Raw genomic sequence first — 53,394 nt, 5'->3', positions numbered from 1 at the left:
ATGAGGCTGAATGCCTCCTGTCAAAAATCTCCTGACACAAACAGTCCAAGACACTTCAATCACATAACAAAAAACCCCGCCGAAAATCGACGGGGTTTGTCAGCAGTCTGAAACGGCGCCAAGTGGCGCCGTTTTTCATTCTGTCGGTCAGCTCAGCTACAGGTCAGCTCAATAGGGTGAGTAGCACTGCTGGCGCGGGCCGTTGTAGGGCTGGAAGGTGTTGTCGTAGGCCCGGTACGACCGGTAGCGGTTGTAGCACCATTGGACATGGGCGCTCGAAAGCCGTCCCGCGCGGTAGTAGCGGCGCGGCGCCGGCCGATCGTAGTAGTCGTAATTGTTGTACATGCTGCCGAGGCCGAGCCCCAGGCCAAGGCCCAGGATCGCGGCACTCGCGCCATCATCGTAATAACGGCCGCCGCGATAGTGATGGCGACCATGGCGCCAACGCCAGTTGTCTCCGCCATTCCAGTGACCGCCGCCGCCCTGCCAGTGTCGACGGCCGCCGTTCCAGTTGCCCGACCGCCGCCATCTCCAATCATTGTTGAACTGACGGTTGTTGCCGCCCGCCCAGCTGTCGCGGACAGGCGTGACATTCGGCGCCGCCGTGCTGGTGGGTATCGACAGATCCGGCTGCATGATCGGTCCGGCGGCGGACGGTGCCGTGACGCCGGAAAGGATACCGAGGGCTATCAGCCCCGATTTGACCGTGGAAGAAAAGAGCGAATTCATTGCACTCTCCAAGAGTTACAGGCCCCGCGCCCACCCGAGGAATGGGGCAACAATGGATGTTTGCATCTGAACGGCGGATGAACGGAAAGGTTCCGTCAACCATGACGCGAACGCACCAGGACCAATCGATTCAGATGGTGGTCCTGCGCGCTTGTTTTCCGAAGCACTTGCGGGCAAAGGTCATGGCATGTCGCTGCGCCTTGCCACCTTCAATGTCGAGAACCTGATGAACAGGTTCGATTTTTCCGGCTATCGCAACCAGCTCAACGAGGATCGAACACTGGCGCTGTTCGATATCCAGAGCGAGGCGGAATACAGGATCCTGGAGCAGGCCCGCGCCATCGCCCAGTCCGACGACACGCGCCAACTGACGGCGCTGGCAATCGCTGCCACCCGAGCCGACATCATCTGCATGCAGGAGGTCGACAACATCGAAGCGCTGAAGGCCTTCGAATACGGCTATTTGTTCAAGATGGTGGGGCAGGGCTACCGGCAGAAATACACCACATCGGGCAATGATTCGCGCGGCATCGACGTTGCCGTGATGATGCGCAACGAGACCGCGCAGGGCCAGCCGATCGAATTCGTGCGCATGACCAGCCATGCCTATGTCACCTACGAGCAGTTCGGGCTGCACACGCCGGAACTCGAGGCACTGGGCAATCAGGCCAATGAGCGCATTTTCCGGCGCGACTGCCTGGAGATCGACATCACCGTGGGCGGCGTGCCGCTGACGCTCTATCTCGTGCATTTCAAGTCGATGGGCTCGCCGCGCAACGGGCTCGACGGGCGCGAGGCGACGATGCCGGTGCGCATCGCAGAGGCGCAGGCCGTGCGCCGCATCATCGAGGAGCGCTTCGGCAAGGACTATGCCGCCGACAAGAGCTGGGCGATATGCGGCGACATGAATGATTATCGCCAGCGCGTGAAGGTGGCCGGCGATGCGATCGACGGCTATCGCTTCGAGGTGGTCGACGAAGCCCTGTCCTGCATCAACGTGCTGACGGCAGGCGGCTTTTGCGAAAATGTCGTTGAGCGGCGGCCGGAGATGAACCGCTGGAGTTTCTACCACACGCGAGGACCCGAAGAGCGGCATCTGTGCCAGCTCGACTACATCCTGTTGTCGAAGGGGCTCGCCGCCAGCAACGCAACGGCCGTTCCCGACATCATCCGCAACGGCCAGCCCTGGCGCACCATCTTTCCGCCGGGGCAGGAGGTCGACCGGTTTCCGCGCGCCGGCTGGGACCGACCGAAGGCATCGGATCATTGTCCGGTGGCCATTACCCTGGACATGGCCTGATACGCATGAGTTTCGACCTGCCGCGCAACGTCATCCTGGCGGTCGACGACATCGACGTCCGGCTCGATCCCGGTCCGCACCCTTTCGCAAGGGACAATGCAGAGGCGATCGCCGAGAACTGGCAGCACGAAATCGCCGCCAATCCGGCGCTGTTCGACGGCATGGTGGTGCTGCTGTCGCAACTTGCCTACCGCGACAGCCGTCTCGTCGGCCGCTGCCACGCGGTCAATTACTCGACGTTCATGCTGTGGCGGAAGCGGCGCGAGAATTCGGGCGCCGAGCATGCCTATGCCCATGCCATGCTGGTGGCCGGCGACAATGCGCTGGTGGCGATCCGCATGGGTCCTCACACAGTCAACGCCGGCCGCGTCTATTTCGCCGCCGGCTCGTTCGAGCCGATCGATTTTCGCGATGGGCTGGTCGACATCGATTTCAACATGATCCGTGAGGTGCGCGAGGAAACCGGGCTCGACCTGTCAGGTGCGGAACGCGGCAAGCGCTACCATGCCATGTCGACCAGCAGCGGCACGGTGATCTTTCGCCGCTACCACGCGGCGGCGCCTGCCGACGAGATCGCCAGGCGCATCTCAGCCTTCGTCGCCACCGAGACCGAGCCGGAGATCGAGGGACCGGTGATCATCCGCCATGCCGCCGACCTGCCGGTCGGGCTGTCACCGCACATGAAGCCGCTGATCGAGTGGCATTTCGCAAACGGGAATTAAGGGCGCGTCTTATTCTGTGCCGCGTTGCGATCGTTGCGTGCGGCGACGAGGAACAGGATAAAGCGGATGCCGAGCAAGCCGCCCATCGCCATTCCCATGGTCTGGCCGACGACTGCCTGGAAGTCAGCGGTGACGCGATCGGGATTGGCCATGCCGAAGCGGGCGAGATACCACCAGATGCCTGCAAGACCTGCCTCGATGATCACCATCGCCAGGACCAGTCGCGCCTTCTTGCTCATCCGCTATTCCTCCGCCCAGGGTGAATTGCCCTAGCATCGCGAACGGTGCGGCGACAGTGGCGGGACCAGGTGGAAATGTCGAAGGCTGTGCAAAACCGGCTCGGGCTGGCTGCGTTCCGGCCGGGTTGCCCTACTCGTGCCTTAGCGCGTCGATCGGATCGAGCCTGGCGCCGCGCAATGCCGGGAAGAAGCCGAACACCATGCCGATCAGGGCGGAAAAGCCGACGGCGAGCAGGATCACCGCCGGGCTCGGCGCGAACGGGATGGTCAGCGTCACCGCGGCGAGGCCGGCCAGCGCCAGCCCGATCAGGATGCCGATAATGCCGCCAAGCAGCGACAGCACCGTCGCTTCGACCAGGAACTGGATGAGGATGTGCTTTTCATGCGCGCCGATGGCGAGCCTGATGCCGATCTCGCGGGTGCGTTCGGTGACCGACACCAGCATGATGTTCATGATGCCGATGCCGCCGACCAGCAGGCTGACGCCTGCGACGGCGCCCAGCATGCCGGTCATGGTGGTTGTGGCGCTGGCCATGGCGTCGGCGATCTGGGTCATGTCGCGGATGGCGAAATCGCTCTCGCGATCGGGTGTGATGCGGCGCGCGTCTCGCAAGATGTCCTCGACGCGCGGCTGCAACTCGCTGGTCGGCGTGCGGTCGTCGGCGGCGATGTAGATGTTGTCGATGTCGCGGTTGCCGGCGATGCGGCGCTGGTAGGCGTGCAGCGGCATCAGCACGACATTGTCCTGGTCCTGGCCGAAGCCGGTATAGCCCTTGGGCTCGAGCAGGCCGATGATCTTGCAGGAGGTGCGGTTGACGCGGATGATCTCGCCCTCGGGATCGCCGGCGCCGAAGAACTGCTGGCGCACGGTCTCGCCGATCAGGCACACGCCTGTGCCCGAGCGGGTTTCGGAATCGCTGAACGGGCGGCCCGACACCAGCTTCCAGTCGCGCGCATCGAGATAGGCGCTGTCGGTGCCGGTGACGCCCGAGGTCAGGCTCTCGGTGCCGAAGATGACACGGACCTGCTTTTGCGAGGCAGGCGAAATCGCGCGCGCGCCGCTGAGATGCGCCACCAGCGCCGCCAGGTCCTTCTCGGCCAGCGGACGCACCACCTGGTCGAGCCCGCCCGGTCCGCCGGGGCCGGCCGGGCGGCCGGAGCGGACGACCAGCAGATTGCTGCCGAGCTTGGAGATGTCGGCCTTGACCTTTGCTGTGGTGCCCGAGCCGATGGTCAGCATGGCGATGACGGCGGCAACGCCGATGACGATGCCGAGCAGCGTCAGGAACGAGCGCAGCACATTGCGGCGGATCGAGCGCAGCGAGAGGCGGACGGTTTCCCAGATCATGGCTGTGCGATCTCCAGCTTCCTGGAATCCGAAGCGACATGGCCGTCGAGGAAGCGGATGGTGCGTTCGGCATAGTCGGCGACGTCGGCCTCATGCGTGACCATGGCGATGGTCAGGCCAAGCTCGGTGTTGAGCCGGGTGAGCAACTCCATGATCTCGTGCGTGCGGGCGGTGTCGAGATTGCCGGTCGGCTCGTCGGCGACGAGGAGTGTCGGGCGCGTGACGATGGCGCGCGCGATCGCCACGCGCTGCTGCTGGCCGCCGGACAGCTCGGCCGGCGTGTGGTGCTCGCGGCCGACAAGGCCGACCTCCGCCAGCGCCTGCATGGCAAGGTCTCGGCGCTCGCGCGCGGCAACACCGCGATAGATCAGCGGCAGTTCGACGTTTTCGGCTGCCGTGGTGCGGGCCAGCAGATTGTAGCCCTGGAAGACGAAGCCGACATAAAGGTTGCGCAGCATGGCGCGGCGGTTGCGGTCGAGCCGGCCGGCGTCGATGCCCATGAAGGAATAGGTTCCGGCCGTCGGCGTGTCGAGGCAGCCGATGATGTTCATCGCCGTCGACTTGCCGGAGCCGGACGGACCCATGATGGCGACGAATTCGCCACGCCGGATGGCAAGGTCGACGCCGGCCAGCGCATGCACCTTGGCCTCGCCCTGGCCGTAGCTCTTCCAGACCTTGTCGAAGGTGATGAGGGTCGCGCCCGCAGCCACGGCATCAGCTCCGCTGCTGCGACGCGGTGATGATTTGAGTGCCTTCGTCCAGGCCAGAGATGATCTCGGTCAGTTCGCCGTCGGTGGAGCCGATCTTGACATTGACCGGGTGCGGACGCCCGTTCTCCAGCACGTAGAGCGTGCGCGAGCCGTCGGTAGGGACTGTGGCGGCCTGGCGCTGGCGATTGCCGCCGGGGCGCCCCATGCGGCCGGTGAACAGGTCGCTCAGGCTCCAGCCGCGGGCGGCCTGCTGCGCCGGGCGATAGCGGAAGGCGGTGGCGGGTACGGTGAGCACGCCCTTGGCCTGTTTTGTGACGACCGAAACGGTGGCGGTCATGCCGGGCCGCAGCAACAGCTCGTTGTTGTCGACCTCGAGCCGCGCATTGTAGGTGACGACGCCGTCGGTGGTGACCGAGGCATAGGAGATGTCGCGGATCTCGGCATCGAACGGCCGCTCGGGGAACGCATCCACGGTGAAGCGGGCATGCTGGCCTGACTTGACCGCGCCGATGTCGGCCTCGTCGACGGCCGCCACCAGTTCCATGTTCCTGAGATCGGCGGCGATGATGAACAGCACCGGCGCCTGCAGCGAGGAGGCGACCGTCTGGCCGGGATCGACCGAGCGCGTCAGCACGATGCCGTCGATCGGCGCATAGATGGTGCTCTTGGCAAGGTCGGTCTGCTGCGCCTTGAGGTCGGCCTGGGCGATGGCGAGGTTGGCCTGCGCGCTGTCCAGCGCTGCCTTGGAACGGTCGCGCGTGGCGGTTGCTGCTTCAAGCGACTGGTCGGTCGCCATGCCGCGCCTGGTCAGTTCCGCGGCGCGCACAAGCGCCTTCTCGTTTTCGGCCAGCGTAACCGTGGCGTCCTCGACATTGGCGGCGGCGGCCTTGGCCGAAGCTTCGGCGCGCTCGATCTGGACTTCGAGTTTCACCGTGTCGAGGGTCGCCAGCACGTCACCCTTCTTGACCTGCTGGTTCTCCTCGGCCGAGACCGAGCGGATGATGCCGGACAGTTCGCTTGAAATGTCGACCTGGGTCAGGGGCTGCAGCGTGCCGGTTGCCGATACCGCGACGGTGAGGTCGGCCTTGGCGGCAGGCACGGTGGTGTAGTCGATCCTGGCCGGCGAGCCGGCATACCACTGATAGACGCCAAGCCCGGCGACGACCACGATCAGCGCCAGCAGCGCATAGAGCCAGCCGCGCCGGCGCGACTTGCGCCGACCCGTTCTGTCGAGCCCGAGCGCCGTCTCGATGGCGGAATCCGATTCCGTCTTTGGCAGATTGACAATCTGGTCCACGCTGGACCCCTATAATGCGCGATGTCCCTATCTGTGCACAGATCAGGCTTACTGGTTCAAATATCAAATTAAATTTCGCCCATGTTGGGATTGAGGCAGGAATGAAAACCCGGAATTACTTGCTTTACGATGTGTTTACGACCGAGCGACTGGCCGGCAATCCCTTGGCCGTCGTGCTGGACAGCGAGGGACTGGACACGGCCGCGATGCAGGCCATCGCGCGTGAGTTCAACCTGTCGGAATCGGTGTTCGTGCTGCCGCCGGACAATCCCAAGCACAAAAACCGCATCCGCATCTTCACCCCCGACTATGAAATGCCGTTCGCCGGCCATCCGACCGTTGGCGCCGCGATCGCGCTGGCCGAACTGGCTGAGGAGGGCGGCGCCGGCATCTTCGTGCTGGAGGAAAACATCGGCCCGGTGCGGTGCGCCGTCAGCAAGCATGACGGCAACACTTTTGCCGAGTTCGACCTGGCGAAGCTGCCGGAGCCGCTGAAGCTCGATGCCGATCCGGAGGCGATCGGTGCCGCGCTTGGGCTGACGCCGCATGAGATCGGCTTCGAGAATCACCGCGTCGCGTTCTGGTCGGCGGGCGTGCCCTACGTCACCATCCCGGTTGCCAATCTCGAAGCGGCGGGCCGGATCAGGCTGGACAACCAGGCCTGGTCGGAACTGGCGCCGCGCAAGAGCGAGTGGGCCTTCGCCAGCCCCTATGTCTACTGCCGCGAGACGGTGAACCACGAAAGCGCCTTCCATGTGCGCATGATCGTGCCCGGCACGCCTTCCTACGAGGATCCGGCGACCGGCTCGGCGGCTGCGGCCTTTGCCGGCGCCATCATGCATTTCGACGCGCCGACCGACGGCATTTCGCAGCTGTGGATCGAGCAGGGGCTGGAGATGGGCCGGCCTTCGCGCATCCGCCTCGAACTGACCGTGCAAGGCGGAAAACTGGCCTCGGCGCGCATTGGCGGCAACGCGATCAAGGTGGCGGAGGGCAAGCTGTTCATCTGATCGAACGCATGCTCGGTCGATTTGTCGGGAAATGATTCCGGCAGGGCTGGACAGGACCGGTGGTGGCGGCTATATGCCCGCCAACGCCGGTTTTTGCCGGCCGAGTGGGTGCGTAGCTCAGTTGGTAGAGCAGCTGACTCTTAATCAGCGGGTCCACAGTTCAATCCTGTGCGCACCCACCAAATTCCTAGAAGAGTTGGTGGAAAGACCCTGAAAGCGAGACGCGTTTGGCGCGTCTCGGGCAGGCTGTCTGACTGTGATTCTTTAACCGCGCTATCCGGATCTCGTGGCGATTCAGCCGCGTTGGAAAATGCGGCTCAGAAACCGGCCGAATCGAAAAGCATGGCTCTTTTCCCCGGCTGCAGCATCGCTGGCGCCAATTCCGTCTTTTCCCCCGGAGAAATCGCTGATGAGCCACCAGAAGAAGACCAGGAAGACAACGAAAATGCCGGTGTCGATCGGGCCATGACTTGAATAGCTGCTGTGACGGAACACAACAGCGACCGCCCCGGCGATAAACACCGCAGCCGCGGCAGGATGAAATTTCTTCATCTGCAAAATCTATTTGAGAATCGCCGTTACGGGAAGATGCGTCCTTTGTCGTGACAACGGCATCTTTGTCGGCCCGATACGGGGAATGAATAACTACTTCTCCGAAACGCCAGCCTCGGCAAAGCTCGCCATCCTTGCATGGCACTCCAGCGCCGAGCGGACGATGTTGACGGCGAGGCAGGCGCCGGAGCCTTCGCCGAGCCGCATGCCGAGATCGAGCAGCGGCGGCAGGCCGAGGGCTTCGAGCAGGCCACGGTGGCCCGATTCGGCCGAAACGTGCGCGGCAATCGTGTGGGCGAGGCCGGTCGGGTGCAGCTTTGCCAACGGGGCTGCGGCGGCGGTGCAGACGAAGCCGTCGAGCAGTACGGGTATGCCGAGATGACGGGCGGCAAGCGTGGCACCGAAGATGGCGGCGAGTTCGCGGCCTCCGAGTGCGGCAGCGATAGCAAGCGGATCGGCAAGGGCGGCGGCATGGCGCTTCAGGCCGGCTTCGATGGCGACCACCTTGCGCTTGAGGCCGGCATCGTCGACACCGGTGCCGCGCCCGGTCCATTTTTCCGCGCCGCCGCCGAACAGGGCTGCTGAGATGGCAGCCGCCGGCGTCGTGTTGCCGATGCCCATTTCGCCGAAGCAGATCAGGTCGAGATCCTTCGTCACCGCATCATAGCCGGCCGAGACCGCCGCCAGAAAGGCCTTCTCGTCCATTGCCGGCCCTTGTGTGAAGTCGCCTGTCGGATGGTCGAGATCGAGCGGAATGACGTCGAGTTCGGCGTCGGCCATGCGGGCAAGCTGGTTGATGGCGGCACCGCCGCCGGCGAAATTCGCCACCATCTGCACGGTGACCTCGGAAGGATAGGCCGACACGCCTTGCGCGGTGACGCCATGGTTGCCGGCGAAGACGAAGACTTTTACGCGGTCGAGTTTCGGCATGTCGCGGCCCTGCCAGCGCGCCAGCCAGGCGGCGATCGTCTCCAGCCGGCCAAGGCTGCCTTGCGGCTTGGTCAGCGTGTCCTGGCGGCGGGCGACCGCATTGGCCGCGGCATCGCTGCCGGCCGGCAGGTCGAGGCAGGCGGCGCGCAATTCACTAAGGGATTTGAAGGGCATGGGGGCAAAGTCTCCGAAAAGGAATCAGGCCAAGAGAATCAGGCCAAAGGATCAGGAAAGCGCTACGGAAGCGACGAGCAGCACCGCGATCTCGCTTGCCTGCTGCAAGGCTCCGATCGTGTCGCCGGTCTGGCCATCGATCTGGTTGAGGCAAAGGGCGCGGAAGGCGGCAAACAGCAGGCCAAGCAGGATGGGTGCGAAAACGGCGCCGCCCAGCCCAAGCAGGAGCAGCGGGATCGCACCGAGCACGGCGCCGGCGATGGCGGTTTCCCGCGAGACGGTGCCGGCGTCTGCAGACAGGCCATCGATCCGCGCTGGGGGCAAGAGATGCATGAAGGCGCCGAGCACGCCGCGCGAGGCCGCGTGTGCGGCCAGGAGGGCAAACAGTGCCTGTGTGGGATCGACGAATTCCGAAAGCGCGCTCCAGCGGATGAGCAGCGACAGCCCAAGTGCGGCAGCACCGTAGGCGCCGATGCGGCTGTCGCGCATGATCTCGAGTTTTTTACCGCGCGACTTGCCGCCGCCAAAGCCGTCGGCGACGTCGGATAGCCCGTCCTCATGCAGACAGCCGGTGGTGAGCAGAGTTGCCACAAGGGCGAGGGCGGCCGCCGGACCCATGGCCAGGCCAAACCGTTCGGCCGTGGCAAAGACGATGGCGCCGATCAGGCCGACGACAAGTCCGGCGATGGGGGCTGCCCAGATTGCGGCGGCAAGGCTGCGGCCGCGAAAATCGAAGACGGGTAGCGGCAGACGGGTGAAGAAGACCAGGCATAGCGCGATGTCGTCGACAACCTGCCGCGGTGAAAGGGCCAGATTCCTGAACTTCATGCTCTAGCCCCTCGCAATCGCATGGAAGAAGGTGCCGCTGACATGGCCGCGCCGGTAGCCCGAGGCGCCGATCGGATTGCCCAGACCGTCGGCAAGGTCGGCCAAGGGGTCGTCATTGCCGGTAGAGGTCATCTGCGCATAGTGGAATTCGTGGCCGCGGATCAGCGCACCTTGTGAGCCCAGCGGGCAGTCGGCACGCAGCCGCGCCTCGCGATAGCCGAGGTTCATCTTGCGCTTGGCGAAGCTGGTGGAATGGCCGAGCAGGCCGAGCATGGCATGCGTTCCGCCCGACGCGTCCTCCAGCGCTTCGCCCAGAATCATGAAGCCACCGCACTCGCCATGGATGGGCTTCGTCGCGGCGAAACGCACCATGCCGGCGCGGAAATTCGCGGCGGCGGCGAGCTTGCCGGCGTGAAGCTCGGGATAGCCGCCGGGCACCCAGCAGACATCGCAAGCCTCGTCGGGCGCTTCATCGGCGAGCGGCGAGAACGGGACGATTTCGGCACCCGCCTTGCGCCAGTAGGCGGCGACATGCGGATAGAGGAAGGTGAAGGCGGCATCCTCGGCCAACGCGATCCGCTGGCCGGGCGGCGCCAGTGCGTCGGTGAAGCCGCCAGACGCCGGGGTGAGGGGTGTCGCCAGGGCCATGATCGCATTGAGGTTGAGCGATTTCTCCGCCATGTCGGCCAGCCGATCGAGATGCGCCATCAGGTCGTCATATTCGCCGGCCTGGACGAGGCCGAGATGGCGTTCGGGCAGGTTCAGAGTGGGATCGCGCAGGATGGCGCCGACGACCGGCAGGCCGATCGCCTCGATGGCGTCGCCCGACAGCCGGCGGTGCCGCTCGCTGCCCAACCGGTTGAGCACTACACCGGCCATGCGTACATCCGGATCGTAGGTGGCAAAGCCCTTGGCGACGGCGGCCGCGGTGGTCGACTGGCCGGAGACGTCGAGCACCAGCAGCACCGGCAGGCCATAGAGCCGCGCCAAGTCTGCGGCTGACCCGGTGCGCCCCGGCGAGGCCGGAATGCCGTCGAACAGGCCCATGGCGCTTTCGAGGATGACGAAATCGGTGTCGTCGGCGGCTTGCGCGGCGAGTGCGTTGAGCAGCGATGGCGGCATCGCCCAGCTGTCCAGATTGACGCCCGACAGTCCCGTGGCGGCGGTGTGGAAGCCGGGGTCGATATAGTCGGGGCCGGATTTGGCGCCTCGCACCTTCAGCCCACGCCGGGTGAGCGCGCGTAAAATGCCGATGGTGACGCTGGTCTTGCCGGAGCCGGAGCGCGGCGCGCCGATGATGATGGCGCGGGCCGTCATGCTTGTCCCGCCAGTGCCGCGCGCATGGCAACGATGCCGCCAACGACGATCAGCGCCGGCGAGGCGAGACCGGCGGCCGCGGCTTCCTCGGCAATGGTGGCGAGCGTTGCGACGACGGTTCGTTCCTGCGGCGTCGTTGCGGCGACGATCACTGCCGCCGGTGTCGACGGCGCCAGCCCGCCGTCGAGCAGTGCCGCCGCGATCAAAGGCAGGTTGGCCATGCCCATATAGACGACGACAGGCTGGCCGGTGCGGGCGATTGCCGCCCAATCGAGATCGTCATCAGTGCCGGCGGCGTGGCCGGTGGCCAGGATCACCGCCTTGTTGATGCCGCGCATGGTGGCCGGAATGCCGGTCGCGGCCAGAGCGCTGAGGCCCGAGGTCAGGCCTGGCAGCACGCGGAACGGGATGTTTTCATGCGCCAGCGCCAGGGCTTCTTCGCCGCCGCGGCCGAAAATATAGGGATCGCCGCCCTTCAGCCTGACGACGCGGCGGCCGTCGCGTGCCAGCCGCACCAAAAGGGCGGTGATGTCATCCTGTTTCATCGACGGTTTTCCGCCGCGCTTGCCAGCAAAGAAAAGCTCGGCATTTTCGGCAACGGCGACGACATCGGATGAGACCAGCGCGTCGTAGACCAGCGCATCCGCCTCGGCCAAAGCCGCCAGCACTTCGAGCGTCAGGCAACCGGGGTCGCCGGGGCCGGCGCCGGCCAGCCAGACGTGACCCGATTCCAGCCGGCGCGGCTTGAAATTCAGCCGGGACAAGGCTTTTTCGAGCGTGGCGTTTTCGCCGGTATTTTTGGTGCTGCCGCTCACAATCCGTCCCGTCCGCGAAAACGCCGCTGATAGTGGGCGTCGTACAATGAACTCTCGCCAAAACCTTCGGCTGCCAGCGAGCGGCCGACGAAGATGATCGCCGTGCGCTCCATCGGATCGGCGGCGAGCAGCGCCTCGATGGTCGCCAGCGTACCGGTCAGCACACGCTCGTCCGGCCAGGAGGCGCGGAAGACGACCGCCACCGGGCAATCCCCGCCATAATGCGGCGTGAGCTCGGCAACGACGCGGTCGATGGCGTGGATGGCCAGATGAATGGCCAGCGTGGCGCCGGTGCGGCCGAAGCCGGCCAGCGTTTCGCCGGGCGGCATTTTTGATGCGCGTCCGGAGATGCGGGTCAGCACCAGGCTTTGCGCGACTTCAGGAATGGTCAGTTCGCGGCGCAATGCGGCGGCGGCAGCGGCGAAGGAGGGGACGCCCGGCGTCAGCGTGTAGGGAATGCCATGTTTTTCCAGCCGGCGGATCTGCTCGGCGACGGCGCTCCACACCGACAGGTCGCCGGAATGCAGGCGGGCGACATCATGGCCCGATTTGTGGGCCGCGACATACTCGGCCTCGATCTCGTCGAGCGACATCGGCGCGGTGTCGATCAGCTTTGTTCCCGGCGCGCAGTGCTGCAGCAATTCGGGCGCGACGATCGAGCCGGCATGCAGGCAGACCGGGCAGCTTGCCAGCAGCCTCGCGCCGCGCAGCGTGATGAGGTCGGCGGCACCGGGACCGGCGCCGATGAAATGGACGGTCATGGCGCATCTCCGCTGATGGCGATGGCGCAGGTGACCGGGCCGAGCACCGTGCGCGGGCCAAGCAGTCTGGCGCCTTTGCCGACGACGGCAAGGGCGGATGCCTCGGAAACCGATGGGGTTCCGGCAACATCCTGCGAGAGGTCGGAATGGCTGAGCGTGTCCGACGAGGCGGCCTGAAGCGTGGCGTCATCGACGACGATGACCGGAAGACTCAGCACGCGGCCAGCGGCGGCGATCGCTTCTTCATCCTTCTTGAACTCGGCAGTCGCCAGTGCCGAAAGCGCCGTCATCGTCAGGCCATGAGTCTCCAGCGCGGTTTCGATCGCGGCAAGCACGTCTTCGACGCTCACGCCTTTTCGGCTGCCGATGCCCGCGACCATCATGGCTTGACCCAGCTCCATTGGGTCACTGGCATGGCCGGCCGCCAGGCCTGCATCGCGCCGACCGGCGATGCGCGAGAGATGGCGATGCGGGTGACATCGCCGCCGAGCTTGGTATGCTGGGCGAGGAGCAAGGCTTCCATCTCCAGCGTCACCGCATTTGCCACGAGACGGCCGCCCGGGCGCAGCGCCTTGATGGCAGCATTCAGCACGCCGGCATCGCTGCCGCCGCCGCCGATGACGATCGCGTCCGGCGTGTCCAGCCTGGCAAGTGCCCTGGGCGCGCTGCCTTCCACCACGACAAGGCCCGGAACGCCACAGGCGGCGGCGTTGCGGCCAATGCGGGCGGCGCGGATCGGATCGGCCTCGATGGCAATGGCGCGCATCGAAGGGTGGGCCAACATCCATTCGATGCCGATGGAACCGGAACCGGCGCCGATGTCCCACAGCAACTCGCCGCGTTTCGGCGCCAGCGCCGACAGGGTGATCGCGCGGATCTCGCGCTTGGTGATCTGGCCGTCATGGTCGAACAGATGATCGGCAAGGCCTGATGTGAGCGGCAGGACGCGCGCGTCCGGACCAGATTCAACTTCGACCGCCAGCACGTTGAGCGGATTGATGTTTTCGAGATCGAAGGCATCGGCGCGGATCGTGCGGTGGCCTTCGCTTGGCCCACCCAGCGCCTCCAGGATCGTCAGCCGCGATGCGCCGAAGTCGAGTTCGGTGAGCAGGCGCGCTATTGCCGCCGGCGCATCGCTATCCGACGTCAGTGCCAAAATGCGCGCGCGTGGCTGCAGCAGCGGCCGGATCAGGTCGAGCGGCCGGCCGTGCAGCGAGACGGTCTCGATGTCCTGCAGCGCCCAGCCAAGGCGCGCGGCCGCCAGCGAAACGGCCGACGGCGCGGGGATGACATGCATCTCCTGTGGCTTGACCTTGCGCGCGAGGGTGGCGCCGACGCCGTGGAAGAACGGATTGCCCGAAGCGAGCACGCAGACGCGCCTGTCGGCAAGCGCCAGCACGTCAGCCATCTCGGCATCGAAAGGAACCGGCCAGGCGCGCGCCTCGCCCTTGGCGAAGGAAGCGACCAGCGCCAGGTGCCGCTTGCCGCCGAAGATGATCTCCGCCTCGGCAATCCGCTGCTTGGCCTCGTCGCCGAGACCCGCTAAACCGTCCTCGCCGATGCCGACGATTGTGAGCCATTTTGGGGTGAGCTTGGCACCGCGCGGACCTTCAGCAGGCATGATGACCCACCGTATTCTGATCCTCGGCGGCACCACCGAAGCCCGGCAACTGGCCGGAAAACTGGCGGCGCGCGCCTCGGTCACGCTGTCGCTGGCTGGCCGCACTGAAAGCCCCGTCGCGCAAGGCGTGCCGGTGCGAACGGGGGGCTTTGGCGGTGCCGATGGATTGGCCGATTATTTGCGGAAAGAGCCTATCGACCTGCTGATCGACGCGACGCACCCCTATGCGGCGCAGATCTCCGCCAATGCGGCGCAAGCCGCCCGCGTGGCCGGTGTGCCGATCCTTGCGCTGCGACGCCCCGGCTGGGAGCCTGTCGAAGGCGACCGCTGGACTGAGGTCATTACATCCGGCGATGCCGCGCGAGCGCTTGGACTGGCGCCGCGCCGTGTTTTCCTGGCGCTGGGCCGGCAAGAGGTCGCTGCTTTCGAAGCTGCGCCCCAGCATCATTATCTCGTCCGCAGCGTCGACGCGATCGAGCCCAAGCTTGCCGTGCCGGATGCGAGCTATCTTCTGGCCCGTGGCCCGTTTCGTGAGGCGGAGGAACGCGCGCTGCTCGAAAAGCAACGCATAGATGTCGTCGTGTCCAAGAACAGCGGCGGCGAAGCGACTTATGGCAAGATCGCCGCGGCGCGGGCGCTTGGCCTCGAGGTGGTCATGATCCAACGGCCAGTCTTGCCGGATGTTCCAGCGGCTGAAAGCGTTGAAGCGCTGACCATGATGGTCGATCATTTTGTCCGCCCCGTGGACGAGCGCGGTGTGTAGACCAGCGCCGGCTTCTCCGCGCGCTTGATGATCCTGGTTTCCGGTGAGCCGATGATGATGCAGGTCGCCATATCGGCTTTTTCAGCCTCGACATCGGCCAGCAGGTAGACCTCGATGCGCTCATCCGGGCGGCCGGCGGCGCGGCCGAAAATCACCGGTGTGGTGCCGGGCAGGATCGCGGTGAGGCACTCGAAGGCGCGGCCGAGCTGCCAGGGGCGCGCCTTGCTGATCGGGTTATAGAGCGCGATGACGAAGCCGGCGCCGGCTGCCGCCAGCAGGCGCAGTTCGATCAGCTCCCATGGCTTCAGATTGTCGGACAGCGAGATGGCGCAGAAATCATGGCCGAGCGGCGCGCCGATGCGGGCGGCGACCGCCAGCATGGCGGTGATGCCGGGCACCACAGCGACATCGACCGCGCGCCATTCGGCCGGGCCGGCCTCGATCGCCTCGCAGACGGCCGCCGCCATGGCGAACACGCCGGGATCGCCACCGGAAACCACCGCGACGTCGTGGCCCTCGGCGGCTTTGATCAGTGCGTCCTTGGAGCGGGCGAGTTCCTCGCGATTGTCGGAAGCGACGCGGGTCTGTTCCGGGCGCAATTCCAGCCGGTCGAGATACGGTTTGTAGCCGTAAAAGAATTTCGCCTCGGCGACGGCGCGGCTGGCTTCCGGAGTGACTTGATCGGCATTGCCGGGCCCAAGGCCGATGACAGTGAGACGGCCGCTCATGCCTGCGCTCCCACGGCGCCGGGGCGGCCGGACCAGCCGGCGACCAGCACGATGGCGAAATAGGGCGCCTTGTCGTCCGGCTTGTCGGCCAGCTTCATCGACACGCTGCCGGCCATGGTGCCGCGCTCGACATAGACGGCGCGCGACAGCTTGGCCGTAGCCTCCAGCGCCCGCCTGATCTTTGGCAGGTTACGGCCGACCTTCATGATGACGGCGGCATCGGTGTCAGCCAGCCGGCGCGTCAGCTCGAACTCGCTCATCGTGCCGGGCAGCACGGTCAGCACGTCATCGCCCTGGACGATCGGGATACCAGTCTGCGACCAGCAGCCGGACATGGCGGTTACGCCGGGAATGACTTCGGTGGGGAAGCGATGGGCGAGGCGCACATGCAGATGCATGTAGGAGCCGTAGAAAAGCGGGTCGCCCTCGGACAGCACCGCAACCATCTTGCCTGCCTGGAGGTGCTCGGCGACCTTCTCGGCGGACTCCTCGTAGAAAGTCGTGATCTGCGAGCGGTAGTCGTCGTGATCCTTGTCGATTTCGGTGGTGACGGGATAGAGCAGCGGCAATTCCGTCATTTCAGGCCGGAACTGCGCTTCGACGATGGCGCGCGCATTGCTGTTGTTGCCGCGCTTGGCGAAATAGGCCACGACATCGGCTTCCGCCAAGGCCCGAGCGGCTTTCAGGGTCAGCAGTTCGGGGTCGCCGGGACCGGTGCCGACGCCGACGAGACGGCCTTTGGGAAGCGCGCTCACAGGCCCGGCCTCGCCAATGAATTGAGCGCTGCGGCGGTCATGGCGCTGCCGCCGAGACGGCCACGCACGATGGCATAGGGAACGCCGTAGGAATTCTCGGCCAGCGCGTCCTTCGATTCGGCAGCACCGACGAAGCCGACCGGCATGCCGATGATGGCCGCAGGCTTCGGCGCGCCGTCGCGCAGTTTTTCCAATAGATAGAACAGCGCGGTCGGTGCATTGCCGATGGCAACCACCGAGCCCGCCATGCGCTCGCCCCACAAATCGATCGCGGCGGCCGAGCGGGTGTTGCCGATTTCCCTGGCGATGTCGTGCGTGCGCGGATCGCGCAAGGTGCAGATCACCTCGTTGCCGGCCGGCAGCCTGGCGCGGGTGACGCCATGCGAGACCATTTCCGCGTCGCAGAAAATCGGCGCGCCCGCCGCCAAAGCGGTGCGGGCAGCGGCAACCAAATCCGTGGAGAACACAAAATGACTTGAAGCTTCGACCTGGCCGCAGGCATGGATCATGCGGATGGCGACATCGGCCTCGGCCTCGGAGAAGCGCGACAGATCAGCCTCGGCGCGGATAATGGCGAAGGAGCGCTCATAGATCGCCGTGCCGTCATGGATGTAGTCGTAGGCGGCCATGCTCATTTCCGTTTTTCAGTTTGTCGGTAAGCCTCGGCGATACCGGCCGGCCCGAGCCTTGTCAGGCAAGCAGCGGCAGTCTCGCCTTGATGTCGTGCGCTGCGGATCATCGCCGCGACGCGACCGATGCCGCGCGCGGCGTCATAGCCCGGCCTGTAGCCCGCAGGAAGGGCCTTTGCCGTCGCGTTCACGACAAGTCCGGCTCCGTTTTCGCCGCCGACTATCGCTAGGGCTGTCGGGCCGGGATGGGCGCAGCCCTTGGCGCAGCCGGAAATGTGCAGCGTGAAGTCGAGGATGTCGGCGTTTTCAGCGGCAATCGTCTCGGCGATCTCGCGCGTGGCAATGCGGCCGGAGGCGCAGGCCGGCGTGCCGGGGCAAGCGGCTATGCGCGTGCGCGGGTCGGTGGGGGCGGTGACGAAGCCGAGGGCGGTGGCGGTGTGTTGGAGGGGGTGGTTGGCTGCCGGTGGCTGACCGAGGAAGAGCAGGGCGCGGCCGGGGGCTAGGCGGATTTCTGAGGTGCCGAGGGCGAGGGCGTGTTGGGCGAGAGCGATTAGCTTGTCGGCCGGCATGCTGCCGTAGGGGAGGGCAATGCCGAGGGCGGTGGCGTCGCCGGCTAAGGGGAAAAGGCCGATAGGTTTACGCGAGGCGCCCCCCTCTGTCCTGCCGGACATCTCCCCCTCAGGGGGGGAGATCGGCAGCTTAGGCGCCGGCTTTTCCTTACCAACACCGGCGATTGGCGAAACCATCGGTGGCAGCGTAATCTCCCCCCTTGAGGGGGAGATGTCTGGCAGGACAGAGGGGGGCGCCTCGCGCAAACTTGTCGAGCATAGCCAACCCGCCAGAGACACCAACTGCCTCTCAGTCAAATCCCTCGCATGAGCCTCGCGGCCTTTTTCGGCAACCATTCTTAGGGCCGCGACGGTGATGTCGCATGCCGAGCCTTCATCGGCAGTGACAAGCCGCCTCGCATTCCACCCGTCACCCGCGACAGACACTCGCCAACGAACTCCGGCATCGGTGCGCGTTGCAGCAAGCCGCACATCGGCCGTCACCGCATCCATTGTCAGTTGCCCGCCGCCGTCGACAACCACCGAAACCTTGGGCCCTAACCGTTGCGTCAGCCCAGCATCCTCGACCGCCGCCCTGATCCGTTCCGCCAGCGGTCGGGGATCGGCAATCTCCTGCGGATCAATGCCGGCCAGCGGCCCGGTCTCGACCGGCACGTCTGTGTGAACCGCAATGGCCAGCGCATCGATCTCCGCTGCCAGCAACGCCGCGCTTTCCGCCGTCAGGCCGCGTATCTGCAAACTGCCGCGCGCGGTCACTTCCATGATGCCGTTGCCATGCCGCAAGGCGGATTCGCAGAGTCCAATCAAAAGCTTCGGCGACAATCCTCCAGAAGATGGGCCTCCAGCAACCGGGTTGAGCCGCACCAAAAACCCGTCACCGGTTTGCATCGGGGCCGACAACGCCGGGCAGGCGCCGCGGCGCGAGAAGGCGTTCATGCCGCCACCCCAAGCGCTTCTGCTTCGGCAATCAGGGCGGTGAGATCGTCATCGACGGAGTTGCGCAGGGGATGCCAGAGGCCACGCCGGCGCGCCGAGAGGAAGCGCTCGGCGATGACTTTGGCAGCGGCGGGGTTCTCGCGCAGGATGAAGGCGCGGACCAAAGGATCGCCCAAATAGGCATCATGCACTGCCTCGATCAGCGTTCCCGAAATGGCGTGAGTCGTTTCGGCAAAGCCGACCAGCCGGTCGACGGTTTCGGCAAATTCGGAGGCGCCGCGTGGGCCGTGGCGCATCTGTCCCGATATGAAGCGTGGATTGACGGCGCGGGCGCGCACCACCCGCGATACGGCCTCACTGAGCGAACGCGGCTTGGGCTTTTGCGGGTCCGTGGTGTCGAGCACGATGACGTCGGCATTCCTGCCGAGCGCCGCAAGGGCTGCGGAAAAGCCGCCGATGAAGGCGACGTCGGCGGAGCCTTCGAGGATGTCGCGGCCGGGGTCGTCGCCGGTGTGGACGAGAAGATCGGCCTCGGCGATGCGGGTTTCGAAGGCGCCGGGCGCGGAGACGCCTTCGCCCTCGGCGCCGCCATAGGCATGCGAGGTGGCGTCGAGATAGGCGCGGCCGATCTCTTCGCGCGCGCTCCAGTCGCCGGAGGACAGGAGATCCTCGACGCCGGCGCCATAGGCGCCGGGCGAGGTGCCGAAGATGCGCGGGCTGAGCTTGCCATCGGCACGGGTTTTGGCCGCGAGCGGGTTTTCCGTATCGTCCTCGTCGCGGGCGGCCACCGCGTTGGCGGCGGCATCGATCAGCGCGATCTGGGTCGGGAACATATCGCGGAACAGGCCCGAAATGCGCCAGGTGACATCGACGCGCGGCCTTCCGAGCGTGGCCGGCGGCAATACCTCGATGCCGGTGATGCGGCCGGTCGCCGAATCCCATTGCGGCCGGCAGCCCATCAGCGCCAGGCCTTGCGCGATCTCCTCGCCGCCGGTGCGCAGTGAGGCCGAGCCCCACAGGTCGATGACCAGCGAGCGCGGCCAGTCGCCATGCGACTGCATGTAGCCGCGCACCACTTCCTCCGCCGCTGCCTTGCCCAGATCATAGGCGGTCGGCGTCGGCATGGTGCGTGGGTCCGAGGTGAACAGGTTGCGGCCGGTGGGCAGAACGTCCGAGCGACCCCGCGCGGGCGCGCCGGCCGAGCCGGCCTTGACGTGGCGGCCATCGAGCGCGGCGAGCAGCGCCGCTTTCTCGGCGTCAGCGCTTTGTCGCCGCATGGCGTCGGGTTCATCCTCAGGGGCGCGGCCATAGATATGCAGCCCATCCTTGATGGCGAAATCCTTGAGGTCGCAGAGCCAAGCGTCGATGCGGCGCAGCGCTTCGTCCGGGGCGTCGGTCTTCCCGACACCGGCTTCGGTGGCGAGACCGGTCTTTTGCGCGGTGTCGACGATCAGTTTCGCCAGACGGTCTCGGCGGCGGCGGTCGAGTCCGTCGGCCTGGGCATATTCATCGACCAGCCGCTCGAGCTTGTGTTGATTTTCGTCGAGCCCGGCGCCGGTCAGCGGCGGTGGCAGATGACCAAGGGTGACGGCGGCGATGCGGCGCTTGGCTTGCGCCGCTTCGCCTGGGTTGGAGACGATGAAGGGATAGACGACGGGCAAGGCGCCGGTGACGATCTCGGGAAAGCAGTTCTCCGAAAGCGCAACGGTCTTGCCCGGCAGCCACTCCAGCGTGCCATGCGCGCCGACATGGACCAGCGCGTGGACGCCGAGCGACTTGCGCAGCCATAGGCCAAAGGCGATCAGCGCATGGCGTGGGGGTAAAGTCGGGTCGTGGTAGTCGGCCCGGCGGTCGGCGGAGCGGCCGCGATCCGGGGCGAGGGCGATGGTGATGTTGCCGAAGGCGGCGGCGCGGAAGGGGAAGCTTCCGCGCGAGGGGGTCTCGCACAGCCCTAAGTCATCTTCTGCTGTCCCCCAAGCGGCTTCTACCGCTGTAATCGCACCCGTCGGCAATTCTGTCGAAAGAGCGAGATAATCGTCCAGCCTCAGCCCATCGCCGCTTAACCCCAGCAGCCCCAGCAACTCACGCGGCGTCTCCGGAATCTCCTCAACCCCGTAGCCCTGATCCCGCAGGTCCTGCAGAATGGCCAGCACGCTGGACGGCACGTCGAGGCCGACGGCATAGCCGGTGCGGCCGGGGGCGCTGGGATAATCCGGCATCAGGATCGCCAGCTTGCGCTCGGCGCGGGGCGTCTCCTGCAGGCGGATAAAGGCCGCGACGCGGTCAGCCACTTGCGCCACGCGATCCGGTTCCGGCCGGTTGGCGAAAGCGCGGTGGCCAAGTGCTGGATCGATCTCGCTCTCGCCCTTGAAGGAAATGGCGCCGGCCAGGATGCGGCCGTCGAGCTCGGGCAGCACGACATGCATGGCAAGGTCGGCGGGCGCCAGGCCGCGCTGGTTGTTCTCCCAGATGTCGCGGCGGGTGGTGGCGACGATGACCTGGAAGACCGGCACGCCGGCGCGGTCGAACAAGGTCTCATTGCCGGGTTCGGCACCGGACGCGAAAGCGGTAGCGGTGATGATGGCGGCGGGTTTCAGTGAGGCGAGTGCTGTTTCCACGAACGCCAGGGATGCCGGGTCCTTGAGGCTGGAGACGAAGATGGGGACTGGGTTGATGCCGCGCTGTCGCAGAGCTTCAAAAAGTGCGTCGATCGGCGCGACATCGGCGGCCAGCAGCATCGAGCGGTAGAACAGGATAGGCACGACCTTTCCCTCCCCCTCGAGGGGAGGATGGCCCGCAGGGCCGGGTGGGGTCGGTGCGACTGGACGCGGCGTCTCTTTAGGCCGGCGCGCTTCGGAGAGGACCCCACCCCCGGCCTGCGGCCGGACCCTCCCCTCGAGGGGGAGGGGAACGACGCCACGTCCGGGTTCGTAGTAGCCAGCTTTGGGCACGGCGACCGGTTCGACGAAAGGCGCATCCGACCCCGCCAGCCGCGCCAATCTCCGCACCAGCGCGCTCATATTCGCCGGGCCGCCCTCGCGGAAATAGTCGAGCAGGCCGTCCAACTCTTCGCGCGGCAGCGTCGAGGCTTCGATCAGGCGCAGATCCTCGTCGCGGCATTCGCCGGGCAGCAGCGCCAGCTTTATGCCGCGTTCGCGGGCGGTCGAGGCGAGCTGGTCGCAGCCGTAGCGCCACCAGTCGTAGCCGCCGAGGATGCGCACGAGGATGATCTTGGCGTGGCGGGCGACGCTGTCGACCCAGAGGTCGACGGACATGGGATGGCGCAGGTCACGAAGTGCGGCCAGCCGCATCGAGGGCAGGCGGCCGGCATCGGCCTTCCAGGCTGCCGCCAGTCCGGCGAGATCGCTGTCGGTGAAGGACAGCGCCACGATATCCGCCGGCGTCTGCCGCAGATCGACCGGCTCGGCGAGGTCGTCGAGCGAGGCGGATGTCGTGGTGAGGATGTGCATCGCGACCCGTGTCCGAAATCAGCCGGCGAGTATACGCTCGATCGCCGGGCGGTTCAGCCCTTTCAGGCCGATGACGACGAGACGCGAGCGGCGGTCGTCCTGCGCGGTCCAGGCGCGGTCATAGTAATGATTGACGCGCGGCCCGACGGCCTGCAGCAAGAGCCGCATCGGCTTGCCGCCGACTTCGACGAAGCCTTTTACGCGCAGCACGTTCTCTTCTTCTGCGACGGTGGCGACGCGCTTTGCCAGCTCGTCCGGATTGGCGATCGAGGCAATGTCGACGATGAAGGTGTCGAAGTCGTCATGCTCGTGGTCGAACGCGCCGTCATGATGGGACTTGCGGTTCTGGATGTCGTCCTCGACGGCGAGACCGAGCCCGAGCAGCACCGAGGGATCGACCTTGCCATGCGATGTCGGCACGATCTTCACCGCGCGGGCGGAGTGTTCGTTGATGATGGTGTTGGCGCGGGCGGTGCCGGCTGCGTCCATCAGGTCGCTTTTCGACAGGATGATCAGGTCGGCGCAGGCGATCTGGTCCTCGAACAGTTCTTCCACCGGGTCGTCGTGGTCGAGCGTCTCGTCCCCGGCGCGCTGCGCCTGCAGGGCATCCATGTCGTTGGCGACGCGGCCTTCGGCCAAGGCCGGGCCGTCGACCACGGCAATGACGCCATCGACAGTCACCCGGCTTTTCACGCTCGGCCACTGGAAGGCCTGGACCAGCGGCTTGGGCAGCGCCAGGCCCGAAGTCTCGATCAGGATGTGGTCGACCCTCGGCGTCAGCGACAGGATCTTGTCAAGCGCCGGGACGAAATCATCGGCGACGGTGCAGCAGATGCAGCCATTGGCCAGTTCGACGATGTTTTCCTCCGGGCAGGTGTCGATGCCGCAGCCCTTCAGGATCTCGCCGTCGATGCCGATGTCGCCAAACTCGTTGACGATGATGGCAATGCGCTTACCGCCGGCGTTTTCCAGGAGATGGCGGACCAGCGTCGTCTTGCCGGCGCCGAGGAAGCCGGTGACGACGGTGCAGGGAACGCGGGAGAGGTTCGCAGACGAATCTGGGGCAGTCATGGTCAGTCCTTCAGCATGTCGAGGGGAGGGATGCGGGCAACGAGGCCACGCTTCAGGCTATCGGGACGGCCACGCCAGGGAATGAGACCGTCGGTCGAGGTGGCGAAAAGCTTGGCGCCCGTGACGAGGTCGGCCCCGCTGGTCTCGGTCAGGTCGCCAAAGACATAGCTCCAGCAGCCGTCCCGCAGGATGGCGGCGCTGAGACGCCGCTTGCAATTGCCAAGGCATTCGACGCTGCGGATGCGGATGTCGTCGCTGGATGCGGCGCGGCGCGTATCCTCCGCCAGCAATTCGCCGGCGCGGGGATGAGCGTCGGAGCCGGTCTCATCGCGGCAGGAGGCGCAGACGATGATGGTGACGCCGGCCAAGGCATCATCATGGCCGGACGAAATATCCGCTGTGCCAGCCGAAAAACTGCTGTCGTGGTCCAAGATCGGGCTCCTTGCCCGGAAACCCGCCGGGCGATCGGATTCTAAAGTCGCAGACGGCAGGTCTCCTGGCTCGCGGGTCATCGCCTTGGTAGCCGCCTTCCCGGGAACTCCCCAGTGGCTTTCGGCCTTGGCTCTTCGCTTACAGTTGCGGGGACAGCCGCGGATTTGGGACTTTGCCCCGCACCGCATTCCCTCTTAGCTCTTGCCGTTGCGGGCAAGAGACCATCTGAACCGGATTTAGGCTTTTGCGGGCGGCGGTGTCAACGCGAGCTTACGACATGGCGATGTCGGCCAGCGCCGGACCCAAATCGCCGGCCGGGGTCACTTCCATGCGCTCTAGGCCAAGCCAGCCCTGCATCTGCTTCAATTCCTCGAACAGTTCTGCAGCGGTTTCAGGCGGCGCACCCGGCTCGGCATAGGCCGCATGGACCCGCAGTATGCTGGCCGGACGGTCGGCCTTGAGGTCGACGCGTGCCACGATCCTGTCGCCGAGCAGGAACGGCAGGACATAATAGCCGTATTGCCGCTTGTCGGCAGGCGTGTAGATCTCGATGCGGTAATGGAAATCGAACAGCCGCTCGGTGCGCGATCGTTCGAAGACGACCGGATCGAAGGGCGCCAGCAGGGCGCGGGCCTCGACTTTGCGCGGCAGGCGGGCGTCCCGGTGAAGATAGGCCGGCTTGTCCCAGCCTTCGACACGCACCGGCAGCAATTCGCCTGTTTCGACGAGCTCCTCCAGCCGGCCCTTCATGTCCGCCGGCGAAAGCCGAAAATAATCGCGCAAATCGCCTGAAGTCGCCACGCCGTGGGCGCGGGCGGAAATGCGCAGCAATTCGCGGTGCGCGTCCTCAGGCGTCGGCACCGGCAGATCGAGGACCGCCTGCGGCAGCACGCGCTCGGGCAGATCATAGAAGCGCTCGAAACCGCGACGGTGCGCCGTGGTGATGCGTCCGGCCCAGAACAGCCATTCGAAGGCATGCTTGGCGTGGCTCCAGCCCCACCAGCCGCCCGAGCCTTTCTGGCCTTCGAGCGCGGAAGCGGCGATCGGGCCGCGCTCGGCGACCTGGCGGTAGATCTCCTCGATATAGGCGGCATGTTCGCGGCCCCATTTGGCGAGCCCCAGATACATTTCCTCGCCGCGCTCGGCGCGCTGCATGCGCCAGCGCATCAGCGGGTAGGTCTCGACCGGCAGGAAGGACGCCTCGTGCGCCCAGTATTCGAAAACCGTGCGCTTACGCGTCACGGCCGCGTTGTCGAGCAGCGAGAACGGGTAGGGACCAAGGCGCGAATAGAGCGGCATATAATGAGCGCGCACCACCGCGCTGACGGAATCGATCTGCAGCAGGCCGGTGCGGGAGAGGGTGCGGGCAAAATGCCGGCGGTCGGGCGTGCCGGTCGGGCGGGGATCGAGAAACCCCTGGGCGGCAAGTGCGATGCGACGGGCCGTGGGGAGCGAGATCTTTTCCTTCATGCAGGCATCACTTTGAAGTGTTTGACCGAGGGTCGAATGGCTGATTCCAACCCATGCTAGCAGGGTTTTGGCTGCATCCATGTCAGGAGAGAAAAGTGGAGTAAAAAGCGAAGGAAATCAAACAGGAGCGGATCGGACCAGTTTGCCGCGATATGCCGTCCAGGTCGGTGTTTTGAACAAGGTTTGACTTGCTTCGCTGGAAGTGCTGCGCTAACCCTCGCCGCGTTGCAGCATAGGCCCTTAAAACGGTTCAGCGGTTAAACTGTCACGCTTCCGCATTAGGGTCCGGTGCTGTAATCAAACTGGATTGGCGCCAACGGAAAGCCGAGCATGAACGCACTCTTGAGCTCATACCTGCCCATCGTCCTGTTCATAGGCGTGGCGCTGGTTGTCGGCCTGGCGCTGCTGGCCGCGCCCTTCCTGGTGGCCTACCGCAATCCCGATCCCGAAAAGCTTTCCGCCTACGAGTGCGGTTTCAACTCGTTCGACGACGCCCGCATGAAGTTCGACATCCGTTTCTACCTGGTGTCGATCCTGTTCATCATCTTCGACCTGGAAGTGGCCTTCCTGTTTCCGTGGGCGGTGTCGTTTTCGAAGATCGGCATGCTCGGTTTCTGGTCGATGATGGTGTTTTTGGCGGTGCTGACCATCGGCTTTGCCTATGAATGGAAAAAAGGAGCGCTGGAATGGGATTGAACGACAGTTCAGGCACCCTCGTCGCGCCGAAGCCCAAGGGTATTATCGATCCCAACACCGGCAGGCCGGTGGGGGAGGACGATCCCTTCTTCCTCGAGATCAACAACGAGTTGGCCGACAAGGGCTTTTTGGTCACTTCGACCGAGGCGCTCATCACCTGGGCGCGCAGCGGGTCGCTGATGTTCATGACGTTCGGCCTCGCTTGCTGCGCGGTCGAGATGATCCACACCTCGATGCCGCGCTATGATTCGGAGCGGTTCGGCGTCGCGCCGCGCGCGTCCCCGCGCCAGTCCGACATCATGATCGTCGCCGGCACGCTGACCAACAAGATGGCGCCGGCGCTGCGCAAGGTCTACGACCAGATGCCGGAACCGCGCTACGTCATATCGATGGGCTCCTGCGCCAATGGCGGCGGCTACTACCACTACTCCTATTCGGTGGTGCGCGGCTGCGACCGCATCGTGCCCGTCGATATCTATGTGCCCGGCTGCCCGCCGAGCGCCGAAGCGCTGCTCTACGGCATTCTTCTCTTGCAGAAGAAGATCCGCCGCACCGGCACGATCGAACGGTAAATCCATGACCGCATCCCTGAGCGAACTGTCGAACTATCTCGGCGAGAAGCTGATCGGCCGCGTGAACGAGGCTGATATCGCCTATGGCGAACTCACCATCCGCGTCGAGCCGCGCGATCTGGTCGAGGTCATGACCTTCCTGCGCGACGATGCGCGCTGCCAGTTCATCTCGATCATCGACGTCTGCGGCGCCGACTATCCGTCGCGGGCCAAGCGCTTCGACGTCGTCTATCATCTGTTGTCGCCGAAGCAGAATGTGCGCATCCGCATCAAGGTGCAGGCCGACGAGGAAACCATGGTGCCATCGATCACCGGCGTCTTTCCCGGTGCCGACTGGTTCGAGCGCGAGACCTACGATCTCTACGGCGTGCTGTTTTCGGGCCATCCCGATTTGCGCCGCCTGTTGACCGACTATGGTTTCGAAGGCCATCCGCTGCGCAAGGATTTCCCGCTGACCGGCTTCGTCGAGGTGCGCTACGACGACGAGGCCAAGCGCGTTATCTATGAGCCGGTCGAGCTCAAGCAGGAATTCCGCAATTTCGATTTTTTGTCCCCGTGGGAAGGTACGGATTACGTGCTGCCGGGTGACGAGAAGGCAAAGCAGTAAATGGCTGAAACTTCGGTCCGCAACTTCAACATCAATTTCGGCCCGCAACACCCTGCGGCGCACGGCGTTTTGCGCCTTGTGCTGGAGCTGGACGGCGAAGTCGTCGATCGCGTCGATCCGCATATCGGGCTCTTGCATCGCGGCACCGAAAAGCTGATCGAGGCCAAAACCTACCTGCAGGCGATTCCCTATCTCGACCGGCTCGACTATTGCGCGCCGATGAACCAGGAGCACGCCTTCGCGCTTGCCGCCGAGCGCCTGCTCGGCATCGAAGTGCCGAAGCGCGGCCAGCTGATCCGCGTTCTCTACTGCGAAATCGGCCGCATCATGTCGCACATCCTCAATGTGACGACGCAGGCGATGGACGTCGGCGCGCTGACGCCGCCGCTGTGGGGCTTCGTCGAGCGCGAAAAGCTGATGGTGTTCTATGAGCGCGCCTCGGGTTCGCGCATGCATGCCGCTTACTTTCGCCCCGGTGGCGTCCATCAGGATCTGCCGCAGAAATTGGTCGAGGACATCGGCAAGTGGATCGACCCGTTCCTGAAGTCGATCGACGACCTCGATCAGCTGCTGACCGGCAACCGCATCTTCAAGCAGCGCAATGTCGACATCGGCATCGTCTCGCTGGCCGATGCCTGGGCCTGGGGTTTTTCGGGCGTGATGGTGCGCGGTTCGGGTGCTCCCTGGGACCTGCGCAAGTCGCAACCCTATGAATGCTATTCGGAAATGGATTTCGACATTCCGATCGGCAAGAACGGCGACTGCTTCGACCGGTACCTCGTGCGCATGGAAGAAATGCGCCAGTCTGCGAAGATCATGCGCCAGTGCGTCGATCTCCTGCTCGGCAAGGAAAGCACCGGGCCGGTGTCGAACCTCGACGGCAAGGTGGTGCCGCCCAAGCGCCAGGCGATGAAGCGCTCGATGGAAGCGCTGATCCATCACTTCAAGCTCTACACCGAGGGTTATCGCGTGCCGGCCGGCGAGGTTTACGCCGCGGTCGAGGCGCCGAAGGGCGAATTCGGCGTCTATCTGGTTTCCGACGGCTCCAACAAGCCCTACCGCTGCAAGCTGCGCGCGCCGGGTTTCGCGCATCTGCAGGCGATGGATTTCCTCTGCCGCGGCCACATGCTGGCCGACGTCACCGCCGTTCTCGGCTCCCTCGACATCGTGTTTGGTGAGGTCGATCGCTAAATGTCAGTCCGCCGTCTCGCAGAAGCCAGCGTCCAGCCAGCATCCTTCGCCTTCAACCGGGCGAACGCGGCTGCGGCGAAGCAATGGATCAAGAAGTACCCGAAGGGCCGTGAGCAGTCGGCCATCATTCCCTTGCTGATGATAGCGCAGGAGCAGGAAGGCTGGGTGACGAAGGCGGCCATCGAGACGATTTCCGACATGCTCGGCATGCCGCGTATCCGCGGGCTCGAAGTCGCGACCTTCTACACGCAGTACCAGTTGAATCCGGTCGGCACGCGTGCGCATATCCAGGTCTGCGGCACCACGCCCTGCATGCTGCGCGGTTCGGAAGCGCTGATGGATGTGTGCCGCTCCAAAATCCATCACGACCAGTTCCACGCCAACGACAAGGGCACCTTGTCCTGGGAAGAGGTCGAATGCCTTGGCGCCTGCGTCAACGCGCCGATGGTCATGATCTTCAAGGACACGTTCGAGGATCTGACGCCGGAACGCCTGGCTGAAATCATCGATCTCTATGACGCCGGCAAGGGTGCTTCGGTGGAACCGGGGCCGCAGAACGGCCGCACCGGCTCCGAGCCGGCCTCCGGCCTCACCACGCTGAAGAGCGAAAAGGCGATCCTCAAGTCGACCCGCGAAAGGGAGGCCAGGGAGGCCGCCAAGGCCGCCAGGGCGGCGCCCGACGCGATCATCGCGGCGCCTGTGCCGGGGCCGGCCGCGGCCCCTGTCGAACCGTCCAACACCAGCAAGCCGAAGACCGACGCTCCTGAAACCAGCCCGGCATTGAAGACGCCTTCAAAAACCAAGGTCGCGCCGGCGGTTGAAAAGGCGGCGAGCGTTGCCGCGCCGCTGCATTCGGCCGCCAACGCCAACAAGGCGGACTCCAAGGTCGAGCAGGTTTCCAAGCAGCGCAGCGGTCCGATAACCAAGGCCGAGCCGGCATCCGCCTTCAAGGCGCCGGAGGTCAAGGTGCCGGCGGCCAAGCCGGCCAAACCGTCGCTCGGGGACAAAAACCGTCCGGCCGGAATCGATAAACCGGCACAGGTCGACGACCTCAAGCTGATCTCCGGCGTCGGCCCCAAGATCGAGGGCATCCTGCATACGCTCGGCATTTTCACCTTCGCGCAGGTCGCGTCGTGGAAGAAGGCCGAACGCGAGTGGGTGGATGGCTATCTCTCTTTCCAGGGCCGCATCGATCGCGACGACTGGGTCAAGCAGGCCAAGGCGCTCGCCAAGGGTGGCGTCGCCGAATACATCCGCGTCTTCGGCAAGAAGCCGGTCTGAGGGACGAAAAATGCTTCAGGACAAAGACCGCATCTTCACCAATATCTACGGCCTGTTCGACAAGTCGCTGGCCGGCGCCATGGCGCGCGGCGCCTGGGACAACACGCCCGGCATCGTTGCCAAGGGGCGCGAGTGGATCGTCAACGAGATGAAGGCGTCGGGCCTGCGCGGCCGCGGCGGCGCCGGCTTCCCGACCGGTCTCAAATGGTCGTTCATGCCCAAGCAGAGCGATGGCCGGCCGAGCTATCTCGTCATAAACGCCGACGAATCCGAGCCCGGCACCTGCAAGGACCGCGACATTCTGCGTAACGACCCGCACACGCTGGTCGAGGGCGCGCTGCTTGCCGGTTTCGCCATGGGCGCGATTGCCGCCTACATCTATGTGCGCGGCGAGTTCATCCGCGAGCGCGAGGCGCTGCAGCGCGCGATCGAGGAAGCCTATGAGGCCAAGCTGATCGGCAAGAACAACACCTCCGGCTATGATTTCGACATCTACATGCACCACGGCGCCGGCGCCTATATCTGCGGCGAGGAGACTGCACTCCTCGAAAGCCTCGAAGGCAAGAAGGGCCAGCCGCGGCTGAAGCCGCCATTCCCGGCCAATGTCGGCCTCTATGGCTGCCCGACCACGGTCAACAATGTCGAATCGATCGCGGTCGCGCCGACCATCCTGCGCCGCGGTGCGGCCTGGTTCTCGTCCTTCGGCCGGCCCAATAATGTCGGCACCAAGCTGTTTTGCATCTCCGGCCACGTCAACAATCCGTGCACGGTCGAAGAGGCGATGTCGATTCCGTTCCGCGAGCTCATCGAGACGCATTGCGGCGGCATTCGCGGCGGCTGGGACAATCTTTTGGCGGTCATACCGGGCGGCGCCTCGGTGCCGCTGGTGCCGGCCGAGCAGATCATCGACACGCCGATGGATTTCGACGCGCTGCGCGACCTCAAATCCGGCCTTGGAACCGCGGCTGTCATCGTCATGGACAAGTCGACCGATGTCGTGAAGGCGATCGCGCGGCTTTCCTACTTCTACAAGCACGAGAGCTGCGGCCAGTGCACGCCATGCCGCGAAGGCACCGGCTGGATGTGGCGGGTGATGGAACGGCTGGTGCGCGGCGAGGCGCAGAAGCGCGAGATCGATATGCTGCTCGACGTCACCAAGCAGATCGAGGGCCATACGATCTGCGCGCTTGGCGACGCGGCGGCATGGCCGATCCAGGGACTGATGCGGCATTTCCGCGGCGAAGTGGAGCGGCGCATCGACGAGTTTTCGCGCAATGCGCACCGGGCCGAGCCTGTGATGGTGGCGGCGGAATAGAAGAATGTTTACGCGGGCGGAAGTCCGCAGCGAAGGGCGGGGCGAACGAAGAAACGACCAGGAGAACTCTATGGCGCCGTATTCGAACCCGCTGATGCCCAATTTGGACCAGATCGAGAAGATGAACCAGGACTTGACCAGGATGATGCCGAAGGAGATGGCTAGCGCCGTCAACCTTTTCGTGCATCCTGTGGCGGGTGCAGCGGCGATGTCGGCGCTTGGCCTCGGGCTCGCCAATCATGCTTTCGGCGTCTGGCTGGGCGCGCTTTCAGGCGCGGCAGAAGCCTCGCAGCGGCTGCTGCAGCCGATAGTCGATGATTTCAAGGCGCGCGTCGCGCAGTTCGAAGATCCAAGTCCTTCCTCCACCAAGGCACGGGCGACGGCGAAAACCATGATCGCCGAGGCGCAGTCCTTCGCCCGGGAGGTCACCGATATTGCCGCCAAGGAAGCCGCCACTGCCGTGCCGGCCGCAAACGCCGCTCCGGCGACAAGCGGCGCCGGCGATGCGCTGATGCCCGAGGATTTCAGGCAGCCGAACGCCATGGAGAAGCCGGCCATTCCGGCAGATCTCAAGGCCATCTCGGGCATCGGGCCGAAGCTGGAAAAGGTTCTCAACGGCCTCGGTATCTGGACGTATGCCCAGATCGCGGCATGGACGCCGCAAGAGGTTGCCTGGGTCGAGGACTATCTGTCGCTCGGCGGCCGCATCGGCCGCGACGATTGGAAAACCCAAGCGGCGGCGCTCGCCGTCAAGATGTGAATGAAGTGCCCGACGTGGTCTCGACCGCGTCCGGAAAAAGAGATTGCGGGAACTCCGCAGGGGTTTGAGGCGAATGGCAAAGCTCAAGGTCGACGGGAAAGAGATCACTGTACCCGACCACTACACGCTGCTGCAGGCGGCGGAAGACGCTGGCGCGGAAGTGCCGCGCTTCTGCTTCCATGAGCGGCTGTCGATCGCCGGCAATTGCCGCATGTGCCTGATCGAGGTGAAGGGCGGGCCGCCCAAGCCGCAGGCATCCTGCGCCATGAACGTGCGCGACCTGCGTCCCGGCCCGAATGGCGAGGCGCCGGAAATCTTCACCAACACGCCGATGGTCAAGAAGGCCAGGGAAGGCGTGATGGAGTTCCTGCTGATCAACCATCCGCTGGATTGCCCGATCTGCGACCAGGGCGGCGAATGCGACCTGCAGGACCAGGCGATGGCGTTCGGCGTCGATTCCTCGCGCTATCACGAGAACAAGCGCGCGGTCGAAGACAAATACATCGGACCGCTGGTCAAGACGGTGATGAACCGCTGCATCCACTGCACGCGCTGCGTCCGCTTCACCACCGAAGTCGCCGGCATCTCCGAACTGGGCCTGATCGGCCGTGGCGAGGATGCCGAGATCACCACCTATCTCGAACAGGCGATGACGTCGGAGCTGCAGGGCAATGTCATCGACCTTTGCCCGGTCGGCGCGCTGACCTCGAAGCCATTCGCCTTCCAGGCGCGGCCGTGGGAGCTGACCAAGACCGAATCCATCGATGTGATGGATGCGGTCGGCTCGGCGATCCGTGTCGATAGCCGGGGCCGCGAAGTGATGCGCATCCTGCCGCGCGTCAACGAGGCGGTGAACGAGGAGTGGATCTCCGACAAGACCCGCTTCATCTGGGACGGCCTGCGCACGCAGCGCCTCGACCGCCCCTATGTGCGCAAGGACGGCAGGCTGGTTGCCGCCAGCTGGGCCGAGGCCTTCGCCGCGATAAAGGATGCGGTGTCGAAGACGGCGCCCGAAAAGATCGGCGCTATCGCGGGCGATCTCGCCGCCGTCGAGGAAACCTATGCGCTCAAGCTGCTGATGGCTTCGCTCGGCTCGAAGAATACCGATTGCCGCCAGGATGGCGCCGCACTCGACCCGGCGCTCGGCCGTGCGAGCTACATCTTCAACCCGACCATCGAAGGAATCGAGCAGGCCGATGCGGTGCTGATCATCGGCGCCAATCCGCGCTATGAAGCCTCGGTGCTCAACGCCCGTATCCGCAAGCGCTGGCGGATCGGCAATCTGCCGGTCGGCGTCATCGGCGATGTCGGCGATACCCGCTACGACTACGAACAGCTGGGCGCCGGACCGGATTCGCTGAAGGATTTGGCCGACGGCAACGGCAAGTTCTTCCAGACGCTGAAGAAGGCGACACGCCCTCTGATCATCGTTGGCCAGGGCGCGCTGGCGCGTGCCGATGGCGCGGCCGTGCTCGGACAGGCGGCCAAGCTCGCCGCCGCCGTAAACGCTGCCCGCGCTGACTGGAACGGCTTTGCCGTGCTGCACAACGCGGCCGGACGTGTCGGCGGCCTCGACCTCGGCTTCGTGCCGGGCGAGGGCGGCAGAAACGTTGCCGGCATGCTGGGCGAAATGGAGCTCCTGTTCCTGCTCGGCGCCGACGAGATCGACATGGCCAAGACCGGCGGCGCTTTCGTCGTCTATATCGGCACGCATGGCGACCAGGGCGCGCACCGCGCCAATGTCATCCTGCCGGCGGCCGCCTACACGGAAAAGTCGGCCACCTACGTCAACACCGAAGGCCGCGTGCAGCAGACCAACCGCGCCGGCTTCGCGCCGGGCGAGGCGCGCGAGGACTGGGCGATCCTGCGGGCGCTGTCGGATGTGCTGGGCAAGAAACTACCGTTCGATTCGCTGCCGCAGCTGCGCGCCAAGCTCTATGGCGAATACCCGCATCTGGCCCGTATCGATCAGGTCGCGGCCGGCAATGCCGAGGATATCGCCGAGGTGGCGAAGCTCGGCGGGCGGCTGAACAAGGGCACCTTCACCTCGCCGGTGACGGATTTCTACCTGACCAACCCGATCGCGCGGGCATCGGCCGTGATGGCGGAATGCTCGGCACTGGCCAAGAGCGGCTTCAAGCAGGCGGCGGAATAAGCATGGACACTTTCTTCTCCTTCTACGTGCTGCCGGCGCTGATTATTCTGCTGAAATCGGTCGTGCTGATCGTTATCCTGCTGATTTTCGTTGCCTACATCCTCTACGCCGACCGCAAGATCTGGGCGGCGGTGCAACTGCGCCGTGGCCCGAACGTCGTCGGCCCCTGGGGCACGCTGCAAGCTTTCGCCGATCTGCTGAAATTCGTCTTCAAGGAGCCGGTCATCCCGTCCGGCGCCAACAAGGGCGTGTTCCTGCTGGCGCCGCTGGTGTCGGCCGTGCTGGCGATCTCGGCCTGGGCGGTCATCCCGGTCGATCAGGGCTGGGCGATCGCCAACGTCAATGTCGGCATCCTCTATGTTTTCGCCATCTCCTCGCTCGAGGTCTATGGCGTGATCATGGGCGGCTGGGCCTCCAACTCGAAGTATCCGTTCCTCGGCGCGCTGCGTTCGGCGGCGCAGATGGTGTCCTACGAAGTCTCGATCGGCTTCGTCATCGTCACCGTTCTGCTCACCGCCGGCTCGCTCAACCTCACCGATATCGTGCTGTCGCAGCATGATGGAATTGGTACGCGGCTTGGCCTGCCCAACACGTTCCTCGACTGGAACTGGCTGGCGCTGTTCCCGATGTTCATCATCTTCTTCATCTCGGCCTTGGCCGAGACGAACCGGCCGCCTTTCGATCTGGTGGAAGCCGAATCGGAGCTGGTCGCCGGCCACATGGTCGAATATTCGTCGACGCCGTTCCTGCTGTTCTTCCTTGGCGAGTACGTTGCCATCGTGCTGATGTGCGCGCTGGCCACCATCCTGTTCCTCGGCGGCTGGCTGCCTCCGTTCGACTTCGCGCCGTTCACCTGGGTGCCGGGTGTCATCTGGTTCGTGCTGAAAGTCTGTTTCGTGTTCTTCGGCATCTCCATGGTGAAGGCCTTCGTGCCGCGCTACCGCTACGACCAATTGATGCGGCTTGGCTGGAAAGTGTTCCTGCCGATCTCGCTGTTCATGGTGGTCGCCACAGCGGCCTTCCTCAAGATCACGGGGTTTGCGTGATGTCCGCTCTTTCCCAAGCCGCCAAATCGCTGCTGCTGCAGGATTTCGTCAGCGCCTTCTTCCTGTCGATGCGCCAGTTCTTCGCGCCGAAGGAGACGATCAACTATCCGCACGAGAAGGGGCCGACCAGTCCGCGCTTCCGCGGCGAGCATGCGCTGCGCCGCTATCCCAATGGCGAAGAACGCTGCATCGCCTGCAAGCTGTGCGAGGCAATCTGCCCGGCGCAGGCCATCACCATCGAGGCCGGCCCGCGCCGCAATGACGGCACGCGCCGCACGGTTCGCTACGACATCGACATGGTGAAGTGCATCTATTGCGGCTTCTGCCAGGAAGCCTGCCCGGTCGACGCCATCGTCGAGGGGCCGAATTTCGAATTCGCGACGGAGACGCGCGAGGAACTCTACTACGACAAGGACAAGCTGTTGGCGAATGGCGACCGGTGGGAGCGCGAACTGGCGCGCAACATCTCGCTGGACTCGCCCTACCGCTGATATTTGACGCATGGGCGGGGCAGGGGCCTCGTCCAGAGGATGATCCCGAAAAGTTGCGGACTTTTCGGACCAGATCATGCTCCGGAATACAGAGTGGCCCATGTTTCTTTCGATCGGGCCTTTCAACCCGATCGGAACATGGGCTAGGACAACGCGGCTTTGGAACCGGAGGCGGAACCAGGCCAGAGACAACAAACAGGACGAGCGTCCTGTTCGTACAGGAACCCGGGGGATCCCCAATGTTGAGTGGACTAGAGGCGGCCTTTTTCTACCTCTTCGCCTTTGTCGCGGTGGCGTCGGCGTTCATGGTCATTTCGTCGCGCAACCCCGTGCATTCGGTGCTGTTCCTGATCCTGACCTTTTTCAACGCCGCCGGCCTGTTCATGCTGACCGGGGCCGAGTTCCTGGCGATGATCCTGCTCGTCGTCTATGTCGGCGCGGTGATGGTGCTGTTCCTGTTCGTCGTCATGATGCTCGACGTCGATTTCGCCGAGATGAAGGAAGGCGCCCTGCAATATGCGCCGATAGGCGCGCTGGTCGGGCTGATCCTGGCGGCGGAGCTGATCGTCGTGCTCGGCGGCTACACTTTCGCGCCGCAGCTCGCCTCGACGGTCTCCAAGCCCATTCCGGATCTCGCCACGCGGACAAACACGGCCGCACTCGGCGACATCCTCTATACGGACTACTTCTACTATTTCCAGATTTCGGGCCTCGTGCTGCTGGTCGCCATGATCGGCGCCATTGTGCTGACGCTGCGCCATAAACCAGGCGTCAAGCGGCAGTCGATCGCAGCCCAGGTCGGCCGCACGCCGGCGACCGGTATGGAAATCCGCAAGGTCAAGACAGGCGAGGGACTCTGAGATGGTTGTCGGCATCGCGCATTATCTGACCGTATCGGCTGTTCTGTTCACGCTCGGCGTGTTCGGCATCTTCCTGAACCGCAAGAACGTCATCGTCATCCTGATGTCGGTCGAACTGATCCTGCTGGCGGTCAACATCAATTTCGTCGCCTTTTCGGCGGCACTCGGCGATCTGGTCGGCCAGGTGTTCGCGCTGTTCGTGCTGACGGTCGCGGCGGCCGAGGCCGCCATCGGACTTGCCATTCTCGTCGTCTTCTTCCGCAACCGCGGCTCGATCGCGGTCGAAGACGTGAACATGATGAAGGGTTGACGGAACCACCATGTATCAGGCCATCGTCTTCCTTCCCCTGCTCGGCTTCCTGATCGTCGGCCTGTTCGGCACGTCGCTCGGCGCCAAGGCGTCCGAATACATCACCTCCGGTTTCCTGGTGATCGCGGCGGTGCTGTCGTGGGTCGCTTTCTTCACCGTCGGTTTCGGCCATGGCGAGGTGTTCACCGTGCCGGTGATGCGCTGGATCCAGTCAGGCGGGCTGGAAGCGGCCTGGGCGCTCAGGATCGACACGCTGACGGTGGTGATGCTGGTGGTGGTCAACACCGTGTCGGCGCTGGTTCACATCTATTCGATCGGCTACATGCACCACGATCCGAACCGGCCGCGCTTCTTCGCCTATCTGTCGCTGTTCACCTTCGCCATGCTGATGCTGGTGACATCAGACAATCTGGTGCAGATGTTCTTCGGCTGGGAAGGGGTGGGCCTCGCCTCCTATCTGCTGATCGGCTTCTGGTACAAGAAGCCGTCGGCCAATGCCGCGGCAATCAAGGCCTTCGTCGTCAACCGCGTCGGCGATTTCGGCTTCGCGCTCGGCATTTTCGGCCTGTTCGTGCTGTTCGGCTCGGTCAATCTCGGCACCATCTTCGCCAATGCGGCAACGTTCATTCCGGCCGAAGGCGCCCCGCACGGCGCCGCGGTGCTGACCTTCCTCGGCTATGCGCTGGACAAGCAGGCGGCCATGACGATCGTCTGCCTGCTCCTGTTCATGGGCGCCATGGGCAAGTCGGCGCAAGTGCCGCTGCACACCTGGCTGCCGGATGCCATGGAAGGCCCGACACCGGTTTCCGCGCTGATCCATGCCGCCACCATGGTGACGGCCGGCGTGTTCATGCTGGCACGGCTGTCTCCGCTGTTCGAACTGTCGCATTCGGCGCTGACTGTGGTGACCTTCATCGGTGCCTTCACGGCCTTCTTCGCGGCCACCGTCGGTCTCGTCCAGAACGACATCAAGCGCGTCATCGCCTATTCGACCTGCTCGCAGCTCGGCTACATGTTCGTGGCGCTCGGCGTCGGCGCCTATGGTGCGGCGATCTTCCACCTGTTCACGCATGCCTTCTTCAAGGCGCTGCTGTTCCTCGGCTCGGGCTCCGTCATCCATGCCGTGTCCGACGAGCAGGACATGCGCAAGATGGGCGGCCTCAGGAAACTGATCCCGACCACCTACTGGATGATGGTGATCGGCACGCTGGCGCTGACCGGCGTCGGCATTCCGGTGACGGTCATCGGCACCGCCGGCTTCTTCTCCAAGGACGCCATCATCGAGAGCGCCTTTGCCGGCCACAATTCGGTTGCCGGCATGGCCTTCGTGCTTTTGGTCATCGCCGCCTGCTTCACCTCCTTCTACTCCTGGCGGCTGATCTTCATGACCTTCCACGGCAAGCCGCGGGCGAGCCATGAGGTGATGCACCATGTCCATGAATCGCCGCCGGTGATGCTGGTGCCGCTGTTCATCCTGGCCGCGGGCGCGCTGTTTGCCGGCGTCATCTTCCACGGTGCCTTCATCGGCGAGGGCTATGCCGAGTTCTGGAAGGCATCGCTGTTCACATTGCCTGACAATCACATCCTGCACGACATCCACGAATTGCCGCTGTGGGTCGAACTGTCGCCCTTCATCGCCATGCTGATCGGCTTCGCGCTGGCCTGGAAATTCTACATCCGCTCGCCGGAAATGCCGGTCAACCTCGCCGCGCAGCATCGCGGGCTCTACGCCTTCCTGCTCAACAAGTGGTATTTCGACGAGCTCTACGACTTCCTGTTCGTGCGGCCCGCCAAGCGCCTCGGCCATTTCCTGTGGAAGACCGGCGACGGCACCATCATCGACGGCCTTGGCCCGGATGGCATTGCGGCGCGCGTCGTCGATGTCACCGACCGCGTCGTCAAGCTGCAGACCGGCTATCTCTACCACTACGCCTTCGCCATGCTGATCGGCGTTGCCGCACTCGTCACCTGGATGATGCTCTGATGACCGCATGGCCAATCCTCTCGCTGGTCACCTTCCTGCCGCTGGTTGGTGTGCTGCTTATCCTGTTCATCAATGACGACAGCGAAAATGCACGCCGCAACATCCGCGCCATCGCGCTGTTGACGACGACTTTCACGTTCATCATCTCGCTGTTCATCTGGACCGGATTCGACAATTCGCAGTCCGGCTTCCAGTTCGTCGAGAAGGTCGCCTGGCTCGACTCCGGCATTTCCTACCATATGGGCGTCGACGGCATCTCGATGCTGTTCGTCATCTTGACGACGTTCCTGATGCCGCTCTGCATCCTGGCGTCGTGGGAATCGATCGAGAAGCGCGTGAAGGCCTACATGATCGCCTTCCTGCTGCTCGAAACGCTGATGATCGGCGTGTTCTGCGCGCTGGACATCGTGCTGTTCTACGTCTTCTTCGAAGCCGGCCTGATCCCGATGTTCATCATCATCGGCGTCTGGGGCGGCAAGCGGCGCGTCTACGCCTCGTTCAAGTTCTTCCTCTACACGCTCGCCGGCTCGGTGCTGATGCTGCTCGCCATCATGGCGATGTTCTTCCAGTCCGGCACAACCGACATCCCGACGCTGCTGACCCACAACTTCCCGGCCAACATGCAGACATGGCTATGGCTTGCCTTCTTCGCCTCCTTCGCGGTGAAGATGCCGATGTGGCCGGTGCACACCTGGCTGCCCGACGCGCACGTCGAGGCGCCAACGGCGGGCTCCGTCATCCTGGCCGGCATCCTGTTGAAGATGGGCGGGTACGGTTTCCTGCGGTTCTCCTTGCCGATGTTCCCGCTGGCGTCGGAAATGTTCGCGCCGCTGGTCTTCGCGCTGTCCGTCGTCGCCATCATCTACACCTCCCTGGTGGCGCTGATGCAGGAGGACATGAAGAAGCTGATCGCCTATTCGTCGGTTGCTCATATGGGCTTCGTCACCATGGGCATCTTCGCCATGAACCAGGAAGGCGTGCAGGGCGCGATCTTCCAGATGCTCAGCCACGGCCTCGTCTCCGGCGCGCTGTTCCTGTGCGTCGGTGTCATCTACGACCGCATGCACACACGTGAGATCGCGGCCTATGGCGGCCTGGTCAACAACATGCCGAAATACGCCACGGTGTTCCTGATCTTCACCATGGCCAATGTCGGCCTGCCCGGTACCAGCGGCTTCGTCGGCGAGTTCCTGACCATGCTCGGCGTGTTCCGGGTCAACACCTGGGTGGCGTTCTTCGCCGCCACCGGCGTCATCCTGTCGGCCGCCTACGCGCTCTGGCTCTACCGCCGGGTGATCTTCGGTGCGCTGACCAAGGACAGCCTGAAGGGCCTGCTCGACCTGTCGCTGCGCGAGAAGGTGATCATCTACCCCCTGGTCGTTCTAGTCATCTTCTTCGGCGTCTATCCCGCCCCGGTCTTCGACGCGACGGCCGAATCGGTCAAGTCGCTCGTCACCAATGTCACTGCATCCATCGGCGCCGCGCAGACCGCGGCGGCGAACTGACCAGAGGTTTTGCGAACCATGACGCCGGACCTTCTCTCCAGCCTGTCGCTCTCGACGCCAGAGCTGATCCTTGCCGTCGGCGCGCTGGCGCTGCTGATGGTCGGAGCCTATTCGCGCGCCAACACGGCCAACACGGTAACCGGCCTTGCGGTGGCCGTGCTGGCGATCGCAGGCGCCTGGCTGATCTTCCGGACCGGGCAGGGCAGCGCTTACGGCAATGCCTTCATCCAGGATTCCTTCGCCCGCTTCATGAAGGTGCTGGCGCTGGTCGGCTCGGCGGTGACGCTGGTGATGTCGATGCGCTTTGCCAAGGCTGAACGCTTCGACAAGTTCGAATATCCGGTGCTGATCCTGCTGTGCACGCTCGGCATGATGCTGATGATCTCCGCCAATGGCATGATCGGGCTCTATCTCGGCCTCGAACTGCAATCGCTGGCGATTTACGTGCTGTGCGCGATCAACCGCGACAATCTGCGTTCGACTGAGGCTGGCCTCAAATATTTCGTCCTCGGCGCGCTGTCCTCGGGCATGCTGCTCTATGGCATCAGCCTGGTCTACGGCTACACCGGCAACACCGGCTTCCAGGAGATCGCTTCTGCGCTCGGCAGCGGCGAGCGCCAGCTTGGCCTCGTTTTCGGCCTCGTCTTCGTGCTGGCCGGTCTGGCCTTCAAAATCTCGGCGGTGCCGTTCCACATGTGGACGCCAGATGTCTATGAGGGCGCGCCGACACCGGTGACGGCCTTTTTGGCGGCAGCACCCAAGATGGCGGCGATGGCGCTTATGGTGCGCGTCACCATGGGTGCGTTCAAGCCGATCGCCGCAGACTGGCAGCAGATCATCGTCTTCATCTCGATCGCCTCGATGGCGCTTGGTGCTTTCGCCGCCATCGGCCAGACCAACATCAAGCGGCTGATGGCCTATTCCTCGATCGGCCATATGGGCTACGCGCTGGTCGGCCTTGCCGCCAACAGCCAGGCCGGCGTGCGCGGCGTTGCCATCTACATGTTGATCTATCTGGTGATGACGCTCGGCACCTTCGCCTTCATCCTCGCCATGCGGCGCAAGGAAGGCAATGTCGAGCAGATCAGCGACCTGGCCGGCCTGTCGTCGACCAATCCTATCATGGCGACGATCCTGACCATCCTGATGTTCTCCCTGGCCGGCATTCCGCCGCTCGCCGGCTTCTGGGGGAAATGGTACGTCTTCCTCGCCGCCATCAACGCCAATCTCTATGCGCTGGCGATCATCGGCGTGCTGGCCTCGGTGGTGGGCGCCTATTACTACCTGCGCATCATCAAGATCATGTGGTTCGACGAACCGGTCGGCGGCTTCGTGCCGATGGCGACGGAATTGCGTGTCGTGCTCGGCGTCTCCGGCGCCTTCGTGCTGTTCTACGTGCTGATCGGCGGGCCGATCGGCACCTATGCCGAAGCCGCCGCCAAGACGTTTTTCTAGTCGGCATGGCATTTCGGCTGGCTCCAACCTCGGCGTCGGAAGGGTTCCGGCTCGAGGCGCATGAGAGCGTCGGCTCCACCAATGCGCTGGCACTGGACCACGCAAGGGCAGGCGACCCCGGCAGATTGTGGGTCGTTTCCAAGAAGCAGGAAAGCGGGCGTGGCCGGCGCGGCCGCGTCTGGGCGACCCCCGAAGGCAACCTGGCGGCGACGCTGCTCGTCATCACCAAGGCAGAGCTTCGCCTTGCCGCGACGCTGGGCTTCGTCGCCGGACTGGCGCTGGCCGATGCGCTCGACGCCGTGGTGCCGAAAGGCCGGATCGCCATCGGCCTCGACGGTGGCAGCGAAGGAAAGAACCGTTTCCAACTGAAATGGCCGAACGACGTGCTCGCCTCCGGCGCCAAGCTGGCCGGCATCCTGCTGGAATCGGCAATCCTGGAAGGCGGCCGTTTCGCGGTGGCGGTCGGAATCGGCGTCAATGTGGTGGCATACCCCGAGGATTTGCCCTATCCCGCAACATCACTCAGCGCGCTGGGCGCGGCATGCGATGCGGAAACGCTGTTCCTGGCGCTGTCGGATGCATGGAGCGAGAATGCCCGATTGTGGGACGAGGGGCGCGGACTTGCCGCCGTCAGGCGACGCTGGCTTGATCGTGCTGCGGGGCTCGGCGGCGAGGTTGCTGTCAGAATTGACGGTAATGTGGTGCGTGGGGTGTTTGAGACCATTGACGAGGACTGCCGTTTCGTGATCCGCGACGATGAAGGTTCGGTTCGGACGATCGCCGCCGGCGATGTGCATTTCGGCGCGGTCGCTTCGGCCAGGGCATAGAGCCGTTCATGAACGGTTCTAACTGTTTGTTTTTGCGCAACTCCGGTGGGAAAACCGTTACACACTTTTCCCGGAATTGCTTTTTAGGCTTGGCCTGAGGGCCAGGAAGGGAAAAATCATGGCGAAAGCGGAAAACGCCGAACTCGTCTTCGTGCCGCTCGGCGGCGTCGGCGAGATCGGCATGAACTTCGCTCTTTACGGCTACGGGCCGCCCAATGCGCGCGAATGGATCGTCATCGATGTCGGGGTGACCTTCCCCGATGCCAGCCTGCCGGGCGTCGACCTTGTGCTGCCCGACACGCGCTTCATCGAGGAGAACCTCGCCAATCTGCGCGGCATCATCATCACGCATGCGCATGAAGACCATTATGGCGCGCTGCTCGACACATGGCCGAAGCTGAAGGCGCCGGTCTGGATGACGCCGTTCAGCGCCGGCCTGCTGGAGGCCAAGCGGCAAGGCGAGCAGGGCGCGCCGAAAATACCGGTGACGATCTACCGGGCGGGCGAGAAATTCACCGTCGGCCCGTTCGAGATCGAAGCCATTCCGGTCGCGCACTCGATTCCCGAGCCGATGTCGCTGGCCATTACCTCGCCGGCCGGCACCGTCATCCATACAGGTGACTGGAAGATCGATCCGGAGCCGACGATCGGGCCGAAGACCGACGAGGCGCGTTTCCGCGCCTATGGCGACAAGGGCGTTCTGGCGCTGATCTGCGATTCGACCAATGCGCTGCGCGAAGGTGAGTCGCCTTCCGAAGTGGCTGTGGGCGAGGGCCTCAAGGTCGTCATCCAGGCTGCCAAGGGCCGTGTCGCCGTCACCACATTCTCCTCCAATGTCGGACGCATCGTCTCGATCGCCAAAGCGGCGCGCGATGCCGGACGCCAGTGCCTGGTGCTTGGCCGTTCGCTGAAGCGGGTCATCGATGTGGCCGGCGAACTCGGCTACATGGACGGTCTGCCGGAGTTCATCGCCGAGGAGGATTTTGGTTTCATCCCGCGCGAGAACCTGGTCATCATCTGCACCGGCAGCCAGGGCGAGCCGCTGGCCGCACTGGCCAAGCTGTCGCGCGAAGAGATGAAGTCGGTGTCGCTGACGGCAGGCGACACGGTGGTGTTTTCCTCGCGTACCATTCCCGGAAACGAGAAGGCGATCCTCGAGATCAAGAACCGCCTCATCGACCTCGGCGTCAAGATCATAGAGGACGGCGATGCACTGGTGCATGTCTCCGGCCATCCGCGGCGCAGCGAATTGCGCAAGATGTATGAATGGGTGCGCCCGCAGATCGGCGTTCCCGTGCATGGCGAGGCGGCACATCTGGTGGCGCAGGGCTCGCTGATGTCGACATCGGGCATCGGCCAGGTGGCGCAGGTGCGCGACGGCGACATGCTCAGGCTTGCTCCCGGCCCAGCCACCATCATGGATCAGGTGCCGTTCGGCCGTATCTACAAGGATGGCAGACTGATCGGCACCGATGAGGCGATGGGCATCCGCGACCGGCGCAAGCTGTCCTTTGCCGGCCATGTGGCGGTCAATGTCGTCCTGGACGACAAATATGAGCTTGCCGGCGACCCCGACCTGGTCGCCATCGGCGTCGCCGAGGCCGATGGCCGTGGCGAGTCGCTGGAAGATCTGATGATCGATGCGGCAATCGGCGCGGTGGACTCCATCCCCCGTCAGCGCCGAAAAGACCTCGACTTGGTGCAGGAAGCAGTGCGGCGCGCCGTGCGCGGCGCCGCCAACGAAGCCTGGGGCAAGAAGCCGCTGGTGACTGTATTCGTCACAAGATGACGAAAGGGAGTAGGGGAGTAGGGGAGTAGGGGAGTAGGAAGAGCAACAGCTGACATCTGTCTTTTCCCCTACTCCCTTACTCCCGTATTCCCATACTCCCTACTTGGGAGTGCCTATGCTCGGACGTCTGAACCATGTCGCGCTTGCCGTGCCGGACCTTACGGCCGCCGTCGCCGCCTATCGCAACACGCTGGGTGCCGAAGTGACGGCGCCGCAGGCGCTGCCGGAGCATGGCGTCACGGTGGTGTTCGTCAATGTCGGCAACACCAAGGTCGAACTTCTGGAGCCATTGGGCGAGGGGTCGCCGATCGCCGCCTTCCTGGAGAAGAACCCTTCCGGCGGCATGCATCACCTTTGCTATGAGGTCGACGACATCCTGGCCGCACGCGATCAGCTCAAGGCCGCCGGTGCCCGCGCGCTGGGCGACGGCAATCCGAAGATCGGCGCGCACGGCAAGCCGGTGCTGTTCCTGCATCCGAAAGATTTTTTCGGAACGCTGATCGAACTGGAGCAATCATGAGCTGGGTTTCGTTCACCGCCTTGTTTTTCGCGACCTGGTGGGTGGTGCTGTTCGCCGTGCTGCCGTTCAGCGTGAGGACGCAGGACGACGATCGTGACGTGACGCTGGGCACGGTTCCGAGCGCGCCGCGCGGTCCCCACATGCTGCGCGCCGTGATCCGCACCACCATCGCCACCGCGATCCTGATGGGCATTTTCTATGGCCTGACGCATGGGCTTGGATACAGCCTCAACGACATCCCGCACATCGTGCCGGAATTCAGCCAAACCTTAGCCAAATAGCCGGCCCCGGCCCAAGAAGATTTGTCCGGCAAAGACGTTTTCATCCTTCGGAACAGCTTGGTTCCAGACAGGAATGCCGTGCCGTTTTGCGGCCGGACGAGCGCTGACGCTGGGTAAGGTGGTTTGGCAACGCGTTGCGCTAAGCAGATGATTGCACAAAAAAAATGCAAGGCACGAGGCCTTGCAATTTAAACGCGTCCGATCTGTTTCCGGTTTCCGGCGGCAGCGAGTAACCGCGCCTAGATCGCATCCTCCCAAGACTTTGACCGCGTAGGAGAGCAGATTTTTTTCTACCCTCTCGGTTATCGAGGTACATTAGCCTAAGGCGAATGAAAATGTCACGAAGAATTTTGCCTTGAAACGGGCATTCTCGTGCTGCACTGCACAATAGTGTGGCAGGCGTTGCTTGGCGAACGATCATCAAGACGCGCGCGGTGACCGGGAGGCCTTGCAGCGCCGTGGGTCTTCTGGGCGGGCGAAGGACGGTGCGACGCTTCTGATCCCGGCTATCCCGTGCTTTCTGAAATCGATTGCCGCTTTTCGGGCCGAAGCGTCCGGGTTCCCATTCCGCCTTGAAATGGCTATGAAGCCGGGTCAAGCAAGCCAAAGTCGCGCCGATTCTGGCGCGGCCCTCCTCACTCACGGACCTGTCCATGCGTTTGTCGCGCTATTTCCTGCCGATCCTCAAAGAAAACCCGCGCGAGGCCGAGATCGTCTCGCACCGGCTGATGCTGCGTGCCGGCATGATCCGCCAGCAGGGACAGGGCAGTTTCTCGTGGCTGCCGCTCGGCAAGCGGGTGCTGGACAAGGTCTGCCGCATCATTCGCGAGGAGCAGAACCGCGCCGGGGCGCTGGAAATCCTGATGCCGACCATCCAGTCGGCCGATCTGTGGCGCGAAAGCGGCCGCTATGACGACTACGGCAAGGAGATGCTGCGCATCAAGGACCGGCAGGACCGCGACATGCTCTACGGCCCGACCAATGAGGAAGTGGTCACCGAGATCGTCCGCGCCTATGTGAAGTCCTACAAGGACCTGCCGCTCAATCTCTACCACATCCAGTGGAAGTTCCGCGATGAAGTGCGGCCGCGCTTCGGCGTCATGCGTTCGCGCGAGTTCCTGATGAAGGACGCCTATTCTTTCGACCTCGACTTCGAGGGCGCCAGGGCGGCCTACAACAGGATGTTCGTGTCCTATCTCCGGACTTTTACGCGCATGGGGCTGCAGGCGATACCGATGCGGGCCGACACCGGGCCGATCGGCGGCGATCTCAGCCATGAATTCATCATCCTGGCCGACACCGGCGAGAGCCAGGTCTATTGCCACCGCGACTATCTTTCGCTCGATGTGCCCGGAGAGAAGACCGACTTCGCCAATGCCGCCGAGATCGGCGATATAGTCAAGACTTGGACGACACCCTACGCAGCCACCGACGAGATGCACGACGAGGCGGCGTGGGAGAAGATCGGCGAGAGCGACAAGGTTTCGGCGCGCGGCATCGAGGTAGGCCACATCTTCCATTTCGGCGACAAATATTCGAAGCCGATGGGCGCCAAGGTGACCGGGCCCGACGGCAAGGATCATTTCGTCTCCGGCGGCTCCTACGGCATCGGTCCGTCGCGGCTGGTCGCGGCGATCATCGAAGCCAGCCATGACGACAACGGCATCATCTGGCCGGAGGCGGTGGCTCCGTTCGACATCGGGCTGATCAACATGAAAGCGGGCGACGCCGAGTGCGACCGCGTCTGCGACGAGCTGCATGCCGCTTTCGTCGCCGCCGGCAAGGACGTGCTCTACGACGACACCGACCAGAGGCCCGGCGGCAAGTTCGCCACCGCCGACCTGATCGGCCTGCCCTGGCAAGTGATCGTCGGGCCGCGTGGTGTCGCAGCCGGCGAGATCGAGATCAAGAATCGCAAGACCGGCGAGCGCGAGACGCTGCCGATCGCAGACGCGAAGAAGCGCTTCGGTGTCGCCGCATGAACGAGGCGGTGGCGGCAAGACCGGTCGGCGCCGGACCCTTTTCCATCTTCGAGCGCATGGTCGCCTGGCGCTATCTGCGTTCGCGGCGCAAGGAGACGGTGATCTCGGTGATCGCCTCGATCTCGTTCCTCGGCATCATGCTGGGCGTCGCCACGCTGATCGTGGTCATGGCGGTGATGAACGGTTTCAGGGCGGAGCTTTTGACGCGCATCCTCGGCGTCAACGGCCACCTGATCGTGCAGCCGCTCGATTCGCCACTGGAGGACTACGCGCAGGTCGCCAGCCGCATCAACGGTGTGTCAGGCGTCAAATACGCCATCCCGCTGATTGATGGCCAGGTGCTCGCGCAAGGCAATGTCGGCGGTGGAACCGGAGCGCTGGTGCGCGGCATACGCGGCGAGGATCTGAGCAAGATCGCCATCGTTGCCAGCAACATCAAGCAGGGCTCGATCGCCGATTTCGACTCTGGCGACGGCGTTGCCATCGGCAAGCGCATGGCCGAGAATCTCGGCCTGACGCTTGGCGATACCATCACCTTGATTTCGCCCGACGGCGACGTGACGCCGATCGGCACCACGCCGCGCATGAAGGGTTACAAGATCGCGGCGATCTTCGAAGTCGGCATGTCCGAATATGACACCTCCATCGTCTACATGCCGTTTTCCGAAGCGCAGCTCTATTTCAATATGGATGGGCGGGCGCAGACGATCGAGATCTATGTCGACAATCCAGATGATGTCGATGCGCTGAAACCGAAGGTGGAGGCGGCGGCGCAGCGGCCGATCGACATGGTCGATTGGCGCCAGCGCAACGAGACCTTCTTCTCCGCGCTGCAGGTCGAGCGCAACGTCATGTTCATGATCCTGACGCTGATCGTGCTGGTGGCGGCGCTGAACATCATCTCCGGCCTGATCATGCTGGTGAAGGACAAGGGGCACGACATCGCCATCCTGCGCACCATGGGGGCGTCGCGCGGCGCCATCCTGCGCATCTTCCTGATGACGGGGGCGGCGATCGGCGTGACCGGCACGCTCGCCGGTGTGCTGCTCGGCGTGCTGATCTGCACCAACATCGAATCCATCCGCCAGTTCTTCTCATGGATGACCGGCAAGGTGCTGTTCAATCCGGAGCTTTATTTCCTCAGCCAGTTGCCGGCGAAGATGGATCCGCGCGAGACGACCTATGTCGTCCTGATGGCGCTCGGACTGTCCTTCCTGGCAACGGTGTTTCCGGCATGGCGCGCCGCGCGCCTCGATCCGGTCGAAGCCTTGAGGTACGAATAGTGGCCGAGGTCATTATCGAGCTGAAGAGCGTCGAGCGGCACTATGTCCAGGGGCCGCGCAAGCTCACCATCCTGAACGGTGCCGATTTCTCGCTGAAGCGCGGCGAGATGGTGGCGCTGGTGGCGCCGTCGGGCACCGGCAAGTCGACCCTGCTGCACACTGCCGGCTTGCTGGAGCGTCCCGACGCTGGCGACGTCATCCTGGCCGGCCGTGCCTGCGGGCGGCTCTCCGATGACGAGCGCACGGCGATCCGCCGCAACGATGTCGGCTTTGTCTACCAGTTCCATCACCTGCTGCCGGAATTCTCGGCGCTGGAAAACATCATGATGCCGCAGCTCATCAAGGGGCTCAGCCGCAAGGACGCGGCCGAGCGCGCGGCGCAGCTGCTCGACTACATGCAGATCGGCAAGCGCGCGTCGCACCGGCCGTCCGAACTCTCCGGCGGCGAACAGCAGCGCGTCGCCATCGCGCGTGCGGTCGCCAATGCGCCGCTGGTGCTGCTGGCCGACGAGCCGACCGGCAATCTCGACCCGGTCACCGCGTCTTATGTGTTCGAGGCGCTGGCGGCGCTGGTCAAGCAATCGGGCCTTGCGGCGCTGATTGCCACCCACAATCACGAATTGGCATCGCGCATGGACCGGCGCGTCACCCTGGCCGACGGCAAAGTGGTGCCGCTTTAGTCTCTGATGTCGTCATCCTAGGGCGAAGCTCCGCGGAGCGGAGCGTAGACCCTAGGATCCATGCCGTTATTTTCGAGACAAATGCAGGGGTGGAGGATATGCGACCTCTATCAGAGCGATAATTCTGCACCGTAGCATCGCCCCTGGGTCACGGCATGGATCCTAGGGTCTGCGCGCGTCGCTCCGCTCCTTGCTCCGCCCTAGGATGACGATGCGATGGCTAATCGCAAAGGCTTCGGTCAGCCCACGTAGCACCGTCGCTCGCCCGTCAACCTTTCCTTAACCCTGCCGATTTGATCGCCCGGAAATTCCGGAGGCGGCCGCATCGTGCCCGTTGACTTTGAAACAAAATTAGAACAAAATGCGAACATATCAACAACAGGAGAGAGTTATGACCGATCTGGTTCAGGATGTCATCTCACTGGTTTGCATGAGCACCTTCCTTGTTTCCATGGCGATCTGGATCGGAGCCATGTGATTTGGCGGCGTTCGCCGCCGCGGGTCCTACGCGGTGGAAGGCCGTTCCGCCGTTAAGCTTTTCTTGCCGCCGCGACGTTAGGGTGCCTGAAAGACAGGGAGCAGCGTCGCGTGTCGCCCATCGTCACGGCCATTCTGGTGGCCAGCAATCTCGGGTTGATCTTTCTGTTGATGACCGTGCCGCTTGGTTTGCGCACGGTGCGGCTGACCCGTCTGGTGGCGATGGACCGCCAGCGCCTCTGGCAGGCGCTGTGGCCGCTCGGCAGCGATGCCGGCTGGTCCGGTGAGATCCTTTCCGCCGAGGCGCCGGACGGCGAGGGCGTGGCCCGCATCACGCTGTCGTGGGAAGGTCGCGACGGCAAGCCGATCGAACGCAAGTCGCGGTTTGAAGACGTCGTCGAAGGTATCAGCTTCTCGATGCGTGTCATCGAGGACACGGCGCTCGACGCTTCGTTCTGGAAGGACTTTTCCGAAACCGCCGAACTCGTTTCCGAGGGCAACGGCACGCGGGTGACGCTCAGCCAGACGGATCGCTATCGCGGCGTCGCCTTCCTGGTGTTCCGCTATTTCGCCCTGCGCCGCGAACTCTCCAAGCTGCAGCGCTGGGCGCGGACCGGGGAGTATCGCAAGGGCGGTTGGTTCGAGCATCCGTTGAGCCAGGTCGGTTTCGCCGGGCTTTCGGCGCTGATCCTGTGGCCATTCTTCGGACTTCACTTCGGCGGCCTGGCACTGGCCGCGATCCTCACATCGGTGGTCGCCCTGCATGAGCTTGGCCATATGGCGGCGTTCCGGCTTATGGGCCACAACCGGGCACGGATGATCTTCATTCCGCTGCTCGGCGGCATCGCCATTGGCGGGCGGCCCTATGACAGCCGTTTCGAGGTGGCTTTCGTGGCGCTGATGGGCGCCGGCTTCTCCGCATTCCTGGTGCCGGTTGTGATCGCTGCCAGCACCTTTGCCGGCGCGGAAGGTCACCGGCTGGCGGCGGCCCTGCTGGCGACCCTGGCGGGCTTCGCCGCACTGTTCAACATCGCCAATCTGGTGCCGGTATGGAAGTTCGACGGCGGTCAGGTGCTGCGCCAGATCTGTCCGGGACCGGTCGCACTGGCGCTGGCTTCCTTCTTCCTGCTCTCGGCTTTCCTGGCTGTCGGTTGGCAGGCCGGCTTTTCCTCCAATTTCCTGCTCGCGACGGGAGCGGTGTTTTCGATCCTCAGCCTGCTGACGATGAGCAGCGGGGTCAAGCCGCGTTACGAGCTGAAGCCGATCCGCACCATCGACCGCCTCGCCATGGCCGCGGCGTTGCTGGCGGTGTTCGCCATCCATGGCTACGGCGTATTGTGGGCCTCCGCCCAACTGATTTGAGCCGTACCGGGTCCGGAAGAATCAACCGGCCTTGCGCTCGGCTTCGACAGGCAAGACCGTGGCGGGACCGAACACATCCTCGAAGGCGGATTTCAGCGCCAGGTCAAGGTCGGCCATGGTCAGGGGAAGGCCGAGATCGACGAGGCTGGTGACGCCGTGGTCCTGCACGCCGCAAGGCACGATGCCGCTGAAATGGTCGAGGTCGGGCTCGACATTGATAGCGATGCCGTGAAAACTCACCCAGCGCCGCAGCCGAATGCCTATGGCCGCGATCTTGTCCTCCGCCGGCGAGCCGTCCGGCAGGGCAGGGCGATCCGGCCGCACCACCCAGACGCCGACCCGGTCCTCGCGGCGCTCGCCCTGCACGTTGAAGGCGGCGAGCGTGCCGATGATCCACTGTTCGAGCGCCGCGACGAAGGCGCGGACGTCCTCGCGTCGCCGCTTCAGGTCAAGCATGACATAAGCGACCCGCTGGCCCGGCCCATGATAGGTGTATTCGCCGCCGCGGCCGGCTGCAAACACCGGGAAGCGGCTGGCGTCGATCAGATCCTCGCCGCGGGCGCTGGTGCCGGCCGTGTAGAGCGGCGGGTGTTCGACCAGCCAGACCATTTCGCCGGCAGCGCCGCTGCGGATCGCCTCGGCGCGCGCCTCCATGAAGGCAAGTGCTTCGGGATAGGCGGTAAGGCCGGGCTCGATCAGCCATTCGACCGGTGCTGAACCGGGGAGCGGCAGGAACGACGTGGCGATCTGGCTGCGTTCGGGCATGGCGTATCGTCTTTTCGCTTATGCATGTCGCGTCCCAAAACCGCCTCGCACCTTTGGGTGACATCAACTTGCCTTCCATATGGCGATATCAGGCGCAAACGTCCAGTTCCGGCGCTGCGTTCGGACCCTGTGGAGCATTATGCCAATCGCCTGACATTATTGCTTGCCGTGCACTTGTTTCGCCGGAAACGATTTGCTACACGCCGCGAGCCGGTCGGTTCCGGCTCTACCACGTGCGGTCGTGGCGGAATTGGTAGACGCGCAGCGTTGAGGTCGCTGTGGGGCAACCCGTGGAAGTTCGAGTCTTCTCGACCGCACCATTTTCCTTCCCAGATCCCGATTGTGCAAGCTCCGCCCGCTGCGGGCCGGGCGCATTTCGTTTGATATTCCCGCGCTTTACGCCACTTTCTTTTTGAGCGTCGGATTCTCCCAAAACCGGTTTCCCCTTTGGGTCCGATGCTCTAGACCTGATTTGCACCTTTTCCGGGATTCTTGTGGCGGGAGGCGCTGGTGGAAGGCGAGCACGAACGGACGATTGGCGCCAGGGCCGCCGAGGAGCACCACGCCGACATCTATGGCGAGGACGGCGCCGTGCTTTCGTCCTTCCTGGCGCGGATTGGCGCGGCGATCGCCGACCGCGACACGCTGACCCTCAAGCATGAAGTCGACGACCTGCACCAGTCGGAACTCGGCGACCTGCTCGAGGCGCTGCATCCCGAACAGCGCCACGCGCTGGTCGAGCTCCTGGGCGCCGATTTCGACTTCTCCTCGCTGACCGAGGTCGACGAGGCGATCCGTATGGAGATCGTCGACAGTCTGCCCAATGCGCAGATCGCGCAGGCGGTACAGGAGCTCGATTCCGACGACGCCGTCTACATTCTCGAAGACCTCGAGAAGGAGGATCAGGACGAGATCCTGTCGCAGCTGCCGTTCACCGAGCGGATCAGACTGCGCCGCTCGCTCGACTATCCCGAAGAGACGGCCGGCCGCCGCATGCAGACCGAGTTCGTCGCGGTGCCGCCGTTCTGGACGATCGGCCAGACCATCGACTACATGCGCGACGACCAGAATCTGCCCGAGCGCTTCAGCCAGATCTTCGTCATCGATCCGAGCTTCAAGCTGCTCGGCGCCATCGACCTCGACCAGATCCTGCGCACCAAACGTTCGGTCAAGGTCGAGGAAGTGATGCACGAGACGCGGCACGCCATTCCGGCCACCATGGACCAGGAAGAGGCTGCACGGGAATTCGAGCAGTACGATCTTTTGTCGGCCGCAGTCGTCGACGAGAACGAACGGCTGGTTGGCGTTCTGACCATCGACGATGTTGTCGACGTCATACAGCAGGAGGCCGAAGAAGACTTGATGCGCATGGGCGGCGTCGGCGACGAGGAGCTTTCCGACAGCATCTTTTCGACCTCGCGCTCACGCGTTCCGTGGTTGCTGATCAACCTTCTGACCGCGTTCCTGGCGGCGTCGGTGATCAGTCTGTTCGACCGCACGATCGAACATATCGTCGCACTGGCGGTGCTGATGCCGATCGTCGCCGGCATGGGCGGCAATGCCGGCTCGCAAACCATGACCGTCACCGTGCGGGCGTTGGCGACCAGGGATCTCGACATCTACAATGCCGGCCGCATCATTCGCCGCGAGATGGGTGTCGGCTTCATCAACGGCATCGTCTTCGCCATCCTGATCGGCATCGTTGCGGCAGCCTGGTTCCGTGACCCCAATCTGGGCGGCATCATCGCGGCGGCGATGATCATCAACATGTTCGTGGCCGCCCTGGCCGGCATCCTGATCCCGCTGCTGCTCGATCGTTTCAAGGTCGATCCGGCGGTCGCTTCGGCAGTTTTTGTCACCACGGTTACCGACGTCGTCGGCTTCTTTGCATTTCTCGGCATAGCTACGTGGTGGTTCGGTGTGCCCTGAAGGCACGCCTTTTGGCTTAATTGACTTTTACGTAAATGCCATGCGAGGCTTGCGCGGGGCGCCATGTCGATTCCGGCATGGCATGGGTTTTGGTT

General features: G+C 64.3%; 50 protein-coding genes, 2 tRNA genes and 1 riboswitch. Of the genes, 30 read left to right on the top strand and 22 right to left on the bottom strand.

Annotated elements, in window-relative coordinates; all coding sequences use genetic code 11:
* Positions 1–168 precede the first annotated feature (168 nt).
* Positions 169–729, bottom strand: coding sequence for a BA14K family protein (locus NP945_RS23865; RefSeq protein WP_127270702.1), 561 nt, complete (start codon positions 727–729; stop codon positions 169–171).
* A gap of 187 nt (positions 730–916) precedes the next feature.
* Here NP945_RS23865 and NP945_RS23860 point away from each other — a divergent pair, with 187 nt between their 5' ends.
* Together NP945_RS23860 and NP945_RS23855 are read left to right on the top strand one after the other, a co-directional pair.
* Positions 917–2,029, top strand: a complete 1,113-nt coding sequence (locus NP945_RS23860) for an endonuclease/exonuclease/phosphatase family protein (RefSeq protein ID WP_256747692.1) — start codon at positions 917–919, stop codon at positions 2,027–2,029.
* A 5-nt stretch (positions 2,030–2,034) separates the two neighbouring features.
* The gene (locus NP945_RS23855) at positions 2,035–2,751 is read left to right on the top strand and encodes a hypothetical protein (RefSeq protein WP_256747691.1); all 717 of its coding nucleotides are present in this window, start codon (positions 2,035–2,037) and stop codon (positions 2,749–2,751) included.
* On the opposite strand, the gene NP945_RS23850 is transcribed toward NP945_RS23855, so the two are convergent.
* The 4 genes from NP945_RS23850 to NP945_RS23835 all read right to left on the bottom strand — a co-directional run bounded on the left by NP945_RS23850 (position 2,748) and on the right by NP945_RS23835 (position 6,345).
* Positions 2,748–2,990 (bottom strand): hypothetical protein, encoded by a 243-nt coding sequence (locus tag NP945_RS23850; RefSeq protein ID WP_256747690.1) that lies wholly within the window; start codon positions 2,988–2,990, stop codon positions 2,748–2,750. The genes NP945_RS23855 and NP945_RS23850 overlap by 4 nt on opposite strands.
* 130 nt (positions 2,991–3,120) lie before the next feature.
* Complete coding sequence (locus NP945_RS23845; RefSeq protein ID WP_023812410.1) at positions 3,121–4,338, bottom strand: ABC transporter permease; 1,218 nt, start codon at positions 4,336–4,338, stop codon at positions 3,121–3,123.
* Complete coding sequence (locus NP945_RS23840) at positions 4,335–5,048, bottom strand: ABC transporter ATP-binding protein (RefSeq protein WP_027034834.1); 714 nt, start codon at positions 5,046–5,048, stop codon at positions 4,335–4,337. The genes NP945_RS23845 and NP945_RS23840 overlap by 4 nt, the downstream gene beginning before the upstream one ends.
* Positions 5,049–5,052: 4 nt before the next feature.
* A complete protein-coding gene (locus NP945_RS23835; protein WP_256747689.1) occupies positions 5,053–6,345 on the bottom strand; it encodes an efflux RND transporter periplasmic adaptor subunit in 1,293 nt (430 codons plus the stop codon).
* A 101-nt stretch (positions 6,346–6,446) separates the two neighbouring features.
* On the opposite strand from NP945_RS23835, the gene NP945_RS23830 reads away from it, so the two are divergent.
* Positions 6,447–7,355 (top strand): PhzF family phenazine biosynthesis protein, encoded by a 909-nt coding sequence (locus NP945_RS23830; RefSeq protein ID WP_256747688.1) that lies wholly within the window; start codon positions 6,447–6,449, stop codon positions 7,353–7,355.
* Positions 7,356–7,461: 106 nt separating this feature from the next.
* Positions 7,462–7,537 (top strand) — tRNA-Lys (locus NP945_RS23825).
* A gap of 112 nt (positions 7,538–7,649) precedes the next feature.
* Here NP945_RS23825 and NP945_RS23820 read toward each other — a convergent pair.
* The 8 genes from NP945_RS23820 to cbiE all read right to left on the bottom strand — a co-directional run bounded on the left by NP945_RS23820 (position 7,650) and on the right by cbiE (position 14,353).
* Positions 7,650–7,907 (bottom strand): hypothetical protein, encoded by a 258-nt coding sequence (locus tag NP945_RS23820; protein WP_127328952.1) that lies wholly within the window; start codon positions 7,905–7,907, stop codon positions 7,650–7,652.
* A 93-nt stretch (positions 7,908–8,000) separates the two neighbouring features.
* Positions 8,001–9,011 carry a nicotinate-nucleotide--dimethylbenzimidazole phosphoribosyltransferase gene (gene cobT / locus NP945_RS23815; protein WP_256747687.1) on the bottom strand — a complete coding sequence of 337 codons (1,011 nt, stop codon included), beginning with the start codon at positions 9,009–9,011 and terminating at the stop codon, positions 8,001–8,003.
* A 51-nt stretch (positions 9,012–9,062) separates the two neighbouring features.
* The gene (gene cobS, locus NP945_RS23810) at positions 9,063–9,839 is read right to left on the bottom strand and encodes an adenosylcobinamide-GDP ribazoletransferase (protein WP_256747686.1); all 777 of its coding nucleotides are present in this window, start codon (positions 9,837–9,839) and stop codon (positions 9,063–9,065) included.
* Between the two features lie 3 nt (positions 9,840–9,842).
* A complete protein-coding gene (locus NP945_RS23805) occupies positions 9,843–11,156 on the bottom strand; it encodes a cobyrinate a,c-diamide synthase (protein WP_256747685.1) in 1,314 nt (437 codons plus the stop codon).
* Positions 11,153–11,971 (bottom strand): uroporphyrinogen-III C-methyltransferase, encoded by an 819-nt coding sequence (gene cobA / locus NP945_RS23800; RefSeq protein ID WP_256747684.1) that lies wholly within the window; start codon positions 11,969–11,971, stop codon positions 11,153–11,155. Before cobA ends, NP945_RS23805 begins: the two co-directional genes overlap by 4 nt.
* Positions 11,968–12,732 carry a precorrin-4 C(11)-methyltransferase gene (gene cobM, locus NP945_RS23795; protein ID WP_127381161.1) on the bottom strand — a complete coding sequence of 255 codons (765 nt, stop codon included), beginning with the start codon at positions 12,730–12,732 and terminating at the stop codon, positions 11,968–11,970. The genes cobA and cobM overlap by 4 nt, the downstream gene beginning before the upstream one ends.
* Entirely contained in the window at positions 12,729–13,115 is a 387-nt protein-coding gene (locus NP945_RS23790) for a cobalamin biosynthesis protein (RefSeq protein ID WP_256747683.1), read from the bottom strand. The genes cobM and NP945_RS23790 overlap by 4 nt, the downstream gene beginning before the upstream one ends.
* Positions 13,112–14,353, bottom strand: coding sequence for a precorrin-6y C5,15-methyltransferase (decarboxylating) subunit CbiE (gene cbiE / locus NP945_RS23785; protein WP_256747682.1), 1,242 nt, complete (start codon positions 14,351–14,353; stop codon positions 13,112–13,114). The genes NP945_RS23790 and cbiE overlap by 4 nt, the downstream gene beginning before the upstream one ends.
* Position 14,354: 1 nt before the next feature.
* Here cbiE and NP945_RS23780 point away from each other — a divergent pair, with 1 nt between their 5' ends.
* Entirely contained in the window at positions 14,355–15,116 is a 762-nt protein-coding gene (locus NP945_RS23780) for a cobalt-precorrin-6A reductase (RefSeq protein ID WP_128289857.1), read from the top strand.
* On the opposite strand, the gene NP945_RS23775 is transcribed toward NP945_RS23780, so the two are convergent.
* From NP945_RS23775 to NP945_RS23740, 8 genes are all read right to left on the bottom strand, one after another.
* Entirely contained in the window at positions 15,080–15,844 is a 765-nt protein-coding gene (locus tag NP945_RS23775) for a precorrin-3B C(17)-methyltransferase (RefSeq protein WP_127271898.1), read from the bottom strand. The two genes, NP945_RS23780 and NP945_RS23775, sit on opposite strands and share 37 nt — an antisense overlap.
* Positions 15,841–16,599 (bottom strand): precorrin-2 C(20)-methyltransferase, encoded by a 759-nt coding sequence (locus NP945_RS23770; RefSeq protein WP_256747681.1) that lies wholly within the window; start codon positions 16,597–16,599, stop codon positions 15,841–15,843. The genes NP945_RS23775 and NP945_RS23770 overlap by 4 nt, the downstream gene beginning before the upstream one ends.
* A complete protein-coding gene (locus tag NP945_RS23765) occupies positions 16,596–17,228 on the bottom strand; it encodes a precorrin-8X methylmutase (protein WP_256747680.1) in 633 nt (210 codons plus the stop codon). Before NP945_RS23765 ends, NP945_RS23770 begins: the two co-directional genes overlap by 4 nt.
* Positions 17,229–17,230: 2 nt before the next feature.
* A complete protein-coding gene (gene cobG, locus NP945_RS23760; RefSeq protein WP_256747679.1) occupies positions 17,231–18,733 on the bottom strand; it encodes a precorrin-3B synthase in 1,503 nt (500 codons plus the stop codon).
* Complete coding sequence (gene cobN / locus NP945_RS23755; protein WP_256747678.1) at positions 18,730–22,203, bottom strand: cobaltochelatase subunit CobN; 3,474 nt, start codon at positions 22,201–22,203, stop codon at positions 18,730–18,732. The genes cobG and cobN overlap by 4 nt, the downstream gene beginning before the upstream one ends.
* An 18-nt stretch (positions 22,204–22,221) precedes the next feature.
* On the bottom strand, positions 22,222–23,274 hold the full coding sequence (gene cobW, locus NP945_RS23750; protein ID WP_256747677.1) for a cobalamin biosynthesis protein CobW: 1,053 nt from the start codon (positions 23,272–23,274) through the stop codon (positions 22,222–22,224).
* Positions 23,275–23,276: 2 nt separating this feature from the next.
* The gene (locus NP945_RS23745; protein WP_127382171.1) at positions 23,277–23,705 is read right to left on the bottom strand and encodes a DUF1636 family protein; all 429 of its coding nucleotides are present in this window, start codon (positions 23,703–23,705) and stop codon (positions 23,277–23,279) included.
* 37 nt (positions 23,706–23,742) lie between these two features.
* Positions 23,743–23,947, bottom strand: a riboswitch (cobalamin riboswitch).
* Between the two features lie 29 nt (positions 23,948–23,976).
* On the bottom strand, positions 23,977–25,176 hold the full coding sequence (locus NP945_RS23740) for a winged helix-turn-helix domain-containing protein (RefSeq protein WP_127810070.1): 1,200 nt from the start codon (positions 25,174–25,176) through the stop codon (positions 23,977–23,979).
* A gap of 330 nt (positions 25,177–25,506) precedes the next feature.
* On the opposite strand from NP945_RS23740, the gene NP945_RS23735 reads away from it, so the two are divergent.
* The 23 genes from NP945_RS23735 (at position 25,507) to NP945_RS23625 (ending at position 50,605) form a co-directional block, all read left to right on the top strand.
* Positions 25,507–25,872 carry an NADH-quinone oxidoreductase subunit A gene (locus NP945_RS23735; RefSeq protein WP_010910112.1) on the top strand — a complete coding sequence of 122 codons (366 nt, stop codon included), beginning with the start codon at positions 25,507–25,509 and terminating at the stop codon, positions 25,870–25,872.
* Complete coding sequence (locus NP945_RS23730) at positions 25,863–26,444, top strand: NADH-quinone oxidoreductase subunit B family protein (protein WP_013531090.1); 582 nt, start codon at positions 25,863–25,865, stop codon at positions 26,442–26,444. Before NP945_RS23735 ends, NP945_RS23730 begins: the two co-directional genes overlap by 10 nt.
* 4 nt (positions 26,445–26,448) lie before the next feature.
* Positions 26,449–27,051, top strand: coding sequence for an NADH-quinone oxidoreductase subunit C (locus NP945_RS23725; protein WP_127382173.1), 603 nt, complete (start codon positions 26,449–26,451; stop codon positions 27,049–27,051).
* Entirely contained in the window at positions 27,052–28,242 is a 1,191-nt protein-coding gene (locus tag NP945_RS23720; protein WP_023812387.1) for an NADH-quinone oxidoreductase subunit D, read from the top strand.
* Positions 28,243–29,523, top strand: a complete 1,281-nt coding sequence (locus tag NP945_RS23715; protein WP_256747676.1) for an NADH-quinone oxidoreductase subunit E — start codon at positions 28,243–28,245, stop codon at positions 29,521–29,523.
* A gap of 10 nt (positions 29,524–29,533) precedes the next feature.
* Positions 29,534–30,838 carry an NADH-quinone oxidoreductase subunit NuoF gene (nuoF, locus tag NP945_RS23710; RefSeq protein ID WP_127268495.1) on the top strand — a complete coding sequence of 435 codons (1,305 nt, stop codon included), beginning with the start codon at positions 29,534–29,536 and terminating at the stop codon, positions 30,836–30,838.
* Positions 30,839–30,908: 70 nt separating this feature from the next.
* Positions 30,909–31,598: an NADH-ubiquinone dehydrogenase gene (locus NP945_RS23705; RefSeq protein WP_256747675.1), complete on the top strand. Its 690-nt coding sequence runs from the start codon at positions 30,909–30,911 to the stop codon at positions 31,596–31,598.
* A gap of 73 nt (positions 31,599–31,671) precedes the next feature.
* The gene (gene nuoG / locus NP945_RS23700; protein ID WP_256747674.1) at positions 31,672–33,753 is read left to right on the top strand and encodes an NADH-quinone oxidoreductase subunit NuoG; all 2,082 of its coding nucleotides are present in this window, start codon (positions 31,672–31,674) and stop codon (positions 33,751–33,753) included.
* A 2-nt stretch (positions 33,754–33,755) separates the two neighbouring features.
* A complete protein-coding gene (nuoH, locus tag NP945_RS23695; protein WP_127398567.1) occupies positions 33,756–34,799 on the top strand; it encodes an NADH-quinone oxidoreductase subunit NuoH in 1,044 nt (347 codons plus the stop codon).
* Positions 34,799–35,290: an NADH-quinone oxidoreductase subunit NuoI gene (nuoI, locus tag NP945_RS23690; protein ID WP_023812382.1), complete on the top strand. Its 492-nt coding sequence runs from the start codon at positions 34,799–34,801 to the stop codon at positions 35,288–35,290. The genes nuoH and nuoI overlap by 1 nt, the downstream gene beginning before the upstream one ends.
* A 239-nt stretch (positions 35,291–35,529) precedes the next feature.
* Positions 35,530–36,150 carry an NADH-quinone oxidoreductase subunit J gene (locus tag NP945_RS23685; protein ID WP_256747673.1) on the top strand — a complete coding sequence of 207 codons (621 nt, stop codon included), beginning with the start codon at positions 35,530–35,532 and terminating at the stop codon, positions 36,148–36,150.
* Position 36,151: 1 nt separating this feature from the next.
* Positions 36,152–36,460 carry an NADH-quinone oxidoreductase subunit NuoK gene (gene nuoK, locus NP945_RS23680; protein WP_010910101.1) on the top strand — a complete coding sequence of 103 codons (309 nt, stop codon included), beginning with the start codon at positions 36,152–36,154 and terminating at the stop codon, positions 36,458–36,460.
* 10 nt (positions 36,461–36,470) lie between these two features.
* Positions 36,471–38,444 carry an NADH-quinone oxidoreductase subunit L gene (gene nuoL, locus NP945_RS23675; protein ID WP_127267203.1) on the top strand — a complete coding sequence of 658 codons (1,974 nt, stop codon included), beginning with the start codon at positions 36,471–36,473 and terminating at the stop codon, positions 38,442–38,444.
* Positions 38,444–39,949 carry an NADH-quinone oxidoreductase subunit M gene (locus tag NP945_RS23670; protein WP_127331476.1) on the top strand — a complete coding sequence of 502 codons (1,506 nt, stop codon included), beginning with the start codon at positions 38,444–38,446 and terminating at the stop codon, positions 39,947–39,949. Before nuoL ends, NP945_RS23670 begins: the two co-directional genes overlap by 1 nt.
* A gap of 18 nt (positions 39,950–39,967) precedes the next feature.
* Positions 39,968–41,404, top strand: coding sequence for an NADH-quinone oxidoreductase subunit NuoN (nuoN, locus tag NP945_RS23665; protein WP_127331474.1), 1,437 nt, complete (start codon positions 39,968–39,970; stop codon positions 41,402–41,404).
* 5 nt (positions 41,405–41,409) lie between these two features.
* Positions 41,410–42,231, top strand: coding sequence for a biotin--[acetyl-CoA-carboxylase] ligase (locus tag NP945_RS23660; RefSeq protein WP_256747672.1), 822 nt, complete (start codon positions 41,410–41,412; stop codon positions 42,229–42,231).
* A 118-nt stretch (positions 42,232–42,349) separates the two neighbouring features.
* Positions 42,350–44,020 (top strand): ribonuclease J, encoded by a 1,671-nt coding sequence (locus NP945_RS23655; RefSeq protein WP_256747671.1) that lies wholly within the window; start codon positions 42,350–42,352, stop codon positions 44,018–44,020.
* A gap of 115 nt (positions 44,021–44,135) precedes the next feature.
* Positions 44,136–44,540 (top strand): methylmalonyl-CoA epimerase, encoded by a 405-nt coding sequence (mce, locus tag NP945_RS23650; RefSeq protein WP_256747670.1) that lies wholly within the window; start codon positions 44,136–44,138, stop codon positions 44,538–44,540.
* Positions 44,537–44,821, top strand: a complete 285-nt coding sequence (locus tag NP945_RS23645) for a DUF1467 family protein (protein WP_127267197.1) — start codon at positions 44,537–44,539, stop codon at positions 44,819–44,821. Before mce ends, NP945_RS23645 begins: the two co-directional genes overlap by 4 nt.
* 653 nt (positions 44,822–45,474) lie before the next feature.
* Positions 45,475–46,803, top strand: coding sequence for a proline--tRNA ligase (gene proS, locus NP945_RS23640; RefSeq protein WP_256747669.1), 1,329 nt, complete (start codon positions 45,475–45,477; stop codon positions 46,801–46,803).
* Positions 46,800–48,086, top strand: coding sequence for a lipoprotein-releasing ABC transporter permease subunit (locus tag NP945_RS23635; RefSeq protein ID WP_127810084.1), 1,287 nt, complete (start codon positions 46,800–46,802; stop codon positions 48,084–48,086). Before proS ends, NP945_RS23635 begins: the two co-directional genes overlap by 4 nt.
* Complete coding sequence (locus NP945_RS23630) at positions 48,083–48,766, top strand: ABC transporter ATP-binding protein (RefSeq protein ID WP_174800360.1); 684 nt, start codon at positions 48,083–48,085, stop codon at positions 48,764–48,766. The genes NP945_RS23635 and NP945_RS23630 overlap by 4 nt, the downstream gene beginning before the upstream one ends.
* Positions 48,767–49,354: 588 nt before the next feature.
* A complete protein-coding gene (locus NP945_RS23625; protein ID WP_256747668.1) occupies positions 49,355–50,605 on the top strand; it encodes a site-2 protease family protein in 1,251 nt (416 codons plus the stop codon).
* Between the two features lie 21 nt (positions 50,606–50,626).
* On the opposite strand, the gene lipB is transcribed toward NP945_RS23625, so the two are convergent.
* On the bottom strand, positions 50,627–51,370 hold the full coding sequence (lipB, locus tag NP945_RS23620; RefSeq protein WP_256747667.1) for a lipoyl(octanoyl) transferase LipB: 744 nt from the start codon (positions 51,368–51,370) through the stop codon (positions 50,627–50,629).
* Between the two features lie 235 nt (positions 51,371–51,605).
* Between lipB and NP945_RS23615 the strand changes: the two genes are divergently transcribed.
* Both NP945_RS23615 and mgtE read left to right on the top strand, forming a co-directional pair.
* Positions 51,606–51,690: transfer RNA gene (locus NP945_RS23615), tRNA-Leu, on the top strand.
* A gap of 190 nt (positions 51,691–51,880) precedes the next feature.
* Positions 51,881–53,299 carry a magnesium transporter gene (gene mgtE / locus NP945_RS23610; protein ID WP_127382185.1) on the top strand — a complete coding sequence of 473 codons (1,419 nt, stop codon included), beginning with the start codon at positions 51,881–51,883 and terminating at the stop codon, positions 53,297–53,299.
* The last annotated feature ends 95 nt before the right edge of the window (positions 53,300–53,394 follow it).

The sequence above is a fragment of the Mesorhizobium sp. LMG17149 genome, assembly GCF_024518695.1.
Classification (GTDB): domain Bacteria; phylum Pseudomonadota; class Alphaproteobacteria; order Rhizobiales; family Rhizobiaceae; genus Mesorhizobium.
This window is presented reverse-complemented; position numbering and strand designations above follow the sequence as displayed.

Coding starts and splice junctions, on each gene's coding strand:
- NP945_RS23865 (WP_127270702.1), bottom strand. CDS start 729: ATGAATTCGCTCTTTTCTTCCACGGTCAAATCGGGGCTGATAGCCCTC.
- NP945_RS23860 (WP_256747692.1), top strand. CDS start 917: ATGTCGCTGCGCCTTGCCACCTTCAATGTCGAGAACCTGATGAACAGG.
- NP945_RS23855 (WP_256747691.1), top strand. CDS start 2,035: ATGAGTTTCGACCTGCCGCGCAACGTCATCCTGGCGGTCGACGACATC.
- NP945_RS23850 (WP_256747690.1), bottom strand. CDS start 2,990: ATGAGCAAGAAGGCGCGACTGGTCCTGGCGATGGTGATCATCGAGGCA.
- NP945_RS23845 (WP_023812410.1), bottom strand. CDS start 4,338: ATGATCTGGGAAACCGTCCGCCTCTCGCTGCGCTCGATCCGCCGCAAT.
- NP945_RS23830 (WP_256747688.1), top strand. CDS start 6,447: ATGAAAACCCGGAATTACTTGCTTTACGATGTGTTTACGACCGAGCGA.
- NP945_RS23820 (WP_127328952.1), bottom strand. CDS start 7,907: ATGAAGAAATTTCATCCTGCCGCGGCTGCGGTGTTTATCGCCGGGGCG.
- cobT (WP_256747687.1), bottom strand. CDS start 9,011: ATGCCCTTCAAATCCCTTAGTGAATTGCGCGCCGCCTGCCTCGACCTG.
- cobS (WP_256747686.1), bottom strand. CDS start 9,839: ATGAAGTTCAGGAATCTGGCCCTTTCACCGCGGCAGGTTGTCGACGAC.
- NP945_RS23805 (WP_256747685.1), bottom strand. CDS start 11,156: ATGACGGCCCGCGCCATCATCATCGGCGCGCCGCGCTCCGGCTCCGGC.
- cobM (WP_127381161.1), bottom strand. CDS start 12,732: ATGACCGTCCATTTCATCGGCGCCGGTCCCGGTGCCGCCGACCTCATC.
- NP945_RS23790 (WP_256747683.1), bottom strand. CDS start 13,115: ATGATGGTCGCGGGCATCGGCAGCCGAAAAGGCGTGAGCGTCGAAGAC.
- cbiE (WP_256747682.1), bottom strand. CDS start 14,353: ATGCCTGCTGAAGGTCCGCGCGGTGCCAAGCTCACCCCAAAATGGCTC.
- NP945_RS23780 (WP_128289857.1), top strand. CDS start 14,355: ATGACCCACCGTATTCTGATCCTCGGCGGCACCACCGAAGCCCGGCAA.
- NP945_RS23775 (WP_127271898.1), bottom strand. CDS start 15,844: ATGAGCGGCCGTCTCACTGTCATCGGCCTTGGGCCCGGCAATGCCGAT.
- NP945_RS23765 (WP_256747680.1), bottom strand. CDS start 17,228: ATGGCCGCCTACGACTACATCCATGACGGCACGGCGATCTATGAGCGC.
- cobG (WP_256747679.1), bottom strand. CDS start 18,733: ATGAACGCCTTCTCGCGCCGCGGCGCCTGCCCGGCGTTGTCGGCCCCG.
- cobN (WP_256747678.1), bottom strand. CDS start 22,203: ATGCACATCCTCACCACGACATCCGCCTCGCTCGACGACCTCGCCGAG.
- cobW (WP_256747677.1), bottom strand. CDS start 23,274: ATGACTGCCCCAGATTCGTCTGCGAACCTCTCCCGCGTTCCCTGCACC.
- NP945_RS23740 (WP_127810070.1), bottom strand. CDS start 25,176: ATGAAGGAAAAGATCTCGCTCCCCACGGCCCGTCGCATCGCACTTGCC.
- NP945_RS23735 (WP_010910112.1), top strand. CDS start 25,507: ATGAACGCACTCTTGAGCTCATACCTGCCCATCGTCCTGTTCATAGGC.
- NP945_RS23730 (WP_013531090.1), top strand. CDS start 25,863: ATGGGATTGAACGACAGTTCAGGCACCCTCGTCGCGCCGAAGCCCAAG.
- NP945_RS23725 (WP_127382173.1), top strand. CDS start 26,449: ATGACCGCATCCCTGAGCGAACTGTCGAACTATCTCGGCGAGAAGCTG.
- NP945_RS23720 (WP_023812387.1), top strand. CDS start 27,052: ATGGCTGAAACTTCGGTCCGCAACTTCAACATCAATTTCGGCCCGCAA.
- NP945_RS23715 (WP_256747676.1), top strand. CDS start 28,243: ATGTCAGTCCGCCGTCTCGCAGAAGCCAGCGTCCAGCCAGCATCCTTC.
- nuoF (WP_127268495.1), top strand. CDS start 29,534: ATGCTTCAGGACAAAGACCGCATCTTCACCAATATCTACGGCCTGTTC.
- NP945_RS23705 (WP_256747675.1), top strand. CDS start 30,909: ATGGCGCCGTATTCGAACCCGCTGATGCCCAATTTGGACCAGATCGAG.
- nuoG (WP_256747674.1), top strand. CDS start 31,672: ATGGCAAAGCTCAAGGTCGACGGGAAAGAGATCACTGTACCCGACCAC.
- nuoH (WP_127398567.1), top strand. CDS start 33,756: ATGGACACTTTCTTCTCCTTCTACGTGCTGCCGGCGCTGATTATTCTG.
- nuoI (WP_023812382.1), top strand. CDS start 34,799: ATGTCCGCTCTTTCCCAAGCCGCCAAATCGCTGCTGCTGCAGGATTTC.
- NP945_RS23685 (WP_256747673.1), top strand. CDS start 35,530: ATGTTGAGTGGACTAGAGGCGGCCTTTTTCTACCTCTTCGCCTTTGTC.
- nuoK (WP_010910101.1), top strand. CDS start 36,152: ATGGTTGTCGGCATCGCGCATTATCTGACCGTATCGGCTGTTCTGTTC.
- nuoL (WP_127267203.1), top strand. CDS start 36,471: ATGTATCAGGCCATCGTCTTCCTTCCCCTGCTCGGCTTCCTGATCGTC.
- NP945_RS23670 (WP_127331476.1), top strand. CDS start 38,444: ATGACCGCATGGCCAATCCTCTCGCTGGTCACCTTCCTGCCGCTGGTT.
- nuoN (WP_127331474.1), top strand. CDS start 39,968: ATGACGCCGGACCTTCTCTCCAGCCTGTCGCTCTCGACGCCAGAGCTG.
- NP945_RS23660 (WP_256747672.1), top strand. CDS start 41,410: ATGGCATTTCGGCTGGCTCCAACCTCGGCGTCGGAAGGGTTCCGGCTC.
- NP945_RS23655 (WP_256747671.1), top strand. CDS start 42,350: ATGGCGAAAGCGGAAAACGCCGAACTCGTCTTCGTGCCGCTCGGCGGC.
- mce (WP_256747670.1), top strand. CDS start 44,136: ATGCTCGGACGTCTGAACCATGTCGCGCTTGCCGTGCCGGACCTTACG.
- NP945_RS23645 (WP_127267197.1), top strand. CDS start 44,537: ATGAGCTGGGTTTCGTTCACCGCCTTGTTTTTCGCGACCTGGTGGGTG.
- proS (WP_256747669.1), top strand. CDS start 45,475: ATGCGTTTGTCGCGCTATTTCCTGCCGATCCTCAAAGAAAACCCGCGC.
- NP945_RS23635 (WP_127810084.1), top strand. CDS start 46,800: ATGAACGAGGCGGTGGCGGCAAGACCGGTCGGCGCCGGACCCTTTTCC.
- lipB (WP_256747667.1), bottom strand. CDS start 51,370: ATGCCCGAACGCAGCCAGATCGCCACGTCGTTCCTGCCGCTCCCCGGT.